We start from the raw sequence: 57276 nt of genomic DNA, 5'->3' as shown, positions 1-57276 counted from the left end.
CTGTGCCATACGCTATTTCCTTTTGATACAAGCGATTTTGTGTATTATCTTCCGCGCGAAAAATCTATCCATACGCAAGACCCCGCCGATTTGGATAACTGGCATTTGATGATGGAGATAGCGGGCCGCGATTTAGGGATTTCTGCGTTGATTGAGCGGCTAAACGAACGCGCGTATGAAATTTGGACGAATTACAAAACGCCGTTTGAATGGAAATACGACGAGGGGATTTGGAATTTAGAATTTGAGAATGTTGCAAAAAGGCTGCACTATGCGGGCTTACGGGCTTTTGCAGGTCTGAGTAAAGCGGAATAAAAGGCGCGCAAATTTTAAATCGCTTCTGAAATTTCATTCGCGGGCGGTAAAATTCTGTGAGTTTTTAATGCGGGTAAAATTTAAAATTTGTTTGAGCGGGTTTTTTGGCAGCCTGCGGTATCAAAATTTAGCTGCCGCGCATTTTACTACTTGCGGCGCCGAGAATTGCAGCGCCGCTGAGCCGAAAGCTCATAGGCGAGCGATAAATTTTAAAGGACGGATCATGAAAAATCTAGCGCTTGTGATGTTTAGCGGACAGACGCACCTCGATTTTGTGGGATTTTATGATTGTATGCTAAGGCTCAAAGCCGTCCGCCCGCAGTTTGAGATGAGGTTTTGCTCGCGCGAGCGGCAGGTTTCGGACAGCGGCGGCCTTACGATCGATGCGGGCGAGATCACGACGGATCTAGGCGGCTTTGATGCGGTTTTTGTGCCCGGCGGTATGGCGACGCGCCGCCTTAAAGACGATGCGGGCTTCATCTCGTGGCTCGCGACCGCGCGCGATGCGAAGTATAAGTTTAGCGTTTGCACCGGTTCGCTACTTCTGGGCGCGGCGGGGTTTTTGCGAGGTAGACGCGCGACTACGCATCCGTTTTGCTACGATCTGCTGGCGCCTTACTGCGCGGACGTGGTGCACGAGCGGCTCGTGCGCGAAAGCCTGCCAGAAGGAGGCGAGATCATCACTGCTGGCGGCGTGAGCAGCTCTATCGAGCTTGGACTTTGCGTGATCGAAAAATTCGCAGGCGCCTCTGCGCGAGAGGCTGCCGCTGCGGCGATGGATTATCCGTATTACGGCCTTAGAAGCAAGCCTGTGCGATGAAATTTTAAAGCCGCTAAGATCGGCGGCGCGGTTTATAAATACCGCAGTAAATTTATAAAATAGAGAGGAGGGCGGATGTAATGCAAGCAATAAAAATATTAAAAACATTGTGGAAAGTCATCAAGATCGCCATACTCGCATCATTGATATTATTGTTTGCGGCATTGATATTGTTTGTGTTATTTATAGCCTTTCTATTTTCACCCCTTAATACGGATTTTTCATATATAGAAAATAAAAATTTGGCTAAATTTGAAGCCTTGACAAATACGAAGGGAGAAACTTTGCTCATTTATCGCAAAAAAAGTCTTCCTTTATCGTGTAGTGAAAAAATACAGACTTGTATCTGTTACGCGCATTTTATAAAGGTGGATAAGCCCTTTACTTTGACGCAACAAAAAATGTTGCAAGAGGGCTACGAGTTTGTTTCCGAGTCTGACTGTATAGCTGAAACTACAAATTTGCATGAATTTAAACTATCGTGGGCGATGCCGTCTTATTATTATGCCGGCAGTCGGGAGTATTTGATATATGGTTCAATCAAAAATTTAAATATAACGGCAATAGTGAACGATAAAAGGCGAATATGGCACAAAAAAGAGCACGAATCGGGACAACCGAGCGATTATGATCACGAGGTTATTTTTTATCCGGAACTTAATATAATTCAAATAAATAAAATGGGGTATTAATAGTGTGCGCTAAATTTACTTACGACCGATTTAATATAACGTTGCGAACTAAATTTAAAAGCCTTTAGGATAAAATTTAAAGATTTGAAAGATTGGACTTTAGTCTTACGGACGTTTATCGAAGTAGATAAAATAACGATATAATGGGTTTTACATAAAATAGGAGATCGCAAAGACAGCATGAAACCGGCTCAAATTTTATCGCTGCTTTCGCATATATCTTTCGGGTCGCTTATAGGTTGAAATTCAGAGATAATAACCCGTGGGAGTTTGTAATCGCGCTTTTTGCCTACGCGATTTTATTTGCTTTTTATCCGCAGACCCTGCTTAACGATAATAAAAAGACGATCGCCCTGCTGCTGTTTATGGCGCTTTTGATCGTGATCGTGTAGCGGCAGGCTATACTTAGTAAATCGGCGGGATCGGTTGCGGCGGCGGTGCGATTCGCCTTTGATTGCGGCGGCGCACGAGCGATATTATTTTTAAAATTTATTGTAAAATTAGAGCGTTAATTTATTAAAATTTAAAGGGTCGGTATGCAGATAAACTTAGACGACGTGAAGATCGAGAGCGGCTGGAAAGAGGCGCTTAGAGAGGAATTTTTAAGCGAGTATTTTGCGAAGATCAAAGAAAACCTGCTCGCCGCAAAGGCGCGCGAGATCGTCTATCCGCCGGGAAATTTGATCTTTAACGCCTTCAATCTCACCCCGTTTGAGCGGGTGCGCGCGGTGATTTTGGGGCAGGATCCCTACCACGGCGCGCATCAGGCGATGGGGCTTAGCTTTTCGGTGCCGCAAGGCGTGCGAATTCCGCCCAGCCTCGTAAACATCTACAAAGAGATTAAGAGCGATCTGGGTATCAGCGAGCCTGAAAGCGGCGATCTGAGCTACTGGGCAAAGCAGGGCGTGCTGCTGCTTAATGCGAGCCTTAGCGTGGGCGCGAACCGCGCGAACTCGCACAGCGGATTTGGCTGGCAAGCTTTCACCGACGCCGTGATTAAAATTTTAAGCGCGAGGCGGCAAAATTTAGTCTTTATGCTGTGGGGAAATTTTGCCAAAGCAAAATCTGCGCTGATCGATGCGCAGAAGCATCTCATTTTAACCGCCGCGCATCCTAGTCCGCTTGCCGGAGGGGCGTTTTTTGGCTGCAGGCATTTTAGCAGATGCAACGAATATCTGCGCGCGCACGGCCTGGGAGAGATCGATTGGGATCTAAATCACGGCGCAAATTAAATGTATTTTAAATGAAATTTGCGTAAAATGCGCCGCAAAATTTCAAAGTAAAGAAATTTTAAAAAATGTCGAAAGGAGAAGTGAGCGAATAATATACGACCGGCTTAAGAGGGCTTGCCGAAGCGACGCAGATGCGTGGCTAGGCTAATCATTGTAATTAAAGGAACGATATGAAAAAGATAATTTTGGGAATTTTATTGCTATTTACAAGTAGTGTAGTGGCAAATACCCTATCAGAGATTAGGCAATCGGGCAGTGTGCGCGTAGGCGTATTTGAGGCGCAACCGCCTTTTAGTAAATTTGAAGACGGCAAATTTCAAGGATTTGAGGTGACCCTAGCCGAGGCGCTATCAAAAGATATATTCGGTGGCAAGGCGGGCAAGGTGGAATTCGTACCCGTAAAGGCTAGTGAGCGTTTAAAAGTGTTGGAAGAGAATAAAGTAGATATGGTGCTTGCGACCTTTACTATCACAAATGAGCGTAAGCAGGTGGTCGACTTTACGACCCCATATTTTGCGGTAAATATAGGCGTACTAACCCGCACAGGCGATAGGATCAAAACCGTATCCGATCTACACGGCAAGCCGATCATAGCCGAAAGCGGCACCACTGGCGAGGCGTATTTTAGAAAAGAGGGCTTTGACGTCATAAACTGCGCTACTGCAAATGAATGCTACAAAATGTTAAAAGAAAATAAGGGCATCGGCTACGCGACCGACAACCTGTTAGTTTTGGCTTATGCCGTCATCGATAGCGATACTGAGGTAAATATCAAGAATTTAGGCCCTTCGGAGTTTTTGGGCGTTGCCGTGCAGAAGGGAAATAAAGAGCTACTGGACTTCTTAAATGGCGAGCTCATCAAGCTAAGCAAAGAGGGCTTTATGAAAAAGACCTACAACGAAACCATCGAGCCGTATTACAAGGGCACTGCGGAGAAAAAATATTTCTTGCTGGATGACCTTTATAGCTTATTTTAGGCGGGCATAGCGATACAGCTCGCCTGTGTTTGTTTTCGTAAGCATAGCTGTGTGCTCTCGCCAGGTAAAATTTAAAAGGCTCGCATAGCCTTGCTATTTTGTCCGACTTTGCGAGCTTGGGTTTGGATTGCAAATTCCACTAACGCACCGTTGCAGAATTTATAAAATTCCATAGAATTTCGCAGCGGCGCGCTATTTTTATGGCGCTAATAGACGCACAGAATTTTATAGCGAAGCGCTAAAATTTAATGAAAGCAGGCGGAGCTTGATGCAAGGCAGCAAAATTTAAAAAGCCTCTATCATTATGCTTAGAAATTTTAGTTGCGAAATTTTATCGCTAAGCTCGTAATTTAGGGAATAATTTCAGTTTTGGTAAAATGAAATTTTAAGAAAATTTACATTACAATTACGAAAAATTTAAAATTCAAGGAGGAAATTATGAAAAAGTCATTTTTTCTTATTCTATTGTCAGCGATCTTTGTTTTTGCGAATTCCTTAAGCGAGATCAAGCAAAGTAAGGTTATCAGAGTGGGCGTTTATGAAAACGAGCCGCCTTTTAGCAAGTCGAGCGAGAAAGGCTTTGAAGGTTTCGAAGTCGAGCTTGCCAACGCGCTAGCTGGTAAAATTTTCGGCAACAGCGGCGGTCGTATCGAGCTCATACCGGTAACAAACGAAGTGCGTTTTCCGATGCTGCAAAACAATCAGGCAGATATGATAATCGCGGCTGCAAGTATCACTGAAGAGCGTAAGGGAAGCGTGGATTTCTCGATGCCGTATTTTACGGTGAATTTGGGAATTTTAACGAAAAAAGACTCAAATATTCACAAAATAGGCGATCTGATGGGCAAAAAGATCGGCGTCATTCGCAAGACCACCGGCGAGGCATATATCAAAAAGGACGGCGGTTATAATGTTTCCTACTGCAACGATTCAGTCGATTGCTATAGGAGATTAAAAAGTGGCGAGATTGACGGATATTGTAACAACAACCTTTTTGTAATGGTCTATCCGATCGTAGATCCTGCGGTCGAGGTCAATATAAAAAATTTAGGCGATAATGTATTCTTGGGCGTCGCGGTGCAAAAGGGTAACGCGGAGCTGCTAGAAGCGATCAACAAAGGCTTGATTGCGCTTAGCAAAGAGGGCTTTTTCAAAAAGGCTTACGAGGATACTTTCGAATCTTTCTATAAAGGCACCGTCGATAAAAAATATTTCCTACTCGACGATCTTTACAGCTTTTTTTAATAAAAAAGGAATTTGAAATGAAAAAATCACTGTTTTTAATTCTTTTATCTTGCATCTTTGCGCTTGCGAATTCTTTAAGTCAAATAAAGCAGAGTAAAGTCATTCGTATCGCCGTTTATGAAAATGAGCCTCCATTTAGTAGAGTTACGGATAACGGCTTTGAGGGCTTTGACGTAGAGCTTGCTAATGCAATCGGAGGCAAAATTTTAGGCGATACCGGCGGCAGGATCGAGCTCATACCGGTATCGGCGCAAGCGCGCTTTCCGTCCATTCAAAATAATCAGGCAGATATGCTTATCGCGGCTGCAAGCGTTACTGAGGAGAGAAAGAAAAATTATGAGTTTTCGATGCCCTATCTTTCGGTAAATTCCGGAGTTTTAACCAGAAAAAGCGACAATATCCAAAAAATGAGCGATCTGCGAGGTAAGAAAGTAGGCGTCATCCGCGGCTCGACGGGCGAAGCGTTTATGCAAAAGGACGGCGGCTACAATCTAGTGTATTGCAAAAATTCCTCCGATTGCTACAAGCGGCTAAAAAGCGGCGAGATCGACGGCGCGTGCGACGATAATCTATTTGTGATGGTCTATCCGGTCGCAGATCCTAGCGTCGAGGTTAATATCAAAAGTCTTGGCGAGAACGTATTTTTAGGCATCGCGATGCAAAAAGGCAACGCAGATCTCGCAGAAGCCGTTAATCAAGCGCTCATTTCGCTTAGCAAAGAGGGCTTTTTCAAAAAAGCGTATAACGATACTTTCGAGCCTTTCTACAAAGGCACTGTCGATAAAAAATACTTCCTTTTAGACGACATATACAGCTTCTTTTAAAATTTTAAATTTTGATTGCGGGGTCGGGATTTGAAGCTTCGCGGCTTTAAATTCTAACCCGCGCATAACCGGTGCGTCATTAAAATTCTATCTCAAAATTTTGTCCTAAAAATCTCATTTCAAATTTTATTAGTCCCGCCGCCGCGCCGAAGCCAGCGTGCACACAGCAGTCGCAATCTTTAGTATTTGCGACCATTTGCGTCGCGCAAAATTAGATTGAGCTAAGCTTTAAAATTTTACTCCGAGCCCTTGGAATTTTTTAAATCCTCCATACGCTCCTGCTGAGCCTGCACGAACGCGCCGTATCTCGTAAAAAGATAATCTTTGATCTCAAAAATCATCAACGTAAAAATCGAAGGCAGCGTAAAAAATCTAATCGTCATAAACACCAGATCAAGCGCGCTTAGCTCATCTTCGCTCGCTCGATACCCTCCCGCGCTCGCGGTTAAAATTCCGTGCAGCGCCTCGTAGTTGTAAAGGATAAAAATCGTCACGAAAAGCGTTGAGAGCTTCGATACGATCTTGTTCATGATCTGCGCTACGTCCTCGTCGGCGATCACCGACATCGCAAACCACACGAAAGTAAAGAACATCGGAAAGGCAATAGTGCGAATTAGCGAGTTATCAAGCTTCTGTGCGCCCGTCACCGCGATGATCGCAAACACCGCCGCAAAGGGGATCACAAATAGCGCGAAGGTCATCGCCGATTTTATCGCCTTAAAAAAGCTATACGTAAGCAGAGGCGAGCCCAAAGCGAGCAAAAAGACCGTCAGCGCGTAGTTGGCTTTGGCAAAATCATATAGGTTAAACAGCGCAAATACCGATGCTGCGGCAAGTAGCGGTACGCTGAGCTTAAAGAGTGCCCCGTATTTGGCGTAAGCGCGCGATACGACGGCATCAAGCCTGCTAAATTTGACATTTAAGCTTTGCGCCTTGATGAAAAACAAAATGACGAATTTAACGATTACGTTTGGGCTCATACGCACCTTTCCGTTTAAATTTATAAAATTTTATCCACGCTAGATTTGCGAAATTTTATCCGCGGAACCTGTCCGTAGAATTAGGCTTTGCCGACAGCTTATGCGGTCTGCGTTAAAATTTCATCACGCTCTCGCTGCGTTGCTATCTTGCCGCCTTGTAGGCTTTGTCTTTTGGCTACGTGAGGCGGACCTGCGCGCTTTGGCTTGCGTAGCGTCTCGCTAGCAAGCCTTTTCGGGTTGCGACGTGCTACGGCGGCGCCCATTCGGCTCGGCGCGCGATACTTTGCTTGCGGTATCTGCACCCGCGCATGAGAGCTTGGCGCCGCTAAAATTTTACCGGTTCTTAGCCCCATGCGATACGTCCTGCGCGCCGCGATAGAATTTTGCGCGACGCAAGGACCTATCGGGCTTGGCTTTGCGCCGCAAAGCACTCGCCTTGTATTGGCCTGGGATGCGCCGCGAATGATTAAATTTTAACCGCACCGTTACCGAGCCGTTTTAAAGCTCAAACGAATTTTTGAGCCGCTACGATACGTGAAATTCCAAAAATTGCGCCTTAGCGATCAAGCTCATTTGCGCTTGCTTGCGAGCTATGCAAAAAGCGGCGCACTTGTGCCCTTCGCCGCGCCCATGCAAAAGCAACGCGTCCCTTGCCGCTCGAAGTCCATTTTCGCTCGCTCGCACCTCTGCCAAGCCGAAGCCAAGAAGCGCGCCGCCTCACATCCAATCTAAAATTTGCGTGATCTCGGTAGCGTGAAAAATTTTAAGCCCCTGCGCGTTTTGCGGCTTCATCGGGACGATCGCGTTTTTAAATTTCTGCATCGCGGCTTCTTTCAGGCGCGCATCGAGGTTGAAGATCTCTCTGATCTCGCCGTTTAGGCTCACCTCGCCGATGAAGACGCTTTCTTTGCTGATCGGGCGGTTTTTGAAGCTGCTTACGATCGCCGCGACGACGGCTAGATCGCACGCCGTTTCGGTGATCTTTACGCCGCCGCTTACGTTTACGAAGACGTCGTATCCGCCAAGCCCGATCTCAAGCTTGCGATCAAGTAGCGCCAGAAGCATATCGAGGCGGTTTTTATCAAAGCCCGTGGCGCTGCGCTTGGGGTAGCCGCTCTCGCACACGAGCGCTTGGATCTCCACGACGAGCGCGCGCGTGCCCTCCATCGTGATCGTGATCGCCGAGCCGCTTACCGCCTTGCCGCGCGTGAAAAATTTACTCGCGACGTCCTTTGCGCTTACGAGCCCGTGCGGCCCCATCTCGAAAATCCCCACCTCGCTCGTAGCTCCGAAGCGGTTTTTAAAACCGCGCAAAATTCTAAGCTGCTTGCTCGCATCGCCCTCGAAATACAGCACCACGTCCACCATATGCTCTAGTATGCGCGGGCCCGCGATCGAGCCCTCTTTGGTGATGTGGCCGATGATGAAGATCGAAATCCCGCGCGCTTTGGCAAGTCGCATCAGCTCAAATGTGATCTCGCGCACCTGCGTGATTGAGCCAGGCGCAGAGGAGGCTTTGTCGCTAAAAAGCGTCTGGATACTGTCGATGACGATAAATTTATAATCCCTGCGCTCGACCTCTTCAAGCACGGCGCCCAGATTTATCTCGGTGAGTAGAAACAGCTGCTCGCTTATCGCGCCAAGCCGCTGCGCGCGCATTTTGATCTGGCTTGCGCTCTCTTCGCCGCTTACGTAGAGCACGGCGCGGTCGTCGCTTGCTAAATTTGCCGCGATCTTAAGCAGCAGCGTGGATTTTCCGATGCCGGGGCTACCGCCGATTAGCACGAGCGAGCCCTCCACGACGCCGCCTCCGAGGACTAAATTTAGCTCGCTATCCTTGGTGTCGATGCGCGAAATTTGCTCGATTTCTATCTCGCTGATCGCTTTGGCGCTTGCGGACGAGGCGCGGACAAGCTCGCCCTCGATCTCTTTTAGCGCTTTGATCTGAGCGGGCTTGAGCTCGACGAAGCTATCAAATGCGCCGCAGTCGGGGCATCTGCCGAGCCATCTGCTTTGCTGATTGCCGCAGTGCTGGCACTCAAAAATCGTAGTTTTAATCTTCGCCATCTTTATCCCTCGCTCATTTTGTCTAAATTTATCCTTGAATTTCGCGAAATTATACTTAAAATTTTTAAAATTTTAGCCGCCCCGCGTGCTGTTTGCGAGATCAAAAATCACGGAACAAAGGATTTGCGACTAAATTTAGGCTAAATTTAAATATGTTTTAAACATTTATAACTATAATACAAACTTCACTTTATTTAAAGAAGGTTTAAGATGAAGGGCAAGCTTAGTAGAAGCCAGTTTTTGACGATATCGCTTACGCTATTTGCGATGTTTTTCGGTGCGGGAAATTTTATTTTTCCGCCGGGTCTGGGCAGGGAATCCGGACAGAATTTTTATATCGCGATAATGTTTTTTTGCGCTACGGCGGTGCTTCTGCCGGTTCTCGGCGTCGCAGGCATTGCGCGCGCTAAGGGGCTTCAGAGCCTAGTGCGCCGCATAGATCCGGTGTTTGCGATCGTTTTTACCGCGCTTTTATATCTTACGATCGGGCCTCTTTTTGCGATACCGCGCGCGGCGAATATGCCCTTTGACATCGCGATTAAGCCTTTTATCGGGCAAGATAGCCTTCAAATTTGGCTATTTGTTTATTCTGCGGCATATTTTGCGCTGAACTATTACATCTGTATGAACCCTTCAAAGCTCGTCAATCTGCTCGGAAAATACCTCACGCCGATACTTTTGGCGCTTATTTTGCTACTTTTCGGCGCGGGATTTTTGTTTCCGATCGGAGGTTTCGTCGCTCCTAGCGGTGAATACGTTGATCACGCCGCAGCAAAGGGCTTCGTAGAGGGCTATCAGACGATGGACGCGCTTGCGTCGCTGGCATTCGGTATCATCGTAATTAACGCCATTAAAGCAACCGGCGTAAGCGACGAGAAGCATCTCGTCACCTCTACGATAAAAGCAGGAATGATGTCGGGCGTCATACTGATGACGATATATTTTATGCTGGGCTATCTGGGCGCGACCTCCGCGGAGCTTTTCAAAGATACGCCGAATATCAACGGAGCGGAGCTTTTGTCGCGAGTAAGCGATCATTATTTCGGAAGAATTGGCGTCGTGATCCTAGGCAGCGCGTTTTTCCTAGCCTGCATCACCACGACGCTGGGTCTTATAAGCTCGGCTAGCGAATACTTTGAGGAGCTTACGAAAGGTAAGATCAAATACAAAACTTGGGCGATCGCTTGGTGCGTGATCGGCTTTGGAGTCGCAAATTTCGGCCTTACGACCATCATCAAAGGCTCTATCCCCGTACTCGTCGCCATCTATCCGATCTCGATCATGCTGATAATCCTCTCGCTGATTAATCCGTGGATCGATTCGAGCAAGTTGATTTACCGCGCCTGCGTCTATGTCTGCGTCGTCGAGGGCGTCATAAATGGACTTGATATTTTGGGGATTTCGGTGCCGCTTGTAACGTCGTTTGTGAAGATGATGCCGTTTTACGACTCGATGCTCGGCTGGATCGTGCCTAGCACCTTGACCTTCGCCGTGACCTACGTGCTGCATCTGATCTTTGAAAAAAGAGACGATAGCTTTTAAATTTAAGAGCTATTTTAAAATTTAGCCGGGCTCTACGGGGCTCGGCGTACTTCTAAATTTTAATTCGTCGCCGAATTTAATTTCCCATATTTTTCCATAGAATTTCGACATATAAAATAAACCGCCTTCAAAATTTAATCTAAATTTACGCTAAAATTATCAAAATAAAATTTCAAAAGTAAGGATGGCAAGATGGGTAAGCGGGACGAAGCGCTAGGTTTGGCGCGAGATTTCGAACGCGACGGCTTTAGAGTGCCTGATTTATATGAGCGGTTTTGGCGGCTACAAGGCGACGAGACGGCGTATTTTACGCTAGCGGACAGCCTGCTGCGCGGGCGCAAGAGGGCGGCACGCTGCTAAAGGACGCTATGGGCTATGTAGGCAAGGAGGATTTTAAAGCTTTGATCGCTGCGGCGGTTGAAATTTTATGCGAGGAGGCGGCAAAGGGGCGCGAAACGAAGCAGAGCAAAAGCGCGGCACAGACGGGAGAGGATGTGCGCTCGGCGCGGGCGGACGAAAGCGCAAGCAAAAATGCGCGGCAACGCGGCAGAGATGAAAAGAGCGCGCGCTGGAAAAACGCCGAAGAGGTCATCGCCGCGGCGAGCCTCGAGTTTGCGCCGTTTTTGCATCCGTATCTGGGCGAGCTTTTTAAACTGCAGCCGAACGAGAGCGCGTATTATGCGGAGTATCCATGGCGCGAGCTTAGCTACGAGAGCTCGCAAATCTGGCGCGAGAAGCTTGCGGATCCGCAGACGAGCAGGGATGAGCGGCAAAAAATTTTTTAGTTGCTTGCTGCAAACCCGCGATCCGCGAAACGTAAAATTTGCCTGCGAGTTCGCGCTTGCGGAGGATTTTTTCGATCGCCCGTGCGACCTGCTTGAATATATTGGCTATTGGCTGGAGGCTGTCGGATTTACCTTTGAACGGGTTAAATTTGACGCAGACGGCGCGGCTCAAATGGCAGCAAATGAAATTTTAAAAATGGATGCAAACGAATGCGGCGGCGCCAAGCAAACCCAAACGAGCGAGCGCGACGTATCGCGAGCTAACGTAAATTTAAATGAAGCATGCGATGCGGCAAGCGTCGTTAAATTTAACGCAGACGAAGCCAACTCCGATAAATCACAAAAAGCGCCGAACGATGAAATTTGCTTTGGCGGCGAGAAATTCAGGCTCAAAAGATACTGCAGCCAGCGCGTGTATCACATAATTTTTCCGCGCGGCTATTTCGGCGCGCCCTATGCGCTGCATCTGGCGAAGCGTCATCCGACCTGGCGATTTGAGGGCGGCGAGGCTGGATATAAGCTAGGCGGAGTTTTGGACGAGGCGGACGGCGATGCGCAAAATCCGCTATTTCATCTCATCACGCTTGATCCGCTGCCCCGCGACTTGCCCGTGCGCTCGCTGCCGCGTCTAATCCTCGCCGCGCATGTTAGAGAGATAAACGAGGGCGAGGTAGTCTTTTACGAGCACGACGCGCAGGGTATGCCGCGGCGTATCGGCGAAAGGACGCAGGTCGAATACGCATTTGACGAACCGATAAAGGAGTGCGAAGTAGTACTTGCGCCCACGCCGGCGCGCTGGGCGGCTCAGGACTGGGGGATGTCAAACAGCAGGCAAAACCTCGCGCGCATCGGCGGCGAGCCATCATGGATACAGGGTGCCTTGGTGCCGACGTGTCCGATATGCGGCGAGAAAATGGAGTTTTTGATGCAGCTTGATAGCGAGCTTCCGAGCTGCGAGCAAGGTGGCGAGGTATATTTCGGCAGCGGCGGGATTTTATATGTATTTTGGTGCGAGCGGACGCGGGTGAGCGCGTTTTTTATGCAGTGCACGTGAGTAAAATTTAAGAAAAACGCAAATGGACAGACGAATGATCACGGCGAAAATAAAAAGAAAGGGCGGTATTTGGTATTTTGACGATTATTTTAAGTCGCTTCGCAAGAATGAAAACGAAATAGCAAAGCCTATCAGGCGGTTTGTCTTGGATCCGAAAAGGTATCTGTTTAATACGAAAGAAACCCTTCACGACGCCGTTTTGACTGAATTTAAATTCGCTATTTTAAAAAACGAAGATAGACTGACGATGAAATTTTTATCGTCCTACCGAGATAGAAATTTTAAATTTGTTTTCAAAAACGTCTTAGCCATCCGCTTCAAAATGGACGACAAGAGCTTTAAAAATAACGATCTGATAGTTCATCAATTTTCGCTAAAGCCTAGAAGCGTTTGCGAGTATGATTTTATCTTTGCGAGCGGACAGAGGATAACCGTAAAATTTAAACGGCTTGAGATCATTGAGGAATTCTTGTAGGAGCGCCGCGTTGTGGGCGGCGGGATTTTGCGTATTTTGGTGCGAATGGACGCGGGCGGGCGCGTTTTTATGCGGTGCGTGAGCTAAAATTTTGCAAAATCCTAAACGAAAATCGTAAAATTTTAAGCAAAATTTATTCTAAGATAATAAAGCGACAAAATTTGCCGAGCATTTCGGCGCGTAAAATTTAAGCTTGTTCGGCGAGAATATGTAAATTTACGCAGAGCCTAAGCGTAAATTCCCTCCACAAGCGTCTCTACGAACTGATCCGAGTTAAATTCCGCCAAATCCTCCATCCGCTCGCCCACGCCGACGAAAAGTATCGGCAGCCGCAGCTCGCGCGCTATGGCGAAAAGTGCGCCGCCTTTGGGCGTGCCGTCGAGCTTCGTGATGATGATGCCGTCGAGCTTCACGATCTCGTTGAACGCCCTAGCTTGCGCGACGCTGTGATTGCCCTGAGTGGCGTCGAGCACGATGATCTTGCGGTGCGGTGCGCCGCTTTTTGCGCGGTCGCAGATGCGCACGATCTTCTCTAACTCCGCGGCTAAATTTTTCTGATTTTGCAGGCGTCCGGCGGTGTCGATCAGGACGCGATCGATGTTTTTGGCACTAGCTGAGCTAACGGTGTCAAACGCCACAGCAGCGGGATCGTGCCCTTGCGCGGTCGCTACGATCGGTAGATTTAGGATCTGCGCCCATTTTTTTAATTGCTCGACTGCGCCCGCGCGAAAGGTGTCGCATGCGCCTAAAATTACGCTCTGGCCACTATTTTTATATAAATTTGCAAGCTTTGCGGTTGTCGTAGTTTTGCCCGCGCCGTTTACGCCGATGATGAGCTCTACGAAGGGCTTCTCATCCGCGGGTTTAGCGATTTCATAATCGAAATAGTTCTTCAAAACGCCCTTGAGATCATCTTTTGCGACTAGCTTTTTTGCGGGAAGTTTTTCTAAAATCTCTTCCACGAGCTCGTAGCCTACGTCGGCTTCAAGCAGCATCTCTTCTAGGATTTCTTTTGAAATTTTATCTTCGCTTTTCGCGCCTCGCATCGCGTCTATGGTCTTGCTAAGCCCTTTTTTAAAAAATTCGAACATCAGAAAATTTTCTCCAATTCGGTCATTAAAATTTCTTCCGGCATCAGCCCGAAATATTGCGCGCTAAACTCGCCCTTTTCGTCGTATATCGCCATATACGGTACTTCGTTTATGCCGCCTAGCGCCTTTGTAAAAAAGTCCGTCCCTTCGCCGTAAGCGATCGCGTAGTTTACCTCGTGCGCGCTTGCATAGGTTTTTGCATCGTCTAAATTTGCATCACCGATCATCACGCCGATGATATCAAGCTTGCCAGAGTAGGCTTGTTTGGCGGCATTTAGTGCGCTTACCTGCACGGCGCAGGCATCGCACCACGGCGTAAAAAACGCAAATAGCGTCACGGTGGAGTTGTTGTCGATGTTAAAACCCTGTTTTGTCTTTTGCATATTTAAAATTTTTCCGTTACTTAGCTGAAGTGTAAAAGGAGCGGTATAATCGACCTGGATTACGGCTTCGGTTTCGGACTGCGGCTGCGTGGCGTTGGCCTCGGTCGGGGTATCGCTTGATTTTTTATCCTCATCATCGCCGCAGCCCGCAAGAAACAAAAAAGCCGTAAAAAGCGCTAGAAAAAAACGAAATTTCATAATAAACCTTGAGAATTTTATCGCAAAATTATACAAAAAATAGCTAAAATAAGCGTTAATATTTTATTCGAAAAGATCAAACGATGCAAAAGAATGAATTTAGAAAAATCTGCAAATCGCGCCTGAAATCTCACGCCGCGCGCGCTGCTAGATGCGAGCATTATCTGCTTTTAAGGCGCATAGAGGGTCTGGTGAAATTTTTAAAAGCGCGTAAAATTTTAATATTTTTGCCGATGAGCTACGAGCCGAACGTTTTGATTTTAAGAAAAAAGCTATCAAAAAGCTGCGAATTTTACGTTCCGTTTATGGTGGATATTAGTTTAAAAATGGTAAGATTACGTTTACCTTTTAAAATTTCACGCTTTGGGCTGCGCCAGACGCTTCCGCAAAACGGGTATTTTAAGAAGGTCGATCTAGCCGTGGTTCCAGCTATCGGAGTGGATGGCGCAATGGCTAGAATAGGACATGGGAAAGGATTTTACGATATGTTTTTTTCAGGTCTGAAGCTTAAGCCCGCAATCGCGTTCGTGAGTATAAAAGACTGCTTTTGCAGTGAAATTTTATCGTTTGATCACGACGTAAAGGGCGATTTTTACATAACTCCGAGCCAAAATTACCTAAAAAGAGGAAAGTATGATAGAGATTTTAATCGCCTTGTGCGCTCTTGCGGTGGGCGCTGGCATAGGATACTTAGTAGCTAGAAAGATCAATAACGCCAATTACGATTTCTTCGTCGAACAAGCCAAAGCCAAAGCCAAAGCTATAGAATTTGAAGCCGAGGGCATCTTGCGAAATTCTAAAATTTCGGTGCAGGAAGCGGAGTTTGAAGCTAAGAAAAAATACGAAGATAAGGCAAGCAAACTGCAGAAGGAATTTAACGTTAAATTTGACGAGCTCGGCAAAAAGGAGCACGCGCTTCTAACCGAGCAAGAAATTTTAAAAGACAGCAAAAAAGAGCTCGAAAGCGCCAAAAAAGAGGCGAAATTCCTCTACGAAGAGGGTTCGAATTTAAAGAAAAGCTATGAAGAGAAGCTAGCCGAAGCGCTTAAAGTTTTGGAGCGCGTGGCGGGCTTTACGCAGGACGAGGCGCGCGCGCAGGTGCTTAAGAAGGTCGAGGAGCAAAGCCGCACCGACATCGCTCACATCGTGCGAAAATATGAAGAAGAAGCCAAAAAAGAGGCGCGAAAAAAGGCAAATTATATTTTGGCGCAGGCTACGTCGCGCTTTGCGGGCGAATTTGCGGCGGAGCGACTTATCAATGTCGTAAATATCAAAAATGACGAGCTTAAAGGCCGCATCATCGGCAAGGAGGGGCGCAACATAAAGGCGCTTGAGATGACTCTTGGCGTGGACGTCATCATCGACGATACCCCGAATGCGATCATCGTAAGCTCTCACAACCTCTACCGTCGCGCCATCGCCGTTCGCGTCATCGAAACGCTTATCGAGGATGGCAGAATTCAGCCTGCGCGCATCGAGGACATCTACAAAAAAGTAAGCGACGAATTTGAAGCTAGTATCGCCGAAGAGGGCGAAAATATCGTAATGGATCTAGGTCTTAGCAAAATTCACCCCGAAATTTTAAAACTCATCGGCAAGCTTAAATTTCGCGCCAGCTACGGGCAGAACGCCCTTGCGCACAGCCTTGAGGTCGCACATCTTGCGGGCATCATCGCCGCAGAAACGGGCGGAGATCAAAAGCTGGCCAAGCGAGCGGGCCTACTTCACGATATCGGCAAGGCGCTAACTCACGAATACGAGGGTTCGCACGTAGATCTTGGCGCCGAGGTTTGCCGCCGCTACAAAGAGCATCCGGTGGTGATAAACGCTATCTACGCCCACCACGGTCACGAGGAGGCTACCAGCGTGGAGAGCGCTGCAGTCTGTGCCGCAGACGCGCTAAGTGCTGCGCGCCCGGGCGCTAGACGAGAGGTGCTAGAGAGCTATCTAAAGCGCGTTAGCGACATCGAAGCGATCGCGATGAGTAAAACCGGCGTCAAGCAAGCCTACGCGATCAACGCAGGTCGCGAGATTCGCGTCATCGCAAACGCCAAGCTTATGAACGACGACGAGGCGGTTTTGGTCGCTAAAGAGATCGCCTCTGATATCCAAGACAAGGTTCAATTCCCAGGCGAGATCAAGGTTAACGTCATACGCGAGCTTCGCGCGGTCGAGATAGCCAAATAAGGAGTATGAAATGAAAAAATTTATAATCGCTTTATTTTTGCTTTTTAGCGCGGCATTTGCCGAGGATGAGCTCATCATTGATAGCGCGAGTGCCTATTCGTCGGTGATGCGCACAAACTCGCAGTACAAATATCTAGCGCAACAAGCCCGCGCGATCGTGATCTTTCCGAGCGTCAAAAAGCTGGGCTTCATCATAGGCGGAATGTATGGCGAGGGGATCATTATCTACAATAACGACGGCGCGCATAGTGTAAGCGGTGCTGAGATCAGCAGCGCTAGCGTAGGACTTCAGATCGGCTATGAGGATAATTATCTAGTCATTTTCGTAATGCATGATGATGTAATCCAAAAAATGCGAAATTCCCAAATCACGCTTTCGGGCGACGCTACGGCAGTTGCAGGTAACTACAGCGCCGATTCTGGCTCTTTAGATGTGCTAAATCAAGATATGTACGTCTTTACGAATAAAGGCGGGCTGTTTGCGGGCGTGAGCCTGGGCGGTTCGGTGCTGGAGACCAAAAACGATCGCGCTTTTGATCCAAATACCGAGGGCTATGCGCTTTTGATGCGAGTAATCGGCGCAGATGAGTAAAATTTAGCTAGAAATGCTAAGGCGCATAGCTTAGCGAAAAATTTTGCTTTATGGGCGTTTTATTAGCGGCTTGGAATTTTGCTCGCGTGATTTCTGCATAATAATAGACTTAGGTGCGTAATTTTATTGCAATTCGCGGGGTGGGAGGCATTTGAAGATATCGCGTAGATCCTGCGTAATTCGCAAGTTGCTTTGAATTCTAAAGAAGTCGAAATTTTGTCATTAAATTTATAGTCGCAAAATTTTACCGCTAAATTTTGCGGTGATTTTACTTGATGCTAGAAATTTTATTTTAGAATTTCGCTTAATATTTTGCGGCGAAATTTTATATTTTGCGACAGCTGCTCGGAATTTTAATTTAATGTCGCAACAAAATCAAGTGGCGTCGTGGGACGTTGGAGTGAAGTTTTCGCACTGAATTTTAAAGCTGTTTTAGTCAAATTTTTTAGAATTTTATACGATCTAATGAAAGGATTCGATGGAATCGATGTTTGCAAACCTCCATACGTGGGGGTATCTGATACTGTTTTTGTATTCGCTGGGCGGAGGATTTTTGGCGCTTGCGGCAGCGGGCGTGCTAAGCTCGGCCGGCGAGCTCAATATCGTCTTATGCATCGTAATCGCCTGCATATCGAACTTTATAGGCGATTCTGGGCTGTTTTTAGTAAGCCGCTACAATAAAAAAGAGATCATGCCGTATCTGCGCAAACAGCGCCGAAACCTCGCTCTGGCGCAGATTTTGTTTCGTAAATATGGCGACCGTATCATTTTGATTAAAAAATTTATCTACGGCCTCAAAACCCTCGTACCGATCGCGATTGGTATCACAAAATATTCGTTTTTAAAATTTAGCGTCATCAATGCCGTAAGCTCGCTCATTTGGGCGCTTGTGGTAGGGCTACTGAGCTACTACGCGGGTGATTTCGTGCGCGAGCTCTATATGCATATCAAGGACGCGCCGTGGATCGCTCCGCTGGCTCTAGGCGCGATAGTAGCGGCGATCGTGCTCTATTTTCGCTTCGCCACGCGTAAAAGAGGCTAGCGGTGGCAAAAAAGCTGATCCCGCTCGCAATTTTCGCAGCACTTCTTTTGGTGCTAAATTTCATCTCCAATTCGCGCGGCTCTACGGCTAAAGATGAGCGGGTTTTTACCTCCAAAACACTGGATGCCGCTTCTCGTAAAAGCGGCGCGCAAGATCTTAAACGCGGCTCCGATCGAGAAATTTCAAACTCCGAAAATCCCGCAAGTAGCGTCGGTGCAAAAGATGAGAGCGGCGCAAGAAACGCAGACGGCGAAGCAGAGCGCGAGGCAGACCTAGGAGATTTAAAATCTCATCCGCGAGAAAACGAGCCCGCCGCGACAGATTCTAAAGACGAGGCGGATGTCCATAGGCGGCACAGCGCAGATTATGAAGCTTCGAACTCGCGAAATCCGGACGTAAATTCTAAAAATCAGCCCTCGGACGAGCCCTGCATAAGCAGGGAGTGCGTGAGCGCTCATATCCGCCGTACGGGCACTTTGCCGCAAAATTTTATCACGAAAAAGCAGGCGGGCGAGCTTGGCTGGCAGGGCGGCGATCTGTGGCGATACGCGCGCGGCAAGAGCATCGGCGGCGACCGCTTCGGCAATTTCGAGCGCAGATTGCCTGATAAAAAGGGACGGACTTGGCGCGAGTGCGATATCGAGTATCGCGGCGGCGCGCGCGGCGCGAAGCGGCTGATATTTTCAAATGACGGCCTGATCTTCTACACCGCCGATCATTACGAAAGCTTCGAGCGCGTGCAATGAGTTTAAATTTTAAAACGTGCCGCGGCGCAAAGATCATCATCGACGGCGCAAAGATCAGACGCAAAGATCAAATTTTCGCGCTGTTTGCCGCAGCGCTAAATTTCGAGCCCGAATACGTCGCAAATTTAGACGCGCTCTATGACGCGCTGGGCGAGCGGGGCGGACAGGTCTTCGTGATTATCAAAAGGGGCGGAATTTTAAAGCTAAGGCTGGGTAAATTTTATGATATTTTGCTGGATGTATTGCGCAGCGGCAAGGCGAAAATTTTAATCTTATGAGCTTGCGCGGCAGCTTATTATGGCTTCAAAGCCAAATTTTACCGAGCCTAAAACGAGTTTATTTCGCCGCAGTTTCGATCGCGCCGTTAAATTTTGCCGAATTTCAGAGCTTATCAAAAGAGGCAATTTTGGAAATTTCACTCACAAATCTCACGCGGTCAAATTTAAACTCAAGCCCATACTGCCAATCTTTGCGGCGCGGGTTTTTAAAGTCGGTAAATTTAACCGCGTTTTCTTCAAATTTAATCTTAAGCGCGAGATACCAGCAGCTCCAGATCCCGCACGGACAGCCCAGTAGGACGACATCCTGCTCATCTTGCGCCAAATCAGCCTCAAGCGCCGCGCGTAAAAATAGCTCCTCAAAATCGATCAAGCTTAAGTAGGCGTAGCCTCCTGCGACGCTAGCTTGCCCGTCCTTTGCCGCAAAGCTTCGCTCGCGCTGCCTAATCAGCTCAAGCAGGGGCTTATCGTTTATCGTAACGACGACTTTGGTAAGGCCTTCGCCTTTCATATCGTAATCGTTTAGGTAAAATTTAATGCTATCCATGCGGCAATCTCGCTAAATGATCTATTTTACGCCGTATTTGCACCGGTCTGCTAAAATTTCAGCGCAGTTTAGCGAATTTGAAGTGAAATTCGGTTGAAGATCAAGAAATTCGCTGGTAAAGCGCAGATCAAGTGGATATTTCGTAAAATTTAGGGATTTAGGGACTTGTTTTTTAACGCATGCAAGCTCAAATTTGCAAAAAAGCTAAATTTGCGTAGATGAAAGAAGCGAAAATAAAAGGTTAAATATCATCGCAGATCAAAGAGATCGAAACGAGAGTTAAATTTCGCTATGGATAAAGAAGCAGAAACGAGGGGTTAAATTTAATTCGCTTTTTAGGGCGCTTAAATTTAACCCTGCCGCGGCTACATCATTTCGCCGCTTTTGTGCTCGTGCTCGGTGTAGGTTACCGGAATATCCTTCTTGCCTTTTCCCGGTGTATACACTCCCTCTCCGCGTTTGAAAAGAAGCTCGATACCTTCGTCGTTCGTAAGCATTATGCCGCTTGCGGAAGCCGCGCGTTTGAGATTATGCTTTTTACCCTTTTCATCGGTTAACACGCCCGTTGCGAACATATCGTTCGAGCTAAGGCTGATGCGCTTATCTCCGGTATCTCCGAGTAGAAATACGATCGTGTGCGCTACAGACTCTTGCTTTTGCTGCGGAGCCGTATCGGCCTTAGGTTGGTTGCATCCGCTTAAAATCGCGATTGCCGCTAATGACGAGAATACAATTCGTCTCATTTTTTCTCCTTTAAAAAAAGTTCGCGAATTATATAGCCAAAAAGTAAATCCTAGATTTCGTGACTTTTTATTTAATCAAAGATTAACCCAAATTTAGTAAAATTCCAGCTGAAAACATCCCAAATAAGGAGAACCTTATGGCAGTAAAAATCGCAATTAACGGCTTTGGAAGGATCGGTAGGTGCGCGGCTAGAATTGCGCTAAGCAGGGACGATATAGAGCTTGTGGCGATCAACGATACCGCTAAGCGCGAGCTTACGAGATACCTGCTTCAATACGACACCGTTCACGGCGAGTTTCGTAAAAAAGTAGAAATTATAAGCGACGAATGCATAGCCGTAGACGGAAAAAAGATCCGCGTCTATTCCACCAGAGAGCCTGCGGAGCTTGATTTTGCGGGCGATGGTGCAGAAGCTGTGCTTGAATGTACTGGTGCGTTTTTAACGAGCGAAAAATGCAAGCCGTTCATAGATAACGGTATCGGCGTAGTCGTAATGAGCGCGCCTGCCAAGGACGATACGCCTACTTTCGTAATCGGCGTTAATGAGGGCGCTTATGCAGGACAGCGCGTCATCTCAAACGCTAGCTGCACCACTAACGGCCTAGCTCCGATTGCAAAAATTTTAGACGATGAGCTTGGTATCGAAAAGGGTCTTATGACGACGATTCACGCCTATACACATGGACAGAGTCTAGTCGATGTAAAAGCCAAGGATTTTCGCCGTTCACGCGCCGCGGCTCTTAATATCGCTCCGACCACGACGGGCGCGGCAAAAGCGATTAGCAAGGTACTTCCGCAGCTAAGCGGTAAGATGCACGGGCAATCTGTGCGCGTGCCGGTGGCTAACGTATCGATGGTTGATCTAACGGTGCTAACGCGCAAGCAGACGAGTGCTGAGGAGCTAAATGAAATTTTCCGCCGTTATGCCACTAAAGAGATGAAAGGAATTTTGCTCGTAGACGACGATAGTCGCGTCAGCAGCGATTTTTGTACCTCAGAATACTCCAGCATCGTAGCTAGCGACTGCACGCAGGTAATTGACGGCAATCTGATAAAAGTGATGAGCTGGTATGACAACGAGTGGGGATATAGCGAGCGCCTCATCGATTTAGCCCTATATGCGGCAAAAAGAAGGAAATAAGATGGGCGAAATTCTTTCGATTAAAGATTTGAAATTTAAAGACGGCGCGCGCGTTTTTATCAGATGCGATTTTAACGTGCCGATGGATGAGTTTTGCAATATTACGGACGATCGCCGCATCCGTTCGTCTATCCCTACTATTAAATATTGCTTAGATGAGGGCTGCGCGGTAATTTTAGCCAGCCACTTAGGACGCCCGAAAAACGGATACGAAGAAAGACTTAGCCTAAAGCCTGTGGTAAAGAGGCTATCTAGGCTTTTGGAGCGTGAGATAAAATTTGTCTCCGATGTCGCGGGCGAGGAAGCTGGAGTTGCGGTAAATTCGCTTAAAAAGGGCGAAGTGCTTCTGCTGGATAATCTGCGCTTTGAAAAGGGCGAGAGCAAAAACGACGAAGCACTAGCTAAGAGGCTTGCGAGCTACGCGGAATTTTATATCAACGACGCTTTTGGTGTATGCCACCGCGCGCATGCTTCGGTAGAAGCGATTACGAAATTCTACGATGAGGCACACAAAGCGGCGGGATTTTTGCTGCTAAAAGAGATAAAATTTGCTAAAGACCTTATTAAAGATCCTGCGCGTCCTTTTGTAGCCGTAACGGGCGGCAGCAAAGTAAGCGGCAAGCTTCAGGCGCTTAAAAATTTACTTCCTAAAGTCGATAAGCTCATCATCGGAGGCGGCATGGCGTTTACCTTTTTAAAAGCCGTCGGATATGATATCGGTAATTCGCTTTTAGAGGAGGATCTTATATCTGACGCACTAAATATCTTGCGCCGCGGCAAAGAGCTTGGGGTTAAAATTTATATCCCCGTCGATGCCGTCGCAGCTCCGCAATGCTCGCAAGATGCCGTTACAAAAAAGGTTACCGTCCAAGAAATTCCAAGCGATTGGATGGGGCTAGATATCGGACCTGCGACCGTAGCGCTTTTTAAAGAAGCCCTAGACGATGCGCAAACGATCTGGTGGAACGGACCGATGGGAGTTTTTGAGATCGATAAATTCGCTCGTGGCAGCCTACATATATCGCACGCGATCGCAGATAGCGACGCCACGACCGTAGTGGGCGGTGGCGATACTGCAGATGTCGTCGAACGCGCGGGCAACGCCGATGATATGACTTTTATTTCTACCGGAGGCGGCGCGAGCTTAGAACTCATCGAAGGCAAGGAGTTGCCGGGCGTGCGAGTGCTTACCACTAAAATGGAGCTGTGATGATACTGGCAGCGAATCTTAAATGTAACCATACCCGCGCTAGCTTTGAGCGGTACGCTAAAGCTTTAGATGAAGGCTTATCGGGCGGAATTTCGCGCGAGGATGAAATTCTAGTTTTTCCTCCTGCTAGCGCATTTTGCACGGGGGTAAAAAATTTCACTCAAGGCGCTCAGAATTTCTATCCCGCCGCGCACGGCAGCTTTACGGGCGAGATCGGCGGCGATATGCTGGCGGAATTTGATATCAAAACCGTTCTTATCGGACACAGCGAGCGGCGCGCTATTTTGGGCGAGAGCGCGGAGCTGATAAGAGAGAAATTCAGTTTTGCCGCAGCACGCGGCTGGCGCATCGTCTTTTGCGTCGGCGAGGATGAGGTGGCATTTGCGCAAAACCGCAGCGAGGAGTTTGTAGCGACACAGCTTGATGGTATCGATCTGAAATATCCGAGCTTAGTACTAGCCTACGAGCCCGTCTGGGCGATCGGCACGGGCAGAAGCGCGCAGTGCGAGCAGATCGAAAGAATGCTAAATTTCTTGCGTGCTAAAAGCCCCGCGCCGCTACTTTACGGCGGCAGCGTAAATGCCGAAAATATCGCAAAAATTTGCGCGATAAGAGGTTGCGACGGGGTGTTAGTGGGCACAGCAAGCTGGGACGCCTCGAAGTTTTTGGAGCTTATACGCGTCGTCTCGTGAGCATCTTTTAATGAGTTTGAAATTTTAAGTTCGCGACAGGCTACGCGCCTAGTCTTGACTTAAAATTTCTACACAACATTAAAATCCATCTCGCGATACTGCCGCTATCAAATTTGGCGTTTCGTCGAATTTTATAAGTTTCAAATTGCGAAGGATTTTTCGCTTAGTCAAGGCGAAATTTAAAAAATAAGCGGAGCGAACATATGGTTCGTGAGCATTATTTTTTAAATTTTAACGCAGAATAAGTAGTTCTGCTTGCAGCTGCGAGCTTGCGAAGCAGAAAAAGCCAAGCAAAAATAGAAAGGAGAAATAATGATTTTAAAAGGAAAAAAAGGCCTCATCGTCGGCATCGCTAACGCCAAATCCATCGCTTACGGCATCGCCGAAGCTTGTCACGCGCAGGGTGCGCAGATGGCGTTTACCTACCTAAACGACGCGCTAAAAAAACGCGTAGAGCCGATCGCGGAGGAGTTTGGCAGCAAATTCGTCTACGAGCTTGACGTAAACAACCAAGCCCATTTAGACGGCCTTGCGGATCGTATTAAAGCGGATCTTGGCGAGATAGATTTCGTCGTGCACGCGGTAGCCTATGCACCAAAAGAAGCGCTAGAGGGCGAGTTTGTAAACACCACAAAAGAAGCCTTTGATATCGCGATGGGCACGAGCGTGTATTCGCTGCTAAGCCTCACGCGCGCGGTGCTGCCGGTGCTAAAAGAGGGCGGCTCGGTTCTTACTCTCACATATCTTGGCGGACCGAAATTCGTGCCTCACTACAACGTCATGGGCGTCGCAAAAGCGGCTCTTGAAAGCTCCGTGCGCTACCTAGCTCACGATCTTGGCGCGCGCGGTATCCGCGTAAATGCTATCAGTGCTGGTCCTATCAAAACGCTTGCCGCAAGCGGAATAGGCGACTTTAGGATGATTTTACGCTACAACGAGATCAACGTGCCGCTTAAACGCAACGTCACGACTCAAGACGTAGGCAAAAGCGCGATGTATCTACTCAGCGACCTTGCTAGCGGCGTGACCGGCGAGGTACACTACGTCGACTGCGGCTACAACATCATGGGCATGGGCGACGTGGCGACCGACGCCGAAGGTAAGACGATCCTTGCGTGGGATGCGGCCAAGGCCGAATAAGCGGCGTGCAAAAAGGGCAAAATTTGACGCGCACGGTCTATTACGAGGCTAGGTACAAAGCCATAGCAGAGGGCGGCATAGAGGGCATCGCCGCCGTTTTGCGAGGTGATGATGAGGCCGAGAAAGCCTCGCTCTTGTTGTGTCTAGATTATTACCTTGATCCCTACTACGGCTGCACGCTGGCGCATGAGAGCGAAATTTTCGCCCTTTTGCAGGAGCTGCTTCTGAGCGAACGCTCGCAAGCCATCAGAGACGATATTTTGCAGCTTCTGGGCGATTACTGCGGCGATTTTAGCGTGCTGCGAAGCAGGATTTGCGAGGCACCCGGCGAGCTTTTACCCGATATCAAGCGCTTGATCGAAAGATAAATTTAACGACCGGCGCGCTTTTGCTCACGGTAATTGCGTCGCGGCGAGAGGTAGTGAAATTTGCCGCGCCTCCGCGCACCCCTTTTTGTTGCGAAAATGCGGCAGCGTAAAATTTTAAGATTGGAAGCGGCGATGAAAACCTCGGATGAGCGAGGAGCTCTATTAGGCGCGTACATAAAAACGGCATGAAGATAGAGGATTGTTTCGGAGCCGTTTTTGAAAAAAGCGGTAAAAACCGCTATAAAGGAGCTTAATGAAAAAGGATTATATCTGCGTATTCGACTGCGAGACGATCCCCGACGTAGCGGCGCTGGTGCGGGTGCTGGATGAGGATGCGATCGCGAGCTGCTTCGAGCCTTTCGATAAAAAAAGCTTTGCAAAGCTTCTTAACGCGCAGCTCTCGCAAAAGATCGGCGGTGAGAAACAAAACGCGTCTTTAAATTTTGCTGTAAATTCGGCGGAGCAGAATTTTAAAATAGAAAATTTCGAGCAAAATTCCGCGCTTCAAAATTTTACGCAACAAGATGCTGCACTTCAAAGCTTCGCCAGTGAAAATTCCGCTGAAAATCCTGCGCAGGGAAATTTTACGAGCGAAAATTCTATGTCGCAAAATACGGCGCTCAAAAATTCCGCATCGCTAAATTTAACCTACGACGATACGGCGCCTCAAAGCTCCGCAGCACAGGGCGCCGAGGTAGAAAATTCCGCGCTCCGAAGCCCCGCGCCTCAGAATTTCGCGGCTGAAAGCTCTATGCTACAAAGCTCCGCATCCGAAAGCTCAAATAGCGAAAATCTGGCTTCAAATTCCGTGCAAGATCTCGCGTTAAACGCGCTAAATTTTAAAATTTACGGCGAGCAGCCGATCTTTAACGCAGATAAAAGCAAAATTTTAAACCACAAATTGCTCTCGCTTAGGGCGATGGAGATTTTCAAAGAAAAAACCGGCAGCGAATTCCTGCCCGTCTGCTTCCACCGCGTCGTTAGCATTAGCGCCGTGATGGCGGACGGATTCGGCAGGTTTTTGCGCGTCTCGACGCTTGATGGCGAGAGCGAGTGCGATAAAATCGCAAAATTTTTGAATTTCATCAACCGCCGTAATCCGCGGCTCGTGAGCTTCAACGGGCGCGGGTTCGATCTGCCGATGATTATGGCGCGCGCGATGTGTTACGATCTAAGCGCCGCGGCGTATTTTGAGACGAACGATCGCGATAATAACAAGAGCAAATGGGAGAACTACCGCAGCCGCTACGACGGGCGGTTTCATCTGGATCTGCTCGATCACATCAGCGATTTTGGCGCCGTTCGCGGGCTCAAGCTCGATCATATCTGCGCCAGCGTGGGCCTTCCCGGCAAATACGACGTGCACGGAGATCAGGTCCTGCAGCTGTATTACGGCGGCGAGCAGGTCAAGATCGACGAGTACTGCAGATCCGACGTGCTTAACACCTACTGGCTGTTTTTAAAATACGAGCTTTTGCGCGGTAAGATCACCAAGGACGACTATCTGAATTATATCGCGGTGATGGGCGAATTTTTGCAAAAAGAGTGCGCGGGCATGAGCTACACGCCCGTTTTTTGCGACTTTATAGAAAGGGAGCTAGCGGCATATGCGAAGTGAAATTTTTAAAATTTTAAAAGGCGCGGTTTTGGGTGCGCTGTTTTTGCTCTGCGGCGCGGTCGCGGACGAGGCTAAATTTAAACCGATGCTGCTTAAAGAATATGTCCCGGGCATGAATATCACGGGCTGGGTCGTTAGCGAGAAGCTAGACGGCGTGCGTGCGATCTGGGACGGGCGTAATCTGCGCTCCAGACGCGGTAAGATCATAAACGCTCCCGAGGGCTGGAGCGCGGGCTTTCCGCCGTTTTTTGTGGACGGCGAGCTATACACGGCGCGCGGAGAGTTTGAGCAGCTTGTCTCGATAGTATCGGCAAGCGTTCCCGATGAGCGGTGGAGCAGGGTGAAATTTTATGCGTTTGACCTACCGAAGGAGCAGAAAAACTTAAGCGCGAAGATGGAAATTTTAAGAAATTTTATCGCCTCAAGCGGCGCGCAAAATTTACTCATCGTGCAGCAAACTCCGGTAAGCACGCACGCCGACGTGCAGGCGTATTTCGATCGCGTCATCGCAGCAGGCGGCGAGGGGGTCGTGCTGCGCGATCCAAACGCGCTTTATGAGAGCGGGCGCAGCGATAAAATTTTAAAATACAAAAAGATGCACGATAGCGATTGCAAGGTCGTAAAAATCAACCCCGGCTACGGCAAAAACGAAGGCAAGATGGGCTCGCTTAGCTGCGTGGATCTACGTAGCGGGGCGAAATTTAAAGTAGGCACGGGCTTTAGCGACGAAATGCGGGCAAATCCGCCTAAGGTGGGCACGATCATCACCTATCAATACCAAAACCTAACCCGCGAGAAAAAGCCGCGCTTCCCCGTATTTTTGCGCGTGCGACCAGCGATTTAATCTAAGGGGCTATAATCGCGTATTTTGATAAATTTGATCCGAAGGAGAATAGATGAAAATTTTAATCACAGGCGGCGCGGGATACATCGGCAGCCACGTCGCAAAAGCGCTTTTAGAAGCGAACCGCCACGACGTCGTCATACTGGATAATCTTTGCAAAGGCTCTATGCGAGCGATCGAGGCGCTTCGCGACGTGGGCGAGTTTGAGTTCGTACAGGAAAGCCTAGAAAACACCCCCGCAATCGAGGAGCTTTTTAAGCGCGAGAAGTTTGATGCGATCATTCATTTTGCAGCGTTTATCGAGGTTTTTGAAAGCACGCAAAATCCGCTAAAATACTATCTAAACAACACCGCCAACGCGATGAATTTGATCGCGCTTGCGAACAAATACGGCGTGAAAGATTTCATATTTAGCTCCACTGCGGCGACCTACGGCGAGCCGGATATCCCGCAAGTAAGCGAGGAAACTCCGCAAAATCCGATCAATCCGTACGGCAGAAGCAAGCTGATGGTCGAGTGGGTGCTAAAAGACGCGGCGGCGGCAAATCCGAATTTTAAATATGGAATTTTGCGCTACTTCAACGTTGCAGGTGCGGCTAGCGACGGCACGATCGGGCAAAACTATCCGAACGCGACGCATCTAATTAAGGTTGCGACCCAAACGATCGTCGGTAAGCGCGATAAGATGAGCATTTTCGGCGATGATTACGACACCAAAGACGGCACCTGCATACGCGACTACATCCACGTAGAGGATCTCGCAAGCGCGCATCTGGCGGTGCTTGATTATCTGCAAAGTAACGACAGCGCGGTCTTTAACGTAGGATATGGCACGGGCTTTAGCGTAAAAGAGGTCGTTAATGAAGCTAAAAAAGTAAGCGGCGTGGATTTTAAAGTGCAGATCGCTCCGCGCAGAGCGGGCGATCCTGCCTGCCTCATCTCAAATGCGGATAAAATTCGCACCAAAACCTCTTGGCAGCCTGAGCACGAGAGCCTGGATGAGATCATCCTAAGCGCGCTTAATTGGGAAAAGAAGCTCTAGGTTCTAGCGTGAAAGTGCGATTTGAAATTTTAAAATTTTACTCCGCCGCGTTTAATAGCGGCGAGCAAAAGGAAGCCTTGTTTGCTTAAAATTCTAAACGCCCCCGAAGCCGCGCAGCGTAAGCTCGGCGTCGTGCTATCGTATGTGAATATCTTTGTTTCTACGATACTTACTTTGGTTTATACGCCGTTTTTTCTGCGGGCGCTGGGGCAGAGCGAGTTTGGGCTATATTCTTTAGCGAGCAGCGTTATCGGCTATTTGGCGATTTTGGATTTAGGCTTTGGTAACGCCGTGACGGTCTATACCGCCAAATACGTCTCAAGCGGCGAAGTGGAGCGCATGCATAAGCTGCACGGCACGATTTTTAGCGTGTATTTGGTAATGAGCGCGGTGATCGTGCTTGCAGGAGCTGCGCTGCTAGCTAATCTGCACGCGATTTTTGGCGCTAAGCTAAGTACTAGTGAGATGGGCGAAATTTGCATTATGCTAATGCTACTAACTGCAAATTTAGCGATTAGTTTTCCTTTTAGCATCTATTCGTCGATCCTTACGGCGCATGAGAATTTCGTATTTATCAAGCTAATTGGGATCTTTCGTACGATCGCTCTGCCGCTAGCTGCGGTGCCTGCGCTACTTTTGGGATATAAGGCTATCGCGATCGTAATCATCGCTACGGCGGTAAATTTAATCTGCGTCGCGGCAGATTTCATCTACTGCAAGCGTAAAGTCTCGCCCGTGATAAGCGTGCGAAATTTCGACGCCCCCACGCTTAAGCAAATTTTTGGCTACTCGTTTTTTATATTTTTAGGCATCGTAGTCGATCAAGTAAACTGGAATGTCGATAATTTTATCTTAGGCGCTGTAGCAGGCGCTACAGTGGTCTCCACGTATGCCGTAGCAAGCACGATAAATGCCACTTTCGTCACGCTTTCGCTCACCATTAGCGGCGTAATGCTTCCTAAAATCGCCAAAATGGTCTCTGCCAACTCCACCGATTCCGAGCTTAGCGCGGAATTTATCAAAATAGGCAGGCTGCAATTTTACGTGATATTTTTTATCGCGTCGCTTTTGGTGATTTTTGGACGGGAGTTTATCGTGCTATGGGCTGGCGCAAATTATGAAATTTCATACGCAATCGCGCTTATTTTGGTGCTTCCAGTAAGCGTGCCGTTGATTCAAAATTTAGGCCTAGCAGTGCTTCAGGCAAAAAACAAAGTCAAATTTCGCTCAATCGCTGCGTTTTGCGTCACGCTCGTAAACATCGCTATTTCTATCCCGCTAGCTAAGGCTTACGGAGGCGTGGGCGCTGCGTGCGGTACGGCTTTTGCGATCACCTTGCTAAATATCTGCGTGATGAATATCTACTATGCTCGTGTAATCGGACTTGACATCGCTAAATTTTGGCGAAATATCGGCGCGATGGTAGTAAAATTTGCTCCCGCAATCGCAGTAAGTCTAGCGATAAATTACGCACTAGACTTGCACGGAGTGAGCTTTTTGCTAATTTGCGGCGGGCTTTATTCGGCTATGTTTGTGCTAAGCGCATATTTTTGGACGATGAACGACTATGAGCGCGCGATTTTTGGCGGCATTGCAGCTAAGATAAGGAGGCGGGCTTGAGCTTCAATGTAATTAGCGAAGTGGTTACGAAAGACCGCTGTATCGGCTGCGGCGTCTGCGCGAGCAGCTGCCCTTTTAGCGTGCTAAAAATGCGGCTTGGAGGCAATGGATTTTACGCGCCTGAGGAGGGCGAAGGGTGCCGCGACAAATGTGATATTTGTCTAAAAGTCTGCCCGTTTTACGAAAAAGATACACTTGAAAATGAGCTAAATTCTAAATCATACGCAGAGCTGGAAAGCTTTAGCCCTGATTTTGGCAGGTTTTTAGCCACTTACAAATTCTACAAAAAAGATGAAGCGCAGCGCCTAAGCAGTGCAAGCGGCGGTGCGGGAGATTATATTTTTCGCGAGCTTTTTGCGCGCGGGCTCATAGATTACGCGATTTGCGCCGTGCCTGCGGACGAGGGGGATTTTATAGCCCAAAATCACAAGTGCGGTTTTTCTGCCTGCAATAATTTAGCGCAGGCGCAGAATTTGCAAAATTCCGCAACCAAAAATTCCGAGCAGAATTTCGCAATTCCGAATTTAACGCAGAATTTAGCGGATGATGATTCTATAAATTTTACGAGTACACAAAATTCCTTTTGCGAAAATTTTACACAGAATTCCGCGCAAAATTTTACAAATAAAATTTCCACGCAGAATTCTAAAGCTTCTTGTAAAAATTCCGTATCAACGCAGAATTTTGCTTGCGAGAATTCCAAAAACGCGCGAAATTATGCGGGCGAAAATTCCGCGCCGCTATTTAAATTTAGCGTGATAAAAAATGCTGGTGAGCTTACTCGTGCGCGCTCGTCCGCTTACTATCCGCTCACGCTTGAAGCAGTGCTAAAGGAGATGTCGCGCCGTGAGGGTAGATACGCGATTAGCGCGCTGCCGTGTTTTGCCAAGGCCTTAAGGCTTGCTGCGAGTAAAAATCCGCGCCTTAAATCCCGCATAAGCTTTATTATTGGGCTGGTTTGCGGACAGGGCAAGGGTGCTGCTTTTACGCATAAGCTGGCAGATCTTGCGTTTAAAGAGCGTAAGCAGCTCACGGCAGTTAATTACAGATATAAAATCGCGGGCAAAAGCGCGATGAGCTTTGGCTTTAAATTCCGCGCTATAGACGGCAGCGAGGCGATAGACGATCGCAGTAGTAGCGCCTTTGCGTACTGGAGTTCGCGCGCTTTTACCCCACTTGCGTGCAACGCCTGCACCGACGTTTTTGCTAAATGCGCCGACGTCGTACTGATGGATGCGTGGCTGCAAAGCGAAATGAGCGAGTGGCGCGGCACGTCGCTCGTAATTACGCGCACAGCTCAGATCGACGCGCTGTTTTCGCAGCCTACGAAGCAGGCACGCGAGGCGATTTTTTGCGAGCGGATATCCGCAGCAGAGGTGCAGCGCTCGCAGCAAAGCCAGGTGGAGTGCAAAAACGAAATTTTCTATGGCGCGAAAAACCCGCTTAAGCGTTACATCTTGCGCCAGAAGCTTCAGATCCAGCGATATAGCGCTACGCATTTTGATTGTGATGATTTCATCGCTGCTAGGCTTAAAAAAATTGCCGCGGCAAATAAAGTGCTAGCGCTTTTGGCGCTACCAAAGATCGCGGCATATAAAATTTATAGGAAGTTTGCATGAAGATCGGGATTTTTACCCTGCCGCTAGTAAATAATTACGGCGGAATTTTACAAGCTTACGCGCTAAGCCGCGTGCTAGTGGAGCTTGGGCACAAGCCGCGGCTCATAAACTTGCGCCTGCAAAGAAGTAAACTATCGATTGCGTATATTAAATTTTTAGTGGCGCGCGCGCTAAAAAAGGAGCTTTGCGGCGCGAAATTTAATCCCTCTTACGAGCGCGATACTAGCGAGTTTGTAGCGGAAAATATTCCTTTAACCGCGCCTGTTTGCATGCCTGCGGATTTAAAGGCGCTGTGCGAGAAAGAACGCTTTGAAGCGGTGATTTTAGGAAGCGATCAGGTTTTTCGTCCTAGCTATTTTGCGGATTTTGCAGATTGCTTTAGCCTTGGATTTTTGCCGCCTAACTGCACGCGGATCGCCTATGCTGCAAGCTTCGGCGGAGATAGGCTCTGTGGGCTTAAAAATCCCGCGGATTTAAAAGCTCACGCTGCAAATTTGGCTAAATTTAAAGCTATTTCGGTGCGCGAGTGCGACGGCGTAAGGCTTGCGCGCGAATGCTTTGGCGTAGATGCGCGCTGGGTGCTAGATCCTACGCTTTTGGCTAACAAAGAGATTTACGATAAATTTTTAAGCCTTGCGCCGCAGCGCAAGGGTTTTGCCTATATCCTAGATCCATCGCCTCGCTCTGAAGCGGCGATAGAGCTACTAAAGAAGCAAAGCGGCCTAGAGATAGATGAGGTGAACGACCGCGGCAACCGCATCGGCATAGAAGCGTGGCTAAGCGCTACTGCGGGCGCGGAGTTCGTGCTAACCGACTCATTTCACGGCTGTGTATTTTCCATAATCTTTAATAAGCCGTTTTTTGTGCTCGTTAATGCCAGTCGCGGCGCGTCGCGCTTTAGCTCACTTTTGGGCTCGTTCGGGCTTGAAGATAGAGCTTTGCAAGATCCCAAAGACGCGCGGTTGGACGCGACTATCGATTGGGATGGCGTAAATGAGGCGTTGCGCCGTAAAAGAGAGGACTCGATGAAATTTTTAAAAACAAGTTTAGGCTCATAAAATGAAAATAGCTATGGTAATTTCTGCTTTAGGCAAGGGCGGTGCCGAGCGCGTGCTAAGCGTGCTGGCAAATTTTTTCTGCCGTGAGAATGAAGTCTGCGTGATAAAATTTGACGCAGATGAGCCGTTTTACGCGCTAGATCCTAAGATCGAGCTTATTAGCTTGGATTTAGGAGTAGGCGATTTGGGAGTATTTGGCAATATAAAAAAGCGCTACGATAAAATTTTAGCCTTGCACAGGCTTCTAAAAAGTCGTAAATTTGACGTCGTAATCTCGTTTTTAGATAATACCAATGTCCTTACGCTTATCGCAAACCTCGGAGTTGGGCAGAAAATCATCGTCTCCGAGCACACCAATCATCGTTTTTTAAAAAGTCCGATCTGGCGAGCGCTCAAGCGGATCTTTTATCCGAGGGCTGCAGGTCTTAGTGTGCTTAGTAAATTTGATCTGGATCATTACACATATGTGCAAAATCGCGCGATCATGCCTAATCCAATGTTTGAGATTAGCCATGCTAAAGATGCTCGTCCGCCTAAAGAAAATATCATACTAGCAGCCGGCCGACTCAATGTCTATAAGGGCTTTGATGTCCTTCTTAAGGCGCTTGCGCTTATAGATTTCAATCTTTTAAAAGAGTGGAAGGTGGTGATTGCAGGCGACGGAGAGGAGCGAAAGAGCCTTGAGAGCCTAGCTGCGAAGCTGCGCTTAAATGTGCAATTCATCGGCTTTGTACGCGATATCGAAAGCTTATATGAACGCGCTAAAATCGTAGTCGTAACTTCCAAGATGGAGGGCTTTTGCAATATTTTGATGGAGAGTATATTTTTCGGCACCGCCAGAATTTCTACGGATTGCATCGCAGGTCCTAGCGAGCTTATAAGCGACGGCGTAGATGGGTTTTTGTGCCCTGTAGGCGATAGCGCGAGCATCGCAAAAAAGCTTGAAATTCTAATGAGCGACGAGAAGCTACGCGAGCGGCTCGTGCAAAACGCCTCTAAGCGCGAAGAGAGCTTTAAAATTGAAACGATCGGGCGACGCTGGCTGGATTTCATAGCCGCTACGATAAAAAGAGAGGAATAATGAGCGAAAATCCCCTAATCTCGGTCATCATCCCCGTTTATAATGTCAAAGAATTCCTGCGCGCTTGCGTGGAGCGCATCACGGCGCAGACCTATACTAACTTAGAAATTTTGCTCGTAGATGATGGATCAAATGACGGCAGCGAGGCGATTTGCGACGAATACGTCACGCGTGATCCCCGTGTGCGAGTGCTGCATAAACCAAACGGCGGGCAGGCTAGCGCGCGAAACGCTGCTTTAGATGTCGCTCGCGGGGAGTTTATCAGCTTCGTAGATAGCGACGATTTGATAAGCTTTGATTTGATTGAGACGCTTTTTCGCCTGACGCAGAAATTTTGCACCAAAATAGCTATGTGCGGCTACACAGCATTTAGCGACGAGAGCGAAATAAATAATTTCAAGGCGGCTTTGAATTCTAAAGAAAATCAAAATTCTAAAGAGATTAGCGATCCGGGAGGAGCTGCAAATTTAAATACCTGCGCAGGCGAATACAAAATATCGCCGCAAGAGCTTTTTAGACGCAGCTGTACGCAGGATCCGTATTTTAGCACTGCAGTTTGGCGCGCGCTGTTTGCTCGCGAAATTTTCACTGCTTTGCGCTTTCCTATGGGGCAGATCTATGAGGATGTGGCGATATTTTTTGATATTTTTAACGCTTCCATTACGGCGTGCACGGATGAAATTTTATATTTTTATCGCGTAAGGGCGGGCTCTACCGTAAACTCATTCGCGCGCAGGCATCTTGCGGTCATCGCTGCGGTGCGCCGCTATACTGAGGCGATCGCTGCGAATTATCCGAGCTTGGCGCGTGAGGCTAATTTCACTCGCTGCGAGTCCGCGCTGAATACGGCGTTTTTAATTATCAAATCGAGCTTTGACGCTGCAGGCTTGGATGGAGATGCAACTTCTCCTTCTGAGGCTAATACGTGCGGTTTGACAAACGAGGCAGATTTGCATGACGCTGGTAGTTTATCTTGCGCATGCGGTAAAAATTCCGCATTTAAAAATTCCGCCAAGCAAAATTATATGCGGAATTCTAAGCAAAATTCTGCGTCGCAAAGAAAGACCGCAGATCCGCGCTCTCCTTTAAGCGTTGCAGAAGCTGCGGATCAGATCCGCTCACTGCACGCTTTGGTGCGCGAGCGGCTGGATTTTGGATTTTTCGCAGCGCATGCAAGCCGCACGCAGACGCTGATGATGGTCTTATTTTACGCTAGCCCCGCGTTTTTGCGGCTATTTTATAAAATTTATCGGAAGCTAAAATGAAAATTTTATTCGTCATCGCGGCTCTTAGAAACGGCGGCGCCGAGCGCGTGCTGCAGGTTTTGGCGAACCATTTTGCGCGCGCGAACGACGTTACGATCGCGATTTTGGAAAATGACGAGGGCAGGTATAAATTTAGCGAAAAGATAAAATTTTTGCATCTGGACGTTTATAAAAACGGCGGCAGGTTCGATAAATACAGAATTTTGCGCGAGTGTTTCAAGCGCGAGCGCCCAAGCGTCATCATCAGCTTTATGGACTGGACGAACGTAGCGTGCGTGATCGCAAGCTTCGGGCTAGGCATCCCGCTCATCGCGACCGAGCACAACGCGCACGATTATCTGCGAAGCGGGCTTTTTAGCCGCGTGCGCGATCTGTGCTACAAAAAAGCAGACGCGCTTACGGTGCTTACGCGCTCGGACTTTGAGTACTATTCGCGATTTATCAAAAACTGCTTCGTCGTGCATAACCCCTTTTTCGGCGAGATTTGCGGTACCAAAGGCGCTAAGCGAAACGTGATCTTAAGCGTCGGCAGGCTCGAGCCCGTAAAGGGGTATGAAATTTACTTTGACGCGCTAAGCAGGATCGATAAAAGCCTGCTTGCGAAGTGGGAAATTTTAATCGCGGGCGACGGATCGCTGCGCGAAAGCTTGCGCGAGCTCGTGGCGCGGCTAGGGCTTGAAGTGCGATTTTTAGGGCATAAGCAGGACGTGAGCGAGCTGTATAAAGAAGCTAAAATTTTTGTGCTAAGCTCGCTTAATGAAGGGCTTTCAAACGTGCTGATCGAGTCTGCATTTTATGGCTGCGCACGGCTTAGCAGCGATACGGCGGGCGCAAAAGAGCTCATAAAGGACGGCTTTAGCGGCATTTTGTTTAAATGCGGCGATGCGAATGAACTTGCGAGCAAGCTCAAAATTTTAATGAGCGATGAGAAGCTGCGAGACGCTCTCGTGCAAAATGCAAATGAAAGCTTAGACGAGTTTTCGCAAGAGCGCATCATTAAGCTCTGGCAGGGCTTGATCGATCGGTTTGCGCGCAAATAGCAGCCGCTTATCGATGCCCTAGCGCCGCGCAGGGATTAAATTTAAACTTCGGTGTGCTAAGATAGCGTCTTGTGCTCGAGCAAAACGGCGTGTTTAAATTTATAAAGCGCATCGCGCGATGAAATTTTGCCCGCTTGGAGGTAGCGCAAAATGCGCTAAATTTAAACAGATTGCGCGGCGCATGCTCGCATAAAAAGGCGCGAGCAAAGCTTAAATTTATAGCGCGGCAGAAATTTAAAAGGTAAAGGGATGAAGAAATTAAGCGTTTTTATCTATTCGATGGGAGGCGGCGGCGCCGAGCGCGTTGTAAGTAACCTCTTAGGCGAGCTTACGGCGCGCTACGAAGTGCATCTAGTGCTGATGAATGAGAGGATTTTTTATGAAATTCCAAGCGGCGTGCAGATCCATTTCATCGAAAAATCAGCCCCTTTTGAAAACGGACTGCTGAAGCTCGCAAAGCTGCCGTTTTTGGCGCTGCGATACAAAAAACTATGCGAGCGCCTAGGTATCGACATCCACTTCGTTTGGATGAACCGCCCGTGTTACGTGGCGGCGCTGGCGCGAGTTTACGGACTGGGCGGAACGATGATTTTTAACGAATGCTCGACGCCGTCGGTGCTGTATAAAGAGCCGAGCTTCAAATCCAAAATTTCAAAATTTTTGCTGCGCAAGCTCTATCCGAAGGCCGATTTTATCTTTCCAAACTCGCTTGGAAATCTGCGCGATCTGGCGGATAATTTCGGAATCGACGAGCGCAAGATGAGCGTGCTATACAACGCGATCGATCTTGATGAGATCGGGCGCAAGGCAGAGGAGAAGGTCGCGCAGGAGCGGCCGTTTTTCCTAAGCGTCGGCAGGCTCGATGCGGGTAAAAACCACGCGCTTTTGATCCGCGCGTATGCAAATTTAAAAAATAACGACAAAGACCTGCTGATCTTGGGCGACGGCGTGCTGCGAGCCGAGCTTGAGGCCCTGATAGAGGAGCTAGGCTTGGGCGGTCGCGTGAAGCTTTTGGGCTTTGACGCAAATCCGTATAAATATATGGCCAGATGCTACGCGTTTGTCTTCGTAAGCCTTTTTGAGGGCTTTTCAAACGCGCTTATTGAAGCTCTTGCATGCGGCAAGCTCGTGATTTCAAGCGATCATCAAAGCGGCGCGCGCGAGCTTATGGGGCAGAGCGAATGGGGCGTGCTGGTGGGTGTGAACGATCTAGAAAGCACTCAAGCGGCGATGCAAAAAGCACTGGATGATGAAAATTATGTAAAATTTTATGAGAAAAAGGCTAAAATTAGAGCCTCGTTTTTCGATAAAAAACGGATAGCAAGCGAGCTGATCGCAAAAATAGAACAAATCGACGAAGGAAAATAGGCGTGGGTGAAGAAAAAAAGGCTTTTAGCGTCAGAGAGATTGACGAAGGATCGGACGATCAAAAAGGCGCGCAATCAATGGGTGCCGACAAAGCTGCCTTAAGCGAAAATTTTGCTAGTGAGGGAAATTTTGACGCAGAGTATTCCGCAAGCGGCGGAGAGAATTTTAGCGGCGAAAATGCCGAGCTTAAGGGTAGCGAGGATACCGCGCCTCAGAGCGATAAAAATTCCGCGCTTGATGCAAAAAATTCTGCGAGCAAAAATTCCGCGCACGCCGGCGTTAAAAATTTAAGCGACGATCAAGCGCGCGCTGTTTCTGCAAAAATGCGAGCACAAAAAAAATCCAAAAAGGCTAAAAAATCAAGCGGACGAAATTCTACCTCGGTAAATTCTGAAAATTCCGCAGGCGCAAATTCTACAAACTCAAATTTGAAAGGTACTGCGAATCCCACGAGCAAAAATTCTACAAATAAAAATTCCACTGGCGCTGCGAACTCTACAAATAAAAATTCCGCAAAAGCCGCTAATTTGGCTAAATTTAAAAATACGAATTCCGCAAGTGCTTTAAATTCTACAAACGGCATAAATTCTGATAATTCTAAAAGCCCCACAGCAGAAAATTCCCAAAATTCTAAAAATCAGTCAGCAGGCGCACTCCCTGCTAGGCGCAGAATTTTTGGCTTTATAAAAAATTATGAGTTCTCCAAGCATATTTTGCTGATGATTTTGTTCGCATTTGCCTTTAGCGTGGCGTTTCGTATGTGGTGGGTGCACTGGGCGAGCGGTTTTGTGAACTACTTTTTTTGGGATGGCGAGCTGATGATAAACACAAACGACGGCTACGCCTTTGCAGAGGGCGCGCGCGATCGCCTCGCCGGCTTTCATCAGCCCAACGATCTTAGCTACTTTAGTGCACCGCTTTCGATCGTGACGGCGTTTTTGGCTGAAATTTTGCCCTTTAAAATCGAGACGATCTTCGTTTATCTGCCGGCTTTGTTTAGCTCGCTCATCGTAGTGCCGATCTTGCTGATCTCAAGCGAGTTTCGCTGCATGCGCGCGGGCTTCATCGGCGCGCTTGTCGCGAGCGTGGCGAATAGCTACTACAACCGCACGATGGCGGGGTATTACGACACCGATATGTTAAATATCGTGCTTGCGATGTGTATCTTGTGGGCGCTCATCCGTATCTGCACGCGCGGTTCGCGCAGCACGCTGTTTTGGCTGGGCGCGTTTGTGATATTTTATATGTGGTGGTATCCCTCAAGCTTCTCGCTAAATTCCATGATGCTCGCCATGTTTTTCGCCTACACGCTGATTTTTAAGCGAAAAAGTGCGGTAAATTACGAAGCGATGATCATCTTTTTGATTGCGCTTTGCTCCACGCCTTTGGTGGCAAAAATTTTAATCTCGCTTACGCTATTTTGGCTCTTTGCATTTAAAGGAAAGCTATTAAATTTTAAAATTTTAGCGATTATCGGCGCGCTTGCCGTAGTCTTTTTCGTCGCAAACGGAGGTCTTAGCCCGATCATCTTTCAGGCAAAATTTTATATCTTCCGCTCCTTTGCGGACAACGCCGATACGGCATTTCATTTTTTCAACGTCAATCAAACGATCCAAGAATCAGGCATCGTGCCGCCTAAGATCTTTATGGAGCGCATCAGCTCGCACGTCGCGGTTTTCGTGATCGCGACGATCGGATATTTAGTGCTTTGCTTTAGACATAAGGAATTTTTGCTCTCGATCCCACTTCTGCTTTTGGGCTTTGCGGCGAACAAAGCGGGCCTTAGATTTACGATCTACGCCGTGGGCGTGATGGGGCTGAGCTTTGGATACATTTTGTATTTTTGCGTAAAGCGCTTGGATCTGCCAAAGATCGCGGGGCGCGCGATACTGCTTATTTTGACGGCGCTTGCGATCTATCCCGCGTGGCAGCACATCGTCTCGTACAAGGTCGATACGGTCTTTTATCAAAGCGAGGTGCGGGTGCTAGATGAGCTCAAAGATAAGGCGCAGCGCGAGGATTACGCTCTTTCGTGGTGGGACTACGGATACGGCATACGCTATTACAGCGACGTAAAGACCCTCATTGACGGCGGCAAACACCTCGGCAACGATAATTTTCCCGTTAGCTTCGCACTTTTTAGAGATCAGATGAGCTCTGCAAATATGGCGCGCCTAGATGTCGAATACACCGAGCGCGGATATAGCGAAAAAATTCCAAACAAGCTAAAGCAAATTTTAAAAGATTATAATGCCACGGACGTAAATGACTTTATCTTAAGCTTGGGACTGGCTGATTTTAAGCCGCCAAAGCCTACGCGTGACATCTACTACATCCTGCCCGATCGTATGATGAATATCTTCCCTGTCGTTACGCAGTTTTCAAACATCGACATCACCGATGGCAAGCAGCTAAGTGAGCTGTTTTTCATAACGAGCGATAGGTTCGTTCAGGATCAAAGCGGCGTGCATATGGACAACGGCTTTTCGATCTCACCGAGCCTTTTAAATTTAGAGTATAGCGGCAGAAAATTCGCGATCAATACCTTTTACGAAACGAGCTACGACGCGAACGGCAAGCTTGCGGTCAAGGAGTTTAATATGGACAGCAGCGCGCAATTTTACGTGATTTTCATGCGCGATTACGGGCGATTTTTGCTGCTAGATAAGACGATGCTAAACTCAAGCTATATTCAGCTTTTTGTATTTGAAAGATACAGGCCCGAGCTATTCGAGCCTGTGATCTTAAGCCCTGCTGTGAAAGTTTATAAATTAAAGCGCTAGATAAAATTTTGTCGCAAGCTAAGGAGAAATTTATGAAATTTAACCTCGTAACGCCAAACAAGGAATGCAGCAGATGGCTCGCATAGGGTTTTTAAGCCATGCCGATATGAGCTTGCATTTCTTTCGTCGCCCGATAATGCGGGCTTTAAAAGAGCGCGGGCACGAGGTTTTCGCAATCGCTCCTCGTGGTGCTTATACGCAGGATTTAGCACGCGATTTTAATGCCATAACCTACGATCTTGATCGAGCTAGCCTAAATCCGTTTACCGTATTTAGCAACACCAAAGCCCTTGCGCGCGAGCTAAAGAGGCTGGATTTGGACTTGCTGCAAACAGCTGCACACAAATCAAACGTGTTTGGTACGCTGGCGGCTCGAGAGGCGGGTATAAAATATGTGATAAACTTAGTCGAGGGGCTGGGCAGCTTTTATATCGACGAAGATATTAAAACAAGGCTCGTGCGAGCGGTATTGGAGAAGCTTTATAAATTTTCATTTTCGCAGGCGGATGCTTGCGTATTTGTAAACGATGCCGATCCCGATTATATGCTATCTCGCGGGCTTATTGCGAAGCAAAAGGTCATAAGGATTAAAAGTGTAGGCGTAGATGCTGAAAGATTCAACCCCAAAATCGTTAGTGCGGCGGATCTGGGCGAGGATTTGCACGGCAAAAAGATCGTGCTTATGATAGCTCGCGCGATGTGGCATAAGGGCGTGAGAGAATTCTACGAAGCAGCAAAAATTTTAAAAGATCGATCGGATGCAAAATTTGTCTTTGTGGGCGAGGGTTTTGCGGGCAATAAAAGCACCGCTGATCCTGCGTTTTTGCGAAGCGGTGCGGTGCATTATCTGGGTGCCAGAAATGATGTGCCAGAGCTTTTGAAGGCTAGTTACCTGCTAGCACTTCCTAGCTACAAGGAGGGCTTTCCGCGCACGGTTTTAGAGGCGATGAGCATGGCGCGAGCCTGCGTGGTAAGCGACTGTAGCGGCTGCGTAGAGGCGGTACAAGAGGGGATAAACGGCTTAATATGCCGCACTCGCGACGCGGGTGATCTTGCGCGAAAGATCGAAATTTTATTAGACGATACCGCGCTTTGCGAAAGGCTCGGACGAAAGGGGCGCGAGATGGTGCTTGCAAATTACGACGAAAAGATCGTCACGGAAAAATATTTAGAGGTTTATAGGAAATTTATCGATGTATAGGTGTTTTTTAAAGCGCGCGCTCGATTTTACGGCGGCTTTGGTTTTGATCATTTTGGTTTCGCCCGTGATGGCGCTTACGTGGTTCTTGATCCGCAAACACATTAGCAAAAGCGCGATTTTTACGCAATCTCGCCCTGGGCTTGATGAGCAAATTTTTAAAATTTACAAATTTAAAACGATGAGCGACGAGCGCGGCGCGGACGGCGAGCTTCTGCCAGACGAAGCGCGGCTGAACGATTATGGCAAAAAGATCCGCGCGCTAAGCCTGGATGAGCTGCCGCAGCTTTTCAACGTGCTAAAGGGCGATATGAGCTTCATCGGACCGCGACCGCTGCTGATCGAATACCTGCCGCTTTATTCGCCGCAGCAGAGCCTGCGACACAGCGTGCGTCCGGGCATCACGGGGCTTGCGCAGGTAAACGGACGCAACGCGATCAGCTGGGAGAAAAAATTTGAGTTCGACACGTATTATGCGCAGAATTTAAGCTTCGCGCTCGATCTTAAGATCGCGCTTTTGACGATTAAAAAAGTGCTTGCGAAAGAGGGCGTGAATAAAGAGGGCATGGCGACGACGGAGAAATTTAATGGGCACAACTAAAATTTACGTTTACGGCGCGAGCGGACACGGGCTGGTGGTCGCGGACGTCGCGCTAGCCGCGCGCGGGGCTAAATTTAGCGAGGTCGTTTTTTTAGACGACGCGGCAGGGCTGAAATTTAGCGAGGATCTGCCGAAATATCCCGTAATAATCGCAATCGGCGATAATAAAACCCGCGCGAAGATCCAAGAGAAGGTAGCGCGCGCCGGTTTTGAGATAGCGACGTTAATTCATCAAAGCGCCATCGTTAGCCCAAGCGCCGCTATCGGCGAGGGCGCAGTCGTAATGCCCGGCGCCGTGATAAACGCGCGAGCTAAAATCGGTCGCGGCGCGATAATCAATTCAGGTGTCGTAATCGAGCATGAGTGCGAGATCGGCGAGTTTGCGCACATTAGCCCAAACGCGGCGCTTGCGGGCGGCGTGAAGGTGGGGGCGTTTTCGCACATTGGAATCGGTGCCAGCGTCATTCAGAGGCTAAAGATCGGGCAGCGCTGCATAATCGGCGCGGGTGCTGCGGTCGTGCGCGACATAGCTAGCGACAGCGTAGCCGTAGGCGTGCCCGCTCGCGTGATTAAAAAAAATGGCTGAATTTAAAATTTATAGCATTAAAAGTGATAAAATCTGAGCATTTAAATTTAATGCCGAAAGCTAAATTTAGCCTTGCGACGCGCGAGGTTAAATTTAAAGATCAAGGAAGGATAGAGATGGCAAGAGTATTTTTAAGCCCGCCGAATATGGGCGGCAATGAGCTTGAGTATATAAAAAAGGTATTTGAGAGTAACTATATCGCGCCTTTGGGCGAATACGTTAATCGCTTTGAGGATGCAGTGAAGTCCTATACTGGCACGCGCGCTGCGCTGGCGCTAAACGCAGGCACGGCGGCGCTTCATCTAGCGCTTCGCTGCAGCGGCGTAAAGGACGGCGACGTGGTGCTCGGCTCCACGTTTACCTTCATGGCGTCGCTAAATCCGATATTTTACGAGCGCTGCGTGCCGGTGCTGATAGACAGCGACGAGAGTTGGAATTTAAGCCCGAGGCTGCTTAAAGAAGCGATCAAAAAATCGCCGAAAAAACCAAAGGTGCTCGTCGTCACACATCTTTATGGACAGGCTGCGAAGATGGATGAGATATGTGAAATTTGCGCGAACGAAGGCATTGATGTTATCGAGGATGCCGCAGAGGCGCTGGGCGGATTTTATAAGGGCAAAGCACTTGGTGGTATCGGAAAATGCGGCGCGTTAAGCTTCAACGGCAATAAAATCATCACTACCTCAGGTGGTGGCATGCTGATCTCAAACGATGAGGGGCTAGTGGCTAAGGCTAGATTTTTAAGCACCCAGGCGCGCGAGCCGCTGCTTCACTACGAGCACAAAGACTACGGCTACAACTACCGCTTAAGCAACGTTTTAGGCGCTATCGGCGTAGGTCAGATGGAGGTCTTGCCGCAGCGCGTAAAGAGAAAACGCGAAATTTTTAAAATTTACGAGGATCTGTTTAGAGGCGCCGACGTGGAGTTTATGCCTGAAGTCGAAGGCGGTAAGGGCAACAGATGGCTTACGACGTTTCTATTTAAGAAAAAGGATGCCCATCTAAAGGTTATCGACGCTCTAAATAAAGCCGACATTGAATCTCGTCCGCTTTGGAAGCCGATGCATCTGCAAAGCATCTTCGCAGGCGCGCTTAGCGTAGTTGACGGCACGAGCGAGGATATGTTTAGTCGCGGCATCTGCCTTCCTAGCGGCACCGATATGAGCGACGAGACGATCGAGCGCGTCGTAAAAATAGTAAAAGAAAACATCTGATGTTGTTAAAGCCCACTAAATTTAGCCGCTTCGCGTTTTTTTTGCTGGGAGATATTTTTATCTCGATCCTCTCCGTTTATATCGCGTTTTTGCTGCGATTTAGCGGAGATATACCGAACGAATTTTATAAAGGCGCGCTGCTTAGCGCCTCGAGCCTTACTGCGATTAAAATTTTCTACTTTTGGTTTTTGCGGATCTATTTAGTTCCGTGGAGATTTTTCGGACTATACGAAGCGAGGAAGCTCTTTTATGCGCACGTTATGGCAGCGCTTACCTTTTTGATCCTATTTTTCTTGGCGAGTAAAATTTTTAACCCGTTCCCGCGCTCGGTCATCATCATCGACGCGGCGATCTCGTTTATTTTAATCGGTGGGATTAGAATTTCAAAGCGGATGTTTCTAAGCGAGAAGAAAAATATCACGAATAACGAGCCCTGCATCGTCGTGGGCGCTACGAGTAAGACCTTTCACGTCCTAAAAGGGATGCGGCAAAAATATATCAACTACTATCCCGTGGGTGTCGTGGACGGGCGAGCAGAGCTAGTAGGGACGTATTGCGAAAACTACGTCGTCAGAGCCAAGAGCGAAATTCCGCAGATGATCAAAGATAGCGGCGCTAGAACTGCGATCATCGCGCTGGCGCTGTATCCCGACGAGCTAAAGGAGCTTTACGACGAGCTGTTTGCGTACGGGTTAAAGGATATCAAGCTCTTTTCGCTTTTGGAGGATGAGAGCAAAAAGATCCGCGACGTATCGATCGAGGATCTGCTCGCGCGCAAGCCCAAAGACCTCGATACCAAGGCGATCGAAAATTTTATCAAAGACAAGATCGTGCTGGTAACGGGTGCGGGCGGCACGATAGGAAGCGAAATTTGCAAGCAATGCTTGAAATTCGGCGCAAAGCGTCTTATCATGGTCGAGCACAGCGAGTTTAATCTCTACTCGATTAACGAAGCCACCGGCGCGGATGCGCGCAACGAGTTAAAGATGATAAACGTCGTTTATCGCCATGAGCTGGAGGAGGTTTTTGCAGAATTTCGTCCCGAGGTAGTCGTGCACGCAGCGGCGTATAAGCACGTGCCGCTATGCGAGTTTAATCCGCATCTAGCGGTCAAAAACAATGTCGTCGGCACGAAAAACGTAATCGATCTATCCAAAAAATATGGCGCGAAAAAGGTCGTTTTGATCTCGACCGATAAGGCGGTGCGACCGACGAACATTATGGGCACGACGAAGCGTATCTGCGAGCTTTACGCGCTAAATTCCAACGACGCGGCAAGCGATACGCAGATTGTCGCCGTCCGCTTCGGAAACGTGCTCGGCTCAAGCGGCAGCGTCATTCCTAAATTTAAACGCCAGATCGAAGCGAACGAGCCGCTTACCGTTACGCACCCCGAAATTACGAGATATTTTATGCTCGTTAGCGAGGCGTGCCAGCTGGTGCTTCAAGCGGCCTCCATCGCGCAGGGTGGCGAACTTTTCGTGCTGGATATGGGCGAGCCCGTAAAGATCGCCGATCTTGCCAAGCGAATGCTGCAGCTTGCCGGCAAGGAGGAGCTTGGCATTAAATTTGTCGGTCTTCGTCCCGGCGAGAAGCTTTACGAGGAGCTTTTGATCGACGAAAACGACAAGAGCACGAAGTACCAATCCATATTCGTAACCCACTCCGCAAAATACGACCTAGAGGAGCTAAGCTCGCAGATCGAGGAGCTTTCAGAGTGCGAGGACGCGCAGGTCGCGGATAAGCTAAAGCGCATCGTGCCCGAGTTTTCGCACCGATTAAACGATATGAAGGGCACGGCTTGATCGGCATCGTGGATTACGGCGCGGGCAATATCCAAAGCGTGATGAACGCGCTTAGCTTTTGCGGCGCTAAATTTTGCCTTGCGCGCAGCCCTGAGGAGCTTTTGAGCTGCGATAAAGCTCTGCTTCCGGGCGTGGGCGCATTCGGCGAAGCGATGGACAGGCTTCGCGCAAGCGGTATGGACGACGCGATTAAAGAGTTTGTCGCAAGCGGCAGATATTTTTTAGGCATCTGTCTAGGGATGCAGCTTCTGTTTGAGCAAAGCGAGGAATTCGGCGCGCGCAGCGGGCTTGGAATTTTGCCCGGTCGCGTCGTGAAATTTGACAAAACGAAATTTAATATTCGGGGGGCGGAATCCGGGTCCGAGGATATGAAATTTAGATCGGGCGGAGCGAAATTTAATTCAGACGAGGCGGAGCCAAGCAATCGTAGCGGACAAAATTTTGTCCGCGCCGAAAGCCTAAAGATCCCGCACGTGGGCTGGAACAGCGCGCATTTTATCAAGCGCTCGCCGATAAATGCGGGCCTAGGCGAGTTTGAGTATCTGTATTTCGTGCACTCTTACCACGTCCTTTGCGCGCGCAAGATCACGCTTGCGAGCACGTTTTACGGCTATGAGTTTGCAAGCGCGATCTGGCGCGAAAACGTATTCGCCTTTCAGCCGCATCCCGAAAAAAGCCACGATGCGGGCATAAAAATCATTAAAAATTTTACGGAGCTGTGATGGAGATTTTCCCTGCGATTGATCTGAAACAAGGATGCGCCGTGCGCCTTAGCAAGGGCGAGATGCAAAGCGCAAAAATTTATTCCAAGGACCCCTGCGAGCTAGCCAAAAAATTTGAAGATCTCGGCGCTAAATGGCTGCATCTGGTTGATCTCGACGGCGCGTTTGCGGGCGAGGCGGTAAATTTCAAAGCGATCGAGCGGATCGTAAAAAACACGCGTCTGCGCGTAGAAGTGGGCGGCGGCATCCGCGACGAAGCGCGCATAAAGCAGTATTTGAGCTTAGGCGTCGATAGATTTATCCTAGGTTCGGCGGCGCTTAAAAACCCGGATTTCGTAAGGAGGATGGCGAAGCTTTACCGCATCGTCGTGGGCATAGACGCAAAAGACGGGCTCGTAGCGACCGAGGGCTGGGCGGAGCTAAGCCGCGTAAGAGCGACCGATCTGGCGCGAGACTACGCGGACGCGGGCGTTTGTGCGATCATCTGCACCGATATCTCGCGCGATGGGATGCTAAGCGGCGTGAACGTAGAATTTAGCCGCTCTATCGCGAAAGCTTGCGGCATCGATACTATTGCAAGCGGCGGCGTGAAAGATATAAACGACATAATCGCGCTTAAAAACGCGGAGCTCATCGCGGGCGTCATCGTCGGCAAGGCGTATTACGAGGGCACGCTTGATCTTAAAAAGGCGTTTGAAGCTCTATAAAAACGCCCGAGCGTAAGCAAAGTTTGAACTAAATTTTAGTAATATGCAAATTTTAAAATTTAAAGGCGATGTGAGGCGATGAAAGATTTTTTTTATGAGATGATCGTAAAAAGCACGAATGCAAGCGAGCTTTTTAAGAGCTTTGCGTTTGAGCTCGGCGTTACCTGTGTCGAAGAACGCGGCGAGCGTTTCATAATCCGCGACGAAGAGGATCTGCAAAATTTAAAATTTGCGTTTGAAGAGTTTAAAAAGGCGCTCGCGCGCTCTCTCAATTTAGACGCCGATCTGCAGATCGAAATTTCAAAGAAGCCTAATATCGATTGGATCGAGCAGTATAAAAAAGGCGTCGCGCCCGTGGCAGTCGGCAAATTTTACATCCGTCCGAGTTGGTGCGAAAGATCGCAAGATCGCGCGCTAATCGATCTGCTGATCGATCCTGCGCTGGCGTTCGGCTCAGGCCATCATGAAAGCACCAATATGTGCCTGGCGCTACTTAGCGAGCTTACTCGAGCGAGTATGAGCGCGCTTGACGTGGGCTGCGGCAGCGGAATTTTAAGTATCGCAATGAAAAAACTGGGCGCAAAGGTAAGCGCCTGCGATACCGACGAGCAGGCGGTGACCGCTACGCAGCAAAACGCCGAGAAAAACGGCGTGCAGATCGATAAAATTTGGCTCGGCAGCGTTTCAAGCTTGGGCGAGCAGGCGTCTAGTTTAAGCGAGCAAGGCTCAAGCGCAGCCGCGCAGCCGCAGTTTGATCTCGTCGTCGCAAATATAATCGCCGACGTGATTTTGATCCTAAGCGCGGATCTAAAAAAAGCGCTAAAACCGGGCGGCAAGCTCGTGCTGTCGGGAATTTTAGAAAAATATAAAGATAGGATTGAGCAGGTCTTTTCGGATTTGAATTTCGTGCAGATGAAAAAGCAAAACGAATGGCTTAGCTTCGTTTATGAAAGGAAAATATGAATAACAACCCAAATAATCAACCCCCTCAAAACGGTGGCGGAAACAATTTTTTTAATAAAAATCCGATCGGCGTTTTTATAATTTTTGCGCTTATTTTGATAGTTGTGTTTAAAGCGATATCCCCAAGCGGCGGATTTGATAGCGGCGGAGTGCTGGGCTCCGTTTCGGGCGAGAGTAGAAACGTAACTTACTCCGAGCTAAAATCGCAAATCAAAAACTCTCAAGTAAGCATGGTTTCCATCGGAAGCTCCACGATTAAAGCTCAAGTCGGCAACGTAATCTACACCGCCAAGCGCGTGGATGACCCCGAGCTAGTTCAAATTTTAGAATCGCGCAAAATTCCATACGGCGCGTATAACGAGAGCAACTTTTTGACCGATCTGCTCTTTAGCTGGGTCTTGCCGCTCGTGATTTTCTTTGGAATTTGGATGTTTTTAGCCAATCGCATGCAGCGCAATATGGGCGGCGGCGTGCTCGGCATCGGAAGCTCTAAAAACCTGGTAAGCGCTGAAAAGCCGAAGGTTAAATTTAGCGATGTAGCGGGCGTCGAAGAAGCGAAAGAGGAGGTTAAGGAGATCGTAGATTTCTTGAAAAATCCGGAGCGATATATCAGCCTCGGGGCTAAAATTCCAAAAGGCGTTCTTTTGGTTGGACCTCCGGGCACGGGTAAGACGCTGCTAGCCAAGGCGGTTGCGGGCGAAGCGGACGTGCCGTTTTTTTCGGTATCGGGCTCGAGCTTCATTGAGATGTTCGTAGGCGTGGGCGCCAGCAGGGTGCGCGATCTATTTGATAACGCTAAAAAACAGGCTCCGGCGATCGTTTTTATTGATGAGATCGATGCGATCGGCAAAAGCAGAACCGCAGGCGGTATCGGCGGAGGTAATGACGAGCGCGAGCAGACGCTAAATCAGCTGCTTGCCGAGATGGATGGCTTCGGCTCGGAATCAAGCCCGGTGATCGTCCTTGCGGCTACCAACCGCCCGGAGACGCTGGATGCGGCGCTTCTGCGTCCGGGCAGATTCGATAGGCAGGTTTTGGTCGATAGACCCGATTTTGACGGCAGAATGGCGATTTTAAAGGTGCATATGCGCGACGTTAAATTTGCCCGCGACATCGATATCGAAGAGATCGCGCGCCTTACCGTGGGCTTTGCGGGAGCCGATCTTGCAAACATCATCAACGAAGCCGCGCTTTTAGCGGGTCGCGAGGCAAAGGCGGAGGTCGAGCAAAAAGACCTGCTCGAAGCGATTGAGCGCGTCGGTATCGGACTGGCTAAAAAATCGCGCCGCGTAAGCCCGATCGAAAAGCGAATCGTCGCCTACCACGAAAGCGGCCATGCTCTTATCGCCGAGCTTACTAAAGGCGCGATGCCCGTATCTAAAGTAACTATCGTACCGCGCGGATTGAGCGCTGCGGGATACACGCTAAATTCTCCGTTTGAAAATAGATACCTGCACCAGCGCCATGAAATTTTTGCTGAGATCGATACGTTTTTGGCGGGGCGCGCGGCGGAGGATGTGTTTTTAGGCGAGATCACTGACGGAGCGGGCAACGATCTACAGCGCGCTACCGATATGCTTAAATTTATGGCGACTCAAGTCGGAATGACCGATGCGCTCGGGCTTGCGGTGCTAGAAAAGCAGCAGTATTCCTTCCTAAACGGCGGACAGAGCATCAAGGATTACAGCGAGGTAACGGCGGTTAAGATCGACAAATATGTCCGCAAGACGCTGGATGAGCGCTACGCGGCGGTAAAAGAGACACTAAGGACCTATGCTCCGGCGATCGAGGAGATGGTAAAGGCGCTGTATGAGAAGGAGACGGTCTCTGGGGAGCAGATCGTAGAAATCATCTCTAAATTTGAAAAAGACAACGGCATGCCTACCCGTCTGGTGCGAAATTTAGGCGCTAACGACGATATCGAAAGCGCAAAGAGCGAGGCTTAAATTTAAAGCCTCGCGCGGAGTAAGAATTCAGGGCTAAATTTTAAGAAGGTCGCGCTAAGGCGTTTTATGCGCGATCCGCGGCACCGAATGAAAAGCGGTGCAAAAATAAAATTTAAAGAGTAAGAGATGGAAGAGGAAAAGGGAAAATTAATCTACATATTGCCGAATTTTTTCACGGCGGCAAGTGCATTTTTAGCGGTCATCAGCATAATTTCTACGATCAAAGGCAACTTCAGCGCCGCGATCTTTTATATCATTTTATCCTTGATCTGCGACGGGCTTGACGGCCGCGTAGCGAGGCTAACACATGCTACGTCGAAATTCGGCGTGGAATTCGATAGCCTTGCGGATATCGTGGCTTTCGGCGTAGCGCCGGCGCTGCTATTTTACTGCGCGGTCGGGCACGATTACGGCAAGGTTGGCTCGCTCGTAGCCGCGCTTTACGTGGTTTTCGGCGCGATCAGGCTGGCGCGATTTAACGTCACCACGGGCACCTACGAGCCTAGCGTTTTTATCGGGCTACCGATACCAACGGCAGCGATTACGATGGCGTTTTGGATCGGAATTTATCTAAAATATGAGCTCTCCAACGGATTTGGCGTATTTTTGATCATCGCAATGGCGGCACTATCGTTTTTGATGGTAAGCAACATACGCTTTCCGAGCTTTAAAAAGATCAGCCTAAAGCGCCCCAACGCGATTAAAATTTTAGTGCTTCTAATCGTCATATTTTTCTCGCTTTTATATCTTTTCAGGCTGGAATTCCCGGCGGTGCTTACTTTGGTTTATATTGTTTACGGTTTGGTTCGCGGAGCTTTAAATTTAAGCGCGGCTAAATTTCATAAAAAAGACAAACCCGAGGAAACGGCGAAATAATCTCAAATATGTTTATCGCCGCGATTGTTTTAAGCTTGCACGGCTATAATTTCGCCAAATTTTAACGCTTTGAAAGGACAAGCAATGGACAAAAATAAAATCATAATCTTCGATACGACGCTTCGTGACGGCGAGCAAAGCCCTGGAGCGTCGATGAATACGGACGAAAAGATCCATCTTGCGTTGCAGCTTGAAAAGCTGGGCGTAGATGTTATCGAGGCGGGTTTTGCGGCGGCGAGCCCGGGGGATTTTGACGCGATAGAAAAGATTGCTAGCGCCGTTAGTAAGGTTCGCGTCTGTTCGCTTGCGCGCGCTTTAGAAAAGGACATCAAGGCCGCGGGCGAAGCGATAAAGGGCGCGAAGCTCGGGCGCATCCACACCTTCATCGCCACAAGCCCCATCCATATGGAATTTAAACTCAAAATGCAGCCGCAAGAGGTCATAAAACGCGCCATAGAGTCTGTACAATACGCAAAAAGTCTATGCGATGACGTGGAGTTTAGCTGCGAGGATGCGTGCAGAAGCGATATCGGCTTTTTAAAAGAGATCTGCGACGCCGCGATAAACGCCGGAGCCTCCACCATAAATATCCCCGATACGGTTGGTTATCTCTATCCTGACGAGATCACCGCCCGAATAGGTGAAATCGTTAAGCTTATCGGCGAGCGCGCCGTAGTTTCGGTGCACAATCACAACGACTTGGGAATGGCTACCGTAAATTCCTTAGCCGCTATCTTGGCAGGAGCCAGACAGGTCGAGTGCACGATAAACGGTATCGGCGAGCGCGCGGGCAACGCGGCGCTAGAGGAGATCGTAATGGCGATCAAGACGCGCACAGATAAATTTGCGCCGCTTTATACCGATATAAATTTGAAAGAAATTTATCCATCCAGCCGCCTAGTCGCGAGCATCACCGGCATCGAGCCGCAGCCTAATAAAGCGATCGTGGGCAAAAACGCCTTCGCGCATGAAAGCGGCATCCACCAAGACGGCGTGCTAAAACACAAAGAAACTTACGAGATCATGCACGCCGAGGATATCGGGCTTGATAAAAACTCGCTCGTGCTGGGCAAACACAGCGGCCGCCACGCCTTCAAAGACAAGCTGGTATCTTTGGGCTATGAACTTAGTAACGAGCAGATTGAGATCGCGTTTAATAAATTTAAAGCGCTCGCCGACAGCAAAAAGGACGTTTTCGACGAGGATATTAGAGAGCTCGTAAACGACGAGTTCGTGGGAGCCGAAAAGACCTACGAAGTGCTAGTTTTAAGCTCCAATAGCTGCAACAAAGGGCACGCTAGCACCGCGCTTACGCTAAGATATAAGGATGAAATTTTAAGCGATAGCGCGCTTGGAAACGGCGGCGTGGATGCGATATTTAAGGCGATAGACCGCATCAGCGGTATCAGCGGTAGCCTGAAAGAATACCAAGTAAAAGCGGTCTCGCAGGGCAAAGACGCGCTGGCGAAAGTAACCGTTAAGGTGGAATTTGCGGGCGAGGGCGCCATCATCGGCAGAGGGCTTGACGTAGATACGATGCTGGCGTCTGCAAAGGCCTACGTTGCGGCGCTAAACACATATCTGGACGCTAAGCGCTAAGATGTCGGAGTGTTCGGCGGGATTTGCTAAATTTAACGCAAATTCCGCCAGATTAAACAAATCAAAAGCAAAATTTTAATAATATTTCACACTTAAAACGTTGGAGTAGGGGGTATTGAGCCGAAACTCGTTTTAAAATTTATTTATGGAGACTTTTATGAAAAAAGTTCTTGTATTGTTATTCGCACTTTGCGGTGCAGCTTTCGCTAGCGAGCAGCTAAGCGCTTACACTCAGATCGTTTCTTTTTCTGCAATTACCGTTGCAGTCGTTTTAGGTCTAGCCGCTTTGGGTGGCGCGTTAGGTATGGGAAATGCCGCTAGCGCGACGCTTAACGGTATCGCTAGAAACCCAAGCGTAGCTAGCAAACTATCGACTACGATGTATATCTCGCTTGCGATGATCGAAGCGCAGGTTATCTATGCGTTGGTTGTTTCATTCGTCTTACTTTTTGCAAACCCTTTCGTAACAGAAGGTCTTGCGGCTGCTGCAAAATAATCCTAAGCCCGAGAAATCGGGCTTTAAACTTATATAATTCAAGGCTTGAGATTAAGCTTTAAAATTTATGCGACCGTGGTGGAATTGGTAGACACGCTATCTTGAGGGGGTAGTGCCGCAAGGTGTACGAGTTCAAGTCTCGTCGGTCGCACCATCTATCAAAATTTTCCCTATTTTTTTCGTTTTTTGAATTTTAAAATAATTTTTTGAGCCCTATTTTTGGTAATTTTAAAATTATTCTTAAAAAATTCTTAGCACCGAAAATCATCGATTCATACATATATTTTAAGAAAAACTACTATATATTAAAAAATTGTATAGTAGCTTTTTCTGCGCTCCTGCCTTGTTAATCCTTTGAGGAAATTCTATAATCTGCCTAAAATTACTATACAAAGGAAGAAAGATGACAGAAGTTTTTACCAAAATTAAGGATAATCCAATTTTCAAATCAGACCCCGACAAAGTAGTCAGGAATTTTATTTTGCCGCAATATAAGCGCACTATGGTCGAAGTCTTAGATGATTTTATAGCCGTTAAATTTTATAGCTCGCTGGCTAGAGACGGAACGGTTAAAACGCATAGACATTATCACTATACGGAAGACGGCAAGTTAATCAAAGCTCTAGGTAATGTAAGCGAAATAATATTCGAAGGGGCCAGAATACTGTTAAAGAAATTAATATCAAATAGCCATACTAATGGTGTGACAGCTCCAAAGAATACGTTAGCAAGCGTTTTTAAAATTTACTGTGAATATAACGCTTTTGCCGAAAGAACGTTAAGAAAATTGCGATTTAGATTTCAATCGAGGCTAAAGTGCGTTAGCGATAAAGATATCAGCAAGATTACCAAAAAGGAGATAATGCAGATATTGGACCCCATTTACAAGAATAGAAATTTGCACTTTTAAAAGATCTGTTTTATTTTATTCGTTCTTTATTCAGGTTCGCGCGAGATAGAGGTATAAGCGATAATCTTTTATTTTGCGATACGCAATTAAAAAACCTATATAAGATACCTAAATCCAGGGGCTATTCATATATTTCCGCGAATGCGGATTTGTGGTTGTTGATAAAATATATCATGAGCTATCCTTACTAAATAGGTGTCAAGAACGCTTTAATCTTTGGATTACTTACCGGATTAAGAAGCTCAAATGTAAGAAATTTAACCTACGAGCATTTAAAAATAGACGATGGCGGAGAATATTCCTTGCTATTCCCGCAAGATGAAAATAAAGTGAAAGCTAATGGCGATGAACATGAACATCTGGAGCTTCCAAAGGAGGCAGGCAAGTGGCTAGAGAGCATAAAAACAAAGCCTTCTTTATTTTTTGCGAATACGGAAGGAAACGTTTTAAGAGAGGCGACGCTTGTCAAGGCTCTTAGCCAATACCTAATGCTATAGCGCCACCAGCCGCATCAACGATAGGAATAACCATATTTAGCCCACCTGATTTGATTTTTACATAGTTATCAAAAACCTTGACATTATCAGGGTCGGCTAAAACATTTACGGGAATTTCTTTTATGAAATCGATTGTATCCGAAGTGGGCTTGATATACCAAGCAACGCCTTGATTTGAATTGTTAGAAGCATTGTTATCTTCTGGCATGATTTTCTCCTATTTATAGAATTTGTAGTTTTTATCTAAATTTTCGATTTGTAAATTAAAATTTTGCAATAAATATTCATTTACTTGTTTATAATCTTGCTTTGTCATTAAATAGACATTTACGGCATTTTTTTGATTGTCATAAAAAAACTATGGTGCAAAAGAATATAAATTTATAATCTTTGTTAATTAACAAGGCAAATAATTTTACTAAACAAGCAAACAAATTTGATAAAATCAAAAAAATCCTGCAATAACAAAACCAAATGGTGCAAAAATTTTTTGAACCGAGTTATCTGGTATCTTACCAATCATAGGATAAATACTTTTTTTAACCCAAACAATATTTTGTTTTGCTACCGTCGTATCTCGTTTATCCCAATAAACTTTATCGTTATATAAATATACTTTCTCAGGCTTTCTAAGTTTTCTAATAAAATCAATAAAAGCCCAAATATTGACTATTGGAAATGCTACAATCACAAAGCTAAATCTTGGATTTCTCATTTCATTTTTTAAAATTTCAAAAAACCCGCCACTATTCCAATCGACAACACCAGTAAAAAATACAATATAAATCATTATAGTGTTACATACAAGCAAAAATGTAAAACCATACATTATCATTATAAAGTTATTTTTAATGATGAGTGGAGCTTTATCATAATCTCTCATTTTAATCCTTTTTAAAAAATTTCTCTCATTGCAAGAATTTATTTAAATTCCCACAATGCCTACAACCTTGTCATTGCGAGACCACGAAGCGATCGAAACAATCCAGTAATGAGGCGTTTCTAATTTGCAAATTCGCTTTAATAAACGGTTTCTCCGTTTCGCAATGACATTTTAATGCAAAATTCAAATCTCGTCAGTATCGTTTGATACCGAATTTATTAAATTTACAAATTTAAACTTACTTTACAAATTCACACAATTAGTAAATTTAAATTTGCAAATTTGATATTTGGATCTGTTTGATCTGAATTAGCCCTCAGTTAAACCCAAAGAATACAGCAGTCTTTTTTCTGCTTTATCCAACTCGTTTGTTGCCTTATTAATTCTGCTTGAATTACTCATTTTTTGTCTCCTTATTAGAAAATTTTTATTTTAAATTATTGTCAATATCTCTGTTAAATATAGTTAAAATATACTGCCTCAACTCGTCGTGGTCTTTTTGATTGAAATAAAACATATTGATAGTCGGAGTAATTTTCCACCTTTCAATCGAAGCCCACTCTATGTTTATTTGAAATTTTCTAGCATATTTCCAAAAATTTTTAAGAGTTTTGTTTGATTTTTTATAAATTCCCATGAAAACTAAAATTTCTAAAAATTCGGCTAAAAATAATGTAAATATTGTAATAAGTACACTTAACAAGAATGGTCCAAAACTATACCTAGAAACAAAATTTATTATCGTAAATGCACTCAAAAATGCCCAACCAAAACCTGTTGTTGTAATTATTCGCATAAAAGAACAAAAAACCATTTTGCCTTCTTTTTTTACATGCGAAATATCGTAACCAATTGGATTGTCAGATGGATTATGAAGCACAATTCTATCTCCCATAACTTGGAAATGTATTGTTTCATCAATTTTATTGTTATGATTATAAAACACAACTTTTGAATTGTAAAAATGAGTATAATGTGGCTTTATTGATAAAATATTTTTAAAATCTAATATTAAAATAAGAGTTGTTATAAAACCAAAAGAAAGGGCTGTTTGTATAGCTATTCCGATTTCTAAATTTCCATCTTCAAATTCATTAAATTTATTCAAAACGAATGCTGAAACAATCACCCAAAATGCAAAAATTAATAAAAAATGGATAAATAAAGCCCAACTAGTATAATTCCGTAAAATTAATGGTTCTTTATCATAATCTCGTTGGTTTTTATTTTTATCAAAAATATCGTTTTTGAAATTTTCCAATTTTACTTCCTTTTCGCGAGTCTGCATTATACAACAAATCAATCTTAAATTTGATTTTGTTTTAACCTTAAATTAGCTATTCTTATAAATTCAAAGTCATATCGTTTAAATACGATACAAAATTCTTAAATTTATAAATTTAAACTTACGCAACAAGTAAATTTAAATTTGCAAATTCTTTTAGAGCTTCAAAGCCGTTATTAGCCAAACTTCCATCTCTTAGTAAAGTATGATTTCCAAATAGTTCGCTTCCGTTTGTTATGCTATTTGTGATTAAGGTTTTATTGATGAGAATTCCGTCATTTTT

The 57276-nt window shown here is 47.3% G+C and carries 57 protein-coding genes, 1 tRNA gene and 1 pseudogene (1 of these 59 only partly in view); 49 read left to right on the top strand and 10 right to left on the bottom strand.

Annotated elements, in window-relative coordinates:
• The 8 genes from Q0135_RS00615 to Q0135_RS00580 form a co-directional block, all read left to right on the top strand.
• Positions 1–315 carry the end of a hypothetical protein gene (locus Q0135_RS00615; RefSeq protein WP_297987441.1) on the top strand. It extends 432 nt beyond the left edge of the window, so only the last 315 of its 747 coding nucleotides appear in the window; its start codon lies beyond the left edge, outside the window; the stop codon is at positions 313–315.
• Positions 316–538: 223 nt separating this feature from the next.
• Positions 539–1135, top strand: a complete 597-nt coding sequence (locus Q0135_RS00610; protein WP_297987440.1) for a DJ-1/PfpI family protein — start codon at positions 539–541, stop codon at positions 1133–1135.
• 80 nt (positions 1136–1215) lie between these two features.
• Positions 1216–1827 (top strand): hypothetical protein, encoded by a 612-nt coding sequence (locus Q0135_RS00605; RefSeq protein WP_297987439.1) that lies wholly within the window; start codon positions 1216–1218, stop codon positions 1825–1827.
• 239 nt (positions 1828–2066) lie between these two features.
• Positions 2067–2219, top strand: coding sequence for a hypothetical protein (locus tag Q0135_RS00600; protein ID WP_297987437.1), 153 nt, complete (start codon positions 2067–2069; stop codon positions 2217–2219).
• A 144-nt stretch (positions 2220–2363) separates the two neighbouring features.
• Positions 2364–3059 carry a uracil-DNA glycosylase gene (ung, locus tag Q0135_RS00595; RefSeq protein WP_297987435.1) on the top strand — a complete coding sequence of 232 codons (696 nt, stop codon included), beginning with the start codon at positions 2364–2366 and terminating at the stop codon, positions 3057–3059.
• 170 nt (positions 3060–3229) lie between these two features.
• Complete coding sequence (locus Q0135_RS00590; RefSeq protein WP_297987433.1) at positions 3230–4036, top strand: transporter substrate-binding domain-containing protein; 807 nt, start codon at positions 3230–3232, stop codon at positions 4034–4036.
• A gap of 438 nt (positions 4037–4474) precedes the next feature.
• The gene (locus tag Q0135_RS00585) at positions 4475–5281 is read left to right on the top strand and encodes a transporter substrate-binding domain-containing protein (protein ID WP_291938062.1); all 807 of its coding nucleotides are present in this window, start codon (positions 4475–4477) and stop codon (positions 5279–5281) included.
• 17 nt (positions 5282–5298) lie between these two features.
• A complete protein-coding gene (locus Q0135_RS00580; protein WP_005873330.1) occupies positions 5299–6105 on the top strand; it encodes a transporter substrate-binding domain-containing protein in 807 nt (268 codons plus the stop codon).
• Between the two features lie 236 nt (positions 6106–6341).
• On the opposite strand, the gene Q0135_RS00575 is transcribed toward Q0135_RS00580, so the two are convergent.
• The 3 genes from Q0135_RS00575 to radA all read right to left on the bottom strand — a co-directional run bounded on the left by Q0135_RS00575 (position 6342) and on the right by radA (position 9152).
• A complete protein-coding gene (locus Q0135_RS00575; RefSeq protein ID WP_297987431.1) occupies positions 6342–7085 on the bottom strand; it encodes a hypothetical protein in 744 nt (247 codons plus the stop codon).
• 98 nt (positions 7086–7183) lie between these two features.
• Complete coding sequence (locus tag Q0135_RS00570) at positions 7184–7516, bottom strand: hypothetical protein (protein ID WP_297987429.1); 333 nt, start codon at positions 7514–7516, stop codon at positions 7184–7186.
• A gap of 286 nt (positions 7517–7802) precedes the next feature.
• On the bottom strand, positions 7803–9152 hold the full coding sequence (gene radA / locus Q0135_RS00565; protein ID WP_297987427.1) for a DNA repair protein RadA: 1350 nt from the start codon (positions 9150–9152) through the stop codon (positions 7803–7805).
• A gap of 210 nt (positions 9153–9362) precedes the next feature.
• Between radA and brnQ the strand changes: the two genes are divergently transcribed.
• The 5 genes from brnQ to Q0135_RS00540 all read left to right on the top strand — a co-directional run bounded on the left by brnQ (position 9363) and on the right by Q0135_RS00540 (position 13008).
• Positions 9363–10694: a branched-chain amino acid transport system II carrier protein gene (brnQ, locus tag Q0135_RS00560; RefSeq protein WP_297987425.1), complete on the top strand. Its 1332-nt coding sequence runs from the start codon at positions 9363–9365 to the stop codon at positions 10692–10694.
• A gap of 192 nt (positions 10695–10886) precedes the next feature.
• On the top strand, positions 10887–11054 hold the full coding sequence (locus Q0135_RS00555) for a hypothetical protein (protein ID WP_297987423.1): 168 nt from the start codon (positions 10887–10889) through the stop codon (positions 11052–11054).
• Between the two features lie 8 nt (positions 11055–11062).
• On the top strand, positions 11063–11479 hold the full coding sequence (locus tag Q0135_RS00550; RefSeq protein WP_297987421.1) for a hypothetical protein: 417 nt from the start codon (positions 11063–11065) through the stop codon (positions 11477–11479).
• Positions 11457–12533, top strand: a complete 1077-nt coding sequence (locus Q0135_RS00545; protein WP_297987419.1) for a hypothetical protein — start codon at positions 11457–11459, stop codon at positions 12531–12533. Before Q0135_RS00550 ends, Q0135_RS00545 begins: the two co-directional genes overlap by 23 nt.
• Positions 12534–12567: 34 nt before the next feature.
• A complete protein-coding gene (locus Q0135_RS00540) occupies positions 12568–13008 on the top strand; it encodes a hypothetical protein (protein ID WP_297987417.1) in 441 nt (146 codons plus the stop codon).
• A 227-nt stretch (positions 13009–13235) separates the two neighbouring features.
• On the opposite strand, the gene ftsY is transcribed toward Q0135_RS00540, so the two are convergent.
• Positions 13236–14099 carry a signal recognition particle-docking protein FtsY gene (gene ftsY, locus Q0135_RS00535; protein WP_297987415.1) on the bottom strand — a complete coding sequence of 288 codons (864 nt, stop codon included), beginning with the start codon at positions 14097–14099 and terminating at the stop codon, positions 13236–13238.
• Positions 14099–14680: a TlpA disulfide reductase family protein gene (locus tag Q0135_RS00530; RefSeq protein WP_297987413.1), complete on the bottom strand. Its 582-nt coding sequence runs from the start codon at positions 14678–14680 to the stop codon at positions 14099–14101. The genes ftsY and Q0135_RS00530 overlap by 1 nt, the downstream gene beginning before the upstream one ends.
• A gap of 83 nt (positions 14681–14763) precedes the next feature.
• Here Q0135_RS00530 and Q0135_RS00525 point away from each other — a divergent pair, with 83 nt between their 5' ends.
• From Q0135_RS00525 to Q0135_RS00500, 6 genes are all read left to right on the top strand, one after another.
• Complete coding sequence (locus Q0135_RS00525) at positions 14764–15381, top strand: 5-formyltetrahydrofolate cyclo-ligase (RefSeq protein WP_297987411.1); 618 nt, start codon at positions 14764–14766, stop codon at positions 15379–15381.
• Positions 15314–16867: a ribonuclease Y gene (gene rny / locus Q0135_RS00520; protein ID WP_297923524.1), complete on the top strand. Its 1554-nt coding sequence runs from the start codon at positions 15314–15316 to the stop codon at positions 16865–16867. The genes Q0135_RS00525 and rny overlap by 68 nt, the downstream gene beginning before the upstream one ends.
• A 10-nt stretch (positions 16868–16877) precedes the next feature.
• Positions 16878–17459, top strand: coding sequence for a lipid-binding SYLF domain-containing protein (locus Q0135_RS00515; protein ID WP_297987409.1), 582 nt, complete (start codon positions 16878–16880; stop codon positions 17457–17459).
• 478 nt (positions 17460–17937) lie between these two features.
• Entirely contained in the window at positions 17938–18501 is a 564-nt protein-coding gene (locus Q0135_RS00510; RefSeq protein WP_297964961.1) for a DedA family protein, read from the top strand.
• 2 nt (positions 18502–18503) lie between these two features.
• Entirely contained in the window at positions 18504–19247 is a 744-nt protein-coding gene (locus Q0135_RS00505; protein WP_297987407.1) for a ribonuclease domain-containing protein, read from the top strand.
• Positions 19244–19525 carry a barstar family protein gene (locus Q0135_RS00500; RefSeq protein WP_297987379.1) on the top strand — a complete coding sequence of 94 codons (282 nt, stop codon included), beginning with the start codon at positions 19244–19246 and terminating at the stop codon, positions 19523–19525. Before Q0135_RS00505 ends, Q0135_RS00500 begins: the two co-directional genes overlap by 4 nt.
• Positions 19526–19628: 103 nt before the next feature.
• On the opposite strand, the gene Q0135_RS00495 is transcribed toward Q0135_RS00500, so the two are convergent.
• On the bottom strand, positions 19629–20072 hold the full coding sequence (locus Q0135_RS00495) for a hypothetical protein (protein ID WP_297987377.1): 444 nt from the start codon (positions 20070–20072) through the stop codon (positions 19629–19631).
• A gap of 365 nt (positions 20073–20437) precedes the next feature.
• Positions 20438–20815 (bottom strand): hypothetical protein, encoded by a 378-nt coding sequence (locus tag Q0135_RS00490; RefSeq protein WP_297964968.1) that lies wholly within the window; start codon positions 20813–20815, stop codon positions 20438–20440.
• A 137-nt stretch (positions 20816–20952) separates the two neighbouring features.
• Between Q0135_RS00490 and gap the strand changes: the two genes are divergently transcribed.
• From gap to Q0135_RS00340, 30 genes and pseudogenes are all read left to right on the top strand, one after another.
• The gene (gene gap / locus Q0135_RS00485) at positions 20953–21957 is read left to right on the top strand and encodes a type I glyceraldehyde-3-phosphate dehydrogenase (protein ID WP_297987375.1); all 1005 of its coding nucleotides are present in this window, start codon (positions 20953–20955) and stop codon (positions 21955–21957) included.
• Position 21958: 1 nt separating this feature from the next.
• Positions 21959–23167, top strand: coding sequence for a phosphoglycerate kinase (gene pgk / locus Q0135_RS00480; protein WP_297987374.1), 1209 nt, complete (start codon positions 21959–21961; stop codon positions 23165–23167).
• Positions 23167–23859, top strand: coding sequence for a triose-phosphate isomerase (locus Q0135_RS00475; RefSeq protein ID WP_297987373.1), 693 nt, complete (start codon positions 23167–23169; stop codon positions 23857–23859). The genes pgk and Q0135_RS00475 overlap by 1 nt, the downstream gene beginning before the upstream one ends.
• A gap of 312 nt (positions 23860–24171) precedes the next feature.
• Positions 24172–24999 carry an enoyl-ACP reductase FabI gene (gene fabI, locus Q0135_RS00470; RefSeq protein ID WP_297987371.1) on the top strand — a complete coding sequence of 276 codons (828 nt, stop codon included), beginning with the start codon at positions 24172–24174 and terminating at the stop codon, positions 24997–24999.
• Positions 25000–25004: 5 nt separating this feature from the next.
• On the top strand, positions 25005–25367 hold the full coding sequence (locus Q0135_RS00465; protein ID WP_297987370.1) for a hypothetical protein: 363 nt from the start codon (positions 25005–25007) through the stop codon (positions 25365–25367).
• A 904-nt stretch (positions 25368–26271) separates the two neighbouring features.
• Positions 26272–26985: pseudogene (locus tag Q0135_RS11380) on the top strand (3'-5' exonuclease); the annotation flags it as partial.
• On the top strand, positions 26975–27829 hold the full coding sequence (locus Q0135_RS00455) for a DNA ligase (RefSeq protein ID WP_297987367.1): 855 nt from the start codon (positions 26975–26977) through the stop codon (positions 27827–27829). The pseudogene Q0135_RS11380 and the gene Q0135_RS00455, both read left to right, overlap by 11 nt.
• Positions 27830–27881: 52 nt before the next feature.
• Positions 27882–28871, top strand: coding sequence for a UDP-glucose 4-epimerase GalE (gene galE, locus Q0135_RS00450; protein WP_297987366.1), 990 nt, complete (start codon positions 27882–27884; stop codon positions 28869–28871).
• A gap of 81 nt (positions 28872–28952) precedes the next feature.
• Positions 28953–30491 carry an oligosaccharide flippase family protein gene (locus Q0135_RS00445; RefSeq protein ID WP_297987365.1) on the top strand — a complete coding sequence of 513 codons (1539 nt, stop codon included), beginning with the start codon at positions 28953–28955 and terminating at the stop codon, positions 30489–30491.
• Positions 30488–32110, top strand: a complete 1623-nt coding sequence (locus Q0135_RS00440; RefSeq protein WP_297987363.1) for a Coenzyme F420 hydrogenase/dehydrogenase, beta subunit C-terminal domain — start codon at positions 30488–30490, stop codon at positions 32108–32110. The genes Q0135_RS00445 and Q0135_RS00440 overlap by 4 nt, the downstream gene beginning before the upstream one ends.
• Positions 32107–33168 (top strand): polysaccharide pyruvyl transferase family protein, encoded by a 1062-nt coding sequence (locus Q0135_RS00435; protein ID WP_297987362.1) that lies wholly within the window; start codon positions 32107–32109, stop codon positions 33166–33168. Before Q0135_RS00440 ends, Q0135_RS00435 begins: the two co-directional genes overlap by 4 nt.
• A gap of 1 nt (position 33169) precedes the next feature.
• The gene (locus tag Q0135_RS00430; RefSeq protein ID WP_297987361.1) at positions 33170–34249 is read left to right on the top strand and encodes a glycosyltransferase family 4 protein; all 1080 of its coding nucleotides are present in this window, start codon (positions 33170–33172) and stop codon (positions 34247–34249) included.
• Positions 34249–35514 carry a glycosyltransferase family 2 protein gene (locus Q0135_RS00425; RefSeq protein WP_297987359.1) on the top strand — a complete coding sequence of 422 codons (1266 nt, stop codon included), beginning with the start codon at positions 34249–34251 and terminating at the stop codon, positions 35512–35514. Before Q0135_RS00430 ends, Q0135_RS00425 begins: the two co-directional genes overlap by 1 nt.
• Positions 35511–36554 (top strand): glycosyltransferase, encoded by a 1044-nt coding sequence (locus tag Q0135_RS00420; RefSeq protein ID WP_297987357.1) that lies wholly within the window; start codon positions 35511–35513, stop codon positions 36552–36554. Before Q0135_RS00425 ends, Q0135_RS00420 begins: the two co-directional genes overlap by 4 nt.
• A gap of 249 nt (positions 36555–36803) precedes the next feature.
• Positions 36804–37922, top strand: a complete 1119-nt coding sequence (locus Q0135_RS00415) for a glycosyltransferase (protein WP_297987355.1) — start codon at positions 36804–36806, stop codon at positions 37920–37922.
• Between the two features lie 2 nt (positions 37923–37924).
• Positions 37925–40705 (top strand): STT3 domain-containing protein, encoded by a 2781-nt coding sequence (locus tag Q0135_RS00410; protein WP_297987353.1) that lies wholly within the window; start codon positions 37925–37927, stop codon positions 40703–40705.
• A 73-nt stretch (positions 40706–40778) separates the two neighbouring features.
• Complete coding sequence (locus Q0135_RS00405) at positions 40779–41906, top strand: glycosyltransferase family 4 protein (RefSeq protein WP_297987351.1); 1128 nt, start codon at positions 40779–40781, stop codon at positions 41904–41906.
• Positions 41899–42504, top strand: a complete 606-nt coding sequence (gene pglC, locus Q0135_RS00400; protein ID WP_297987350.1) for an undecaprenyl phosphate N,N'-diacetylbacillosamine 1-phosphate transferase — start codon at positions 41899–41901, stop codon at positions 42502–42504. The genes Q0135_RS00405 and pglC overlap by 8 nt, the downstream gene beginning before the upstream one ends.
• Positions 42491–43090, top strand: coding sequence for a UDP-N-acetylbacillosamine N-acetyltransferase (pglD, locus tag Q0135_RS00395; RefSeq protein ID WP_297987349.1), 600 nt, complete (start codon positions 42491–42493; stop codon positions 43088–43090). The genes pglC and pglD overlap by 14 nt, the downstream gene beginning before the upstream one ends.
• Positions 43091–43206: 116 nt before the next feature.
• Positions 43207–44304, top strand: a complete 1098-nt coding sequence (pglE, locus tag Q0135_RS00390; protein WP_297987454.1) for a UDP-N-acetylbacillosamine transaminase — start codon at positions 43207–43209, stop codon at positions 44302–44304.
• Positions 44304–46109, top strand: coding sequence for a nucleoside-diphosphate sugar epimerase/dehydratase (locus Q0135_RS00385; RefSeq protein WP_297987348.1), 1806 nt, complete (start codon positions 44304–44306; stop codon positions 46107–46109). The genes pglE and Q0135_RS00385 overlap by 1 nt, the downstream gene beginning before the upstream one ends.
• Positions 46106–46831 carry an imidazole glycerol phosphate synthase subunit HisH gene (gene hisH / locus Q0135_RS00380; protein ID WP_297987347.1) on the top strand — a complete coding sequence of 242 codons (726 nt, stop codon included), beginning with the start codon at positions 46106–46108 and terminating at the stop codon, positions 46829–46831. Before Q0135_RS00385 ends, hisH begins: the two co-directional genes overlap by 4 nt.
• A complete protein-coding gene (hisA, locus tag Q0135_RS00375) occupies positions 46831–47538 on the top strand; it encodes a 1-(5-phosphoribosyl)-5-[(5-phosphoribosylamino)methylideneamino]imidazole-4-carboxamide isomerase (RefSeq protein ID WP_297987346.1) in 708 nt (235 codons plus the stop codon). The genes hisH and hisA overlap by 1 nt, the downstream gene beginning before the upstream one ends.
• Positions 47539–47616: 78 nt before the next feature.
• Positions 47617–48501: a 50S ribosomal protein L11 methyltransferase gene (locus Q0135_RS00370; RefSeq protein WP_297987345.1), complete on the top strand. Its 885-nt coding sequence runs from the start codon at positions 47617–47619 to the stop codon at positions 48499–48501.
• The gene (ftsH, locus tag Q0135_RS00365; protein ID WP_297987343.1) at positions 48498–50447 is read left to right on the top strand and encodes an ATP-dependent zinc metalloprotease FtsH; all 1950 of its coding nucleotides are present in this window, start codon (positions 48498–48500) and stop codon (positions 50445–50447) included. The genes Q0135_RS00370 and ftsH overlap by 4 nt, the downstream gene beginning before the upstream one ends.
• A gap of 126 nt (positions 50448–50573) precedes the next feature.
• A complete protein-coding gene (gene pssA, locus Q0135_RS00360) occupies positions 50574–51323 on the top strand; it encodes a CDP-diacylglycerol--serine O-phosphatidyltransferase (protein ID WP_297987341.1) in 750 nt (249 codons plus the stop codon).
• An 84-nt stretch (positions 51324–51407) separates the two neighbouring features.
• Positions 51408–52922 carry a 2-isopropylmalate synthase gene (locus Q0135_RS00355; RefSeq protein WP_297963883.1) on the top strand — a complete coding sequence of 505 codons (1515 nt, stop codon included), beginning with the start codon at positions 51408–51410 and terminating at the stop codon, positions 52920–52922.
• A gap of 157 nt (positions 52923–53079) precedes the next feature.
• Positions 53080–53418: an ATP synthase F0 subunit C gene (gene atpE / locus Q0135_RS00350; protein WP_297987338.1), complete on the top strand. Its 339-nt coding sequence runs from the start codon at positions 53080–53082 to the stop codon at positions 53416–53418.
• A 69-nt stretch (positions 53419–53487) separates the two neighbouring features.
• Positions 53488–53572: transfer RNA gene (locus Q0135_RS00345), tRNA-Leu, on the top strand.
• A gap of 249 nt (positions 53573–53821) precedes the next feature.
• On the top strand, positions 53822–54328 hold the full coding sequence (locus Q0135_RS00340; RefSeq protein WP_297987336.1) for a hypothetical protein: 507 nt from the start codon (positions 53822–53824) through the stop codon (positions 54326–54328).
• A gap of 474 nt (positions 54329–54802) precedes the next feature.
• Here Q0135_RS00340 and Q0135_RS00335 read toward each other — a convergent pair whose 3' ends face one another.
• From Q0135_RS00335 to Q0135_RS00325, 3 genes are all read right to left on the bottom strand, one after another.
• Positions 54803–55033 carry a hypothetical protein gene (locus tag Q0135_RS00335; RefSeq protein WP_297987333.1) on the bottom strand — a complete coding sequence of 77 codons (231 nt, stop codon included), beginning with the start codon at positions 55031–55033 and terminating at the stop codon, positions 54803–54805.
• Between the two features lie 237 nt (positions 55034–55270).
• Positions 55271–55708: a hypothetical protein gene (locus Q0135_RS00330; protein WP_297987331.1), complete on the bottom strand. Its 438-nt coding sequence runs from the start codon at positions 55706–55708 to the stop codon at positions 55271–55273.
• Between the two features lie 427 nt (positions 55709–56135).
• Positions 56136–56969 (bottom strand): hypothetical protein, encoded by an 834-nt coding sequence (locus Q0135_RS00325; protein ID WP_297987329.1) that lies wholly within the window; start codon positions 56967–56969, stop codon positions 56136–56138.
• Between the last annotated feature and the right edge of the window lie 307 nt (positions 56970–57276).

It is taken from the genome of uncultured Campylobacter sp., from assembly GCF_937981295.1.
Taxonomy (GTDB): Bacteria; Campylobacterota; Campylobacteria; order Campylobacterales; family Campylobacteraceae; genus Campylobacter_B.
This window is presented reverse-complemented; position numbering and strand designations above follow the sequence as displayed.

Excerpts from the sequence above, each read along its gene's own strand:
- Q0135_RS00610 (WP_297987440.1), top strand. The coding sequence starts at position 539 with ATGAAAAATCTAGCGCTTGTGATGTTTAGCGGACAGACGCACCTCGAT.
- Q0135_RS00605 (WP_297987439.1), top strand. The coding sequence starts at position 1,216 with ATGCAAGCAATAAAAATATTAAAAACATTGTGGAAAGTCATCAAGATC.
- ung (WP_297987435.1), top strand. The coding sequence starts at position 2,364 with ATGCAGATAAACTTAGACGACGTGAAGATCGAGAGCGGCTGGAAAGAG.
- Q0135_RS00590 (WP_297987433.1), top strand. The coding sequence starts at position 3,230 with ATGAAAAAGATAATTTTGGGAATTTTATTGCTATTTACAAGTAGTGTA.
- Q0135_RS00585 (WP_291938062.1), top strand. The coding sequence starts at position 4,475 with ATGAAAAAGTCATTTTTTCTTATTCTATTGTCAGCGATCTTTGTTTTT.
- Q0135_RS00580 (WP_005873330.1), top strand. The coding sequence starts at position 5,299 with ATGAAAAAATCACTGTTTTTAATTCTTTTATCTTGCATCTTTGCGCTT.
- Q0135_RS00575 (WP_297987431.1), bottom strand. The coding sequence starts at position 7,085 with ATGAGCCCAAACGTAATCGTTAAATTCGTCATTTTGTTTTTCATCAAG.
- radA (WP_297987427.1), bottom strand. The coding sequence starts at position 9,152 with ATGGCGAAGATTAAAACTACGATTTTTGAGTGCCAGCACTGCGGCAAT.
- brnQ (WP_297987425.1), top strand. The coding sequence starts at position 9,363 with ATGAAGGGCAAGCTTAGTAGAAGCCAGTTTTTGACGATATCGCTTACG.
- Q0135_RS00555 (WP_297987423.1), top strand. The coding sequence starts at position 10,887 with ATGGGTAAGCGGGACGAAGCGCTAGGTTTGGCGCGAGATTTCGAACGC.
- Q0135_RS00550 (WP_297987421.1), top strand. The coding sequence starts at position 11,063 with ATGGGCTATGTAGGCAAGGAGGATTTTAAAGCTTTGATCGCTGCGGCG.
- Q0135_RS00545 (WP_297987419.1), top strand. The coding sequence starts at position 11,457 with ATGAGCGGCAAAAAATTTTTTAGTTGCTTGCTGCAAACCCGCGATCCG.
- Q0135_RS00540 (WP_297987417.1), top strand. The coding sequence starts at position 12,568 with ATGATCACGGCGAAAATAAAAAGAAAGGGCGGTATTTGGTATTTTGAC.
- ftsY (WP_297987415.1), bottom strand. The coding sequence starts at position 14,099 with ATGTTCGAATTTTTTAAAAAAGGGCTTAGCAAGACCATAGACGCGATG.
- Q0135_RS00530 (WP_297987413.1), bottom strand. The coding sequence starts at position 14,680 with ATGAAATTTCGTTTTTTTCTAGCGCTTTTTACGGCTTTTTTGTTTCTT.
- Q0135_RS00525 (WP_297987411.1), top strand. The coding sequence starts at position 14,764 with ATGCAAAAGAATGAATTTAGAAAAATCTGCAAATCGCGCCTGAAATCT.
- rny (WP_297923524.1), top strand. The coding sequence starts at position 15,314 with ATGATAGAGATTTTAATCGCCTTGTGCGCTCTTGCGGTGGGCGCTGGC.
- Q0135_RS00515 (WP_297987409.1), top strand. The coding sequence starts at position 16,878 with ATGAAAAAATTTATAATCGCTTTATTTTTGCTTTTTAGCGCGGCATTT.
- Q0135_RS00510 (WP_297964961.1), top strand. The coding sequence starts at position 17,938 with ATGGAATCGATGTTTGCAAACCTCCATACGTGGGGGTATCTGATACTG.
- Q0135_RS00500 (WP_297987379.1), top strand. The coding sequence starts at position 19,244 with ATGAGTTTAAATTTTAAAACGTGCCGCGGCGCAAAGATCATCATCGAC.
- Q0135_RS00495 (WP_297987377.1), bottom strand. The coding sequence starts at position 20,072 with ATGGATAGCATTAAATTTTACCTAAACGATTACGATATGAAAGGCGAA.
- Q0135_RS00490 (WP_297964968.1), bottom strand. The coding sequence starts at position 20,815 with ATGAGACGAATTGTATTCTCGTCATTAGCGGCAATCGCGATTTTAAGC.
- gap (WP_297987375.1), top strand. The coding sequence starts at position 20,953 with ATGGCAGTAAAAATCGCAATTAACGGCTTTGGAAGGATCGGTAGGTGC.
- pgk (WP_297987374.1), top strand. The coding sequence starts at position 21,959 with ATGGGCGAAATTCTTTCGATTAAAGATTTGAAATTTAAAGACGGCGCG.
- Q0135_RS00475 (WP_297987373.1), top strand. The coding sequence starts at position 23,167 with ATGATACTGGCAGCGAATCTTAAATGTAACCATACCCGCGCTAGCTTT.
- fabI (WP_297987371.1), top strand. The coding sequence starts at position 24,172 with ATGATTTTAAAAGGAAAAAAAGGCCTCATCGTCGGCATCGCTAACGCC.
- Q0135_RS00455 (WP_297987367.1), top strand. The coding sequence starts at position 26,975 with ATGCGAAGTGAAATTTTTAAAATTTTAAAAGGCGCGGTTTTGGGTGCG.
- galE (WP_297987366.1), top strand. The coding sequence starts at position 27,882 with ATGAAAATTTTAATCACAGGCGGCGCGGGATACATCGGCAGCCACGTC.
- Q0135_RS00435 (WP_297987362.1), top strand. The coding sequence starts at position 32,107 with ATGAAGATCGGGATTTTTACCCTGCCGCTAGTAAATAATTACGGCGGA.
- Q0135_RS00430 (WP_297987361.1), top strand. The coding sequence starts at position 33,170 with ATGAAAATAGCTATGGTAATTTCTGCTTTAGGCAAGGGCGGTGCCGAG.
- Q0135_RS00425 (WP_297987359.1), top strand. The coding sequence starts at position 34,249 with ATGAGCGAAAATCCCCTAATCTCGGTCATCATCCCCGTTTATAATGTC.
- Q0135_RS00420 (WP_297987357.1), top strand. The coding sequence starts at position 35,511 with ATGAAAATTTTATTCGTCATCGCGGCTCTTAGAAACGGCGGCGCCGAG.
- Q0135_RS00415 (WP_297987355.1), top strand. The coding sequence starts at position 36,804 with ATGAAGAAATTAAGCGTTTTTATCTATTCGATGGGAGGCGGCGGCGCC.
- Q0135_RS00405 (WP_297987351.1), top strand. The coding sequence starts at position 40,779 with ATGGCTCGCATAGGGTTTTTAAGCCATGCCGATATGAGCTTGCATTTC.
- pglC (WP_297987350.1), top strand. The coding sequence starts at position 41,899 with ATGTATAGGTGTTTTTTAAAGCGCGCGCTCGATTTTACGGCGGCTTTG.
- pglD (WP_297987349.1), top strand. The coding sequence starts at position 42,491 with ATGGGCACAACTAAAATTTACGTTTACGGCGCGAGCGGACACGGGCTG.
- pglE (WP_297987454.1), top strand. The coding sequence starts at position 43,207 with ATGGCAAGAGTATTTTTAAGCCCGCCGAATATGGGCGGCAATGAGCTT.
- Q0135_RS00385 (WP_297987348.1), top strand. The coding sequence starts at position 44,304 with ATGTTGTTAAAGCCCACTAAATTTAGCCGCTTCGCGTTTTTTTTGCTG.
- hisA (WP_297987346.1), top strand. The coding sequence starts at position 46,831 with ATGGAGATTTTCCCTGCGATTGATCTGAAACAAGGATGCGCCGTGCGC.
- Q0135_RS00370 (WP_297987345.1), top strand. The coding sequence starts at position 47,617 with ATGAAAGATTTTTTTTATGAGATGATCGTAAAAAGCACGAATGCAAGC.
- ftsH (WP_297987343.1), top strand. The coding sequence starts at position 48,498 with ATGAATAACAACCCAAATAATCAACCCCCTCAAAACGGTGGCGGAAAC.
- pssA (WP_297987341.1), top strand. The coding sequence starts at position 50,574 with ATGGAAGAGGAAAAGGGAAAATTAATCTACATATTGCCGAATTTTTTC.
- Q0135_RS00355 (WP_297963883.1), top strand. The coding sequence starts at position 51,408 with ATGGACAAAAATAAAATCATAATCTTCGATACGACGCTTCGTGACGGC.
- atpE (WP_297987338.1), top strand. The coding sequence starts at position 53,080 with ATGAAAAAAGTTCTTGTATTGTTATTCGCACTTTGCGGTGCAGCTTTC.
- Q0135_RS00340 (WP_297987336.1), top strand. The coding sequence starts at position 53,822 with ATGACAGAAGTTTTTACCAAAATTAAGGATAATCCAATTTTCAAATCA.
- Q0135_RS00335 (WP_297987333.1), bottom strand. The coding sequence starts at position 55,033 with ATGCCAGAAGATAACAATGCTTCTAACAATTCAAATCAAGGCGTTGCT.
- Q0135_RS00330 (WP_297987331.1), bottom strand. The coding sequence starts at position 55,708 with ATGAGAGATTATGATAAAGCTCCACTCATCATTAAAAATAACTTTATA.